The sequence below is a fragment of the Shewanella gelidii genome (genome assembly GCF_014647855.1).
GTDB classification, from domain to species: Bacteria; Pseudomonadota; Gammaproteobacteria; order Enterobacterales; family Shewanellaceae; genus Shewanella; species Shewanella gelidii.
In genome coordinates this window covers 230,686-288,356 of the sequence record NZ_BMPZ01000003.1, presented here as the reverse complement: position 1 = coordinate 288,356, position 57,671 = coordinate 230,686, and the positions used below count along the sequence as shown (strand labels likewise).

Genomic DNA, 57,671 nt, shown 5'->3' with positions numbered 1-57,671 from the left:
ACACATTTCAAAATTATTGCTGTTGGTGATTGCTTTGATGGATTAAGCAAAATTAAACAGCAACAAGCAATATATGGCCCGCTGATGGATAAAGTAACCAGCGGTGAGTTACATGCAATTACAATTAAGACTTTCACGCCGACTCAATGGAAACGCGAAAAAGTTTTCAACATGGTGTAGAGATTAATTCGTGGATAAGTTAACAATTCAAACAAGTGGTGCTTTGCAGGGGCAAGTGGTTATTTCGGGAGCCAAGAATGCGGCATTACCGATTTTAATGGCTGGCGTGCTCGCAGAAACTGATTTTATTGTCAGTAATGTGCCAAACCTTCGAGATGTCAAAACCAGCTGCCAGCTACTGCGATGCCTAGGTGCAGAAGTCAGTGAACTCGAAGATGGCAAAGTCTCAATATCAACCCAAAAGCTTGATCAGTATTGCGCGCCTTATGACTTGGTCAAGACCATGCGGGCGTCGATTTTGATCTTGGGCCCGCTATTAGCTCGCTATGGTCAAGCCGATGTATCTTTGCCGGGGGGCTGTGCGATTGGTGCGCGTCCTGTCAACCTTCACTTGCATGGCCTGGAAGCCATGGGGGCTCAAATTGAGGTGCAAGAAGGTTACATCAAAGCCAGAGTCGATGGACGCTTAAAAGGTGCCCATATCTTTATGGATATGATCAGTGTTGGCGCCACAGAAAACCTACTTATGGCGGCAGCATTAGCTGATGGTGAAACCATTATTGAGAATGCAGCCCGTGAGCCCGAAGTTGTGGATTTAGCAAATTGCTTAATTGCTATGGGTGCGAAGATTGAGGGAGCAGGTACAGATACAGTACGCATTCAAGGTGTCGAATCTCTCCAAGGTTGTGAATACCGAGTGATGCCTGATCGAATCGAAACCGGTAGTTTTTTGGTTGCGGCGGCAGTAACGCGAGGTCGCATTCGGTGTGTTTCAGCTGATCCGGGGTCGCTGGAATCTGTCCTTGCGAAGCTTGAAGATGCTGGGGCGAGCATTAGTTCCGGCGATGACTGGATTGAGCTTGATATGCATGGCAATCGCCCTCAAGCGGTGAACATCAAGACCGTGCCTTATCCTGGTTTCCCAACCGATATGCAAGCTCAGTTCTGTGTTTTGAATGCTTTAGCTGAAGGGACAGCGACCATTACGGAAACTATTTTCGAAAACCGTTTTATGCATGTGCCGGAATTAATTCGCATGGGCGCATCGATGGAGCTTGAAGGCAATACTTGCATTATTCACGGTATAGAAAAGCTCAATGGTGCCCAGGTGATGGCCACCGACCTACGGGCTTCGGCAAGTTTAGTGATAGCAGGTTTGGTTGCTGAAGGCGTCACGACAGTCGATCGAATTTATCACTTAGATCGGGGTTATGAGCATATTGAAGAGAAATTCCAAGGACTGGGCGGTGAAGTCACTCGCATAAGCTAATTTGTCAGTGAGTATCTGTCGGAATTATCCGTTTTAAAAATCATAAAAAGCCAATCGTCAGATTGGCCTTTTTCTTATTTGTTGCCGCTGTTGAGGGACTATTGGCTGTAGTTGATTGGCTTCTCTGCGATTGTAACAGCAACTTCGTAAGGTTGCCCCTGCCGGATAATGGTTAACGTGACCGTACTACCGGGCTTCGTTTCGGCGACTCGGTCCATCAGCATTTCAAACCCAGGGACTTCTTCACCTTCAAATTGAATGATCAGATCTCGAGGCTGAATTTGAGCTTTTGCTGCCGGTCCGGTTGGGTCCACGCCCGAAATCAAAACACCTTTGACTTCCGGCAATTTGAAAATTTGTGCCATTACTGGGGTGACGGCATCGCCAGAGACGCCAAGCATGCCTCGAATTACGCGGCCATCTTTGATGAGCTTTTGCATGATGCTATAGGCAAGTTTTGTGGGGATTGAAAAGTTAATTCCATGGTTACCACTATCTCCGCCCACTTTAAACGCTGCAGTGTTAATCCCTATTAAATCCCCTTGGGTATTAATCAGCGCACCGCCGGAATTACCTTCATTAATTGCGGCATCCGTTTGTAAAAAATCAAGGTAGCCAGAGCTTAAACCATTGCGGCCTGTGGCGCTGATGATGCCTTGGGTAATGGTTTGCCCAAGGTTATATGGATTGCCGATAGCCAGAACGACATCACCCACTTCAGGTAAACTATTCAAATTGAGGGGAGCTACTGGGAGATTATCACCTTCTATCTTGAGTACGCTTAAATCTGTGTCCGGATCTGAGCCGACGACTTCAGAAGTGAATTTCCGACCATCTTGTAGCGCAATGACGATTTCGTCTGCAGATTTTATTACATGGTAGTTGGTTAAGATGTAGCCTTGCGCGCTCATGATAACCCCAGAGCCGAGACCTTGAAGTGCTCCAGGGTTGAGCGGTCGGCGCTGGTCGATACTCAAACTATAGATATTGACCACAGCGGGTGCTGCGCGGCGGACAGCTTTGGCAAAAGATAGCTCGCTCCTGCCAGTATCTTTTGGTTTAAAGATTTGGCTATGCAAGGTTCCATTCGTTAAGTAAGAATTCGCCATAAGAAAGATGGCGGCGACCACCAAGCCAATAATGACGGCTTTTCCTACATATAAAACGGCGTTTTTAAACATGAAATTAAGGCGCTATGATGAACGAGACTGACTAGCGTAACATAATTCAACAATTGTGTATAAAGGTCTGTATTTATTGGGGCTTGTGCCGCAAACACAAAAAAGGAAGGCTGAATGCCTTCCTGTTCTTGTGCACGTTATAAGACTAGCGTAAGACTAAATACAGCTGGCTTTCTCCGCGGCGGATCTTAAGGGCTGCGGTTCCTGATTGATCCTTCAAAATTTTCTTCAGTGTTTTGAGGTTCTTCACTTTAGTGCGGTTTACACCAACGATAATATCACCTTCCAACAAGCCGTTTTGTGCTGCTGGAGAGCCCTGAGCAACAGCCGAAATTTTCACACCTTGTTTCGTATTTTCAAGGCTGGCTCCTGCAAGCATTCGATGTACAGCACCGGCAGTTGCTTCTTTATTTTGGTTGGCCTCGCCAAGCGTTACTTTGGTGGTTTCTTCGTCGCCATCACGAATAAACCCTAGTGTAACTTTGGCACCGGCACCAAGAGTGGCAATTTTAGCTCGTAATTCTTGGAAGGTTTTAATTTTTCGCCCATTGATGCTGGTAATAATATCGCCAGCTTTGATACCGCCTTTTTCTGCTGCGCTATCAGGCATCACTTCATTCACGAACCCGCCATGCTGCGTGTCTAAACCAAATGCCTCAGCAAGCTGGTTGTCGAGGTCTCGGCCTGAAATACCAAGAACACCGCGGCGAACTTCACCATGCTCGATAATTTGATCAATGAGATTGTGAACCATATTGGCTGGAATCGCGAAGCCGATCCCAACGTTGCCGCCGTTTGGACCAACGATGGCAGTATTAATCCCGATGAGTTCACCATTCAAATTAACGAGTGCTCCTCCGGAGTTTCCACTATTAATGGCGGCATCGGTTTGGATAAAGTTTTCTAGCATCTCAATGCCTAAACCGCTGCGGCCGAGCGCGCTCACGATCCCCGAGGTGACCGTTTGACCTAAACCAAAAGGGTTGCCAATGGCGACGGTAAAGTCACCTACACGGAGTTGATCAGAATTGCTCGATTTTATCTCAGTTAGGTTTTTGGCTTTAATTTGCAATAGTGCGATATCTGAATCTGCATCAGCGCCAATTAACTTTGCGTCGACTTCACGACCATCATGAAGACCAATTTTAATATCATCAGCCCCCTCAATGACATGATTGTTGGTGACAATATAGCCTTCTTTAGCGTCAATAATGACCCCAGAGCCTAGGCCTCTAAATGGCTTTTCTCTAACTTGTTCCTGAGGGGCATTTGGGCCGAAAAAATAACGAAATACGTCGGGTACGCGCTGTTTGGAAACATGAGTTCCTGATACTGCCACAGAGACTACTGCCGGTGTGGTACGTTCAAGCATTGGCGCTAGGCTTGGCATTGACTGACCATTAACCGTTTGCGGAATCGCGGCATGAGAAGTGGCAGGCATCATGGTTAAAGTAGCGCTCAGGATTGCGGCTGACAGTAAGGAAATTTTTGTCTTCATCTAATCGTTACTCCAATTTCTAATTCAAAGACTGTGATACGTCCTGGTAAGTACTCCGACCTTTCGTTGTTTAAAAAAGTTCAGCAATTTTGCCTCACTAGAATGTATCAGGATGTTTTTTCATCTTCTTTTACTTGGTTTTCTTTACATTCATCAGTTGGATTTTCAGCTTCAATTGGCTGCTCTGGTGCCGTTTCTGTGGCCTCATCAGTATCAGCATGTGCTGCTTCGAGTTCTGAAGTTTCTTCAACCTGTGCAACGCTTAAGATCTGCAGTGATTTCTTTCCTGCATCTTGTCCTAGGCCTTGAGCTGATTCATTCCAATGTTGATTGACGCGGTTTAATTGTTCAGTTAATTGGCTGAGCAATTGGTAGTGCTCGTCAAAATGGTCTGCAACCTCTTGCTTATGCTGACTCATTTCTAGCTTCGTTTGCTCTAACTCTTCATTGCGACTGTTATTGGTCGCATTACGAGAGAACATGCTACGAATCACATAACCTAAAATAACACCAATCGCTAATGCGGCAACGGTAATCACCCAACTCATACTAAAGTCTCCTTATTTAAAGTAACAAAAGCCCCCAAAATGAAGGCCAACACATTGTATTCAAATAAGGGGTTTTACCTACCCTTCGCTTAGCAGAAGCTGACTGAATGCAAGTTAATAACAAATATGTGTACGCGCATGGTTTTTTTCAACTGTTGGTTTGTCATTAGTTAGTGAAATCGATTCTAGTGTGACCTGTGACTATGTCGAGCGTACTTGTGGTAGTATTTGGTTGTTTATTAAATGCATAGAGAGAATTATCTAAGTGTCGCAGCTCACTCCTTGGGAACATTATCAGCAGGATTTACAAAGAGACGGTTTTTCGAAAGATGCGGCACAAGAGCAAGCCGTAAAGGCGCTGCAACGCGTATTTGATGAACTACTCGTGCTGCCTAAACCTCAATCCTCATGGGGACGATTGGTTTCTAGCTTTAAAGCGAATCAACCCGTTGAAGGCGTTCTTGGGCTGTATCTATGGGGTGGAGTCGGGCGCGGTAAGACGTATTTGATGGATACTTTTTATGAGGCCTTGCCCGGTACAAATAAGTTAAGAGCGCACTTCCATCGATTTATGCATCAATTACATCACGAACTCGATGAATTGAAAGGTACGCAAGATCCGCTACTCGTAATCGCAAAAAAGATGTCTGAAAAATATCGAGTCATCTGCTTTGACGAGTTCTTCGTTTCTGACATTACAGACGCCATGTTATTAGGGACGTTGTTTGAAGCCTTGTTTGCCCATGGCGTGACCTTAGTTGCGACTTCGAACATTGTACCAGATGACTTATATAAGAACGGCTTGCAACGAGCACGCTTCTTACCTGCGATTGCAGCCATTAATAAGCACTGCCAAGTTTTAAACGTAGACTCGGGTATTGATTATCGTTTGCGAACTCTAGAACAAGCTGAAATTTACCACTCTCCACTTGATGCGCAGGCGGAAATAAACTTACTTGCTTATTTTGATCAACTTGCACCGGAATCTGAAGTTCTGGATGCACCCATAGAGGTGGATGGCCGAGATATTCAAATTCGAAAGCAGGCTCAAGGAGTGTTGCTGGCAGATTTCCGTGCGCTATGTGACGGACCAAGGAGTCAGCGAGATTATATGGAGTTGGCGCAAACTTATCATACGGTTTTACTGAGTGGCGTCGAGCAGATGGGGCATAGTTCTACTGGAGATGATATTGCGCGACGCTTTTTGGCGTTAGTCGATGAGTTTTATGAACGCAATGTAAAGCTTATTGTGTCTGCCCAAGTTGCTTTGGAAGAGATTTATACCGATGGTCAGCTTACGTTTGAATTCAATCGTTGCCGCTCCCGGCTCATTGAAATGCAATCTCACGATTACTTAGCGTTAGAGCATTTACCTTAATTATTTTCGTTGAGCACCATACTTCTGGCGTTTTCAATTTGAGCCGGCAGATGCCGGCTTTATCTTGAGAAAAATTTACCTTGTAACTAAAAAATCAGGTGATTTTTACGTCAGCTTTGTCTATAATTCGCGACCTGCCCACGTTACTCCGCCAATTGGGCGGATGTTTTTAGCCAAATTTCTTTGCTCGAAGGGGCAGGGGATAGGCATTTTTGTGTTATTTACGCTTCTGTAGATAGCATGTGTGACAGAATTTTAACTTTGGGTTTTTGTAAATGAAGACTTTTACTGCTAAGCCAGAAACTGTAACTCGTGACTGGTATGTCGTTGACGCTGACGGCAAAACTTTGGGTCGTATCGCTACTGAAATTGCTAACCGTTTACGCGGTAAGCATAAAGCTGAATACACTCCGCACGTTGATACGGGCGACTACATCATCGTTGTTAACGCTGAGAAAGTAACCGTAACTGGCAACAAAGCGAAAGGCAAGACGTACTACTCGCACTCAGGCTTCCCTGGTGGCATTAAGCAAATCAGCTTCGAGAAGCTGCAGGCGCATAAGCCAGAAATGATCATCGAGAAAGCGGTTAAGGGTATGTTACCAAAAGGTCCTTTGGGCCGCGCTATGTTCCGTAAACTTAAAGTTTACACTGGCGCAGAACATAACCACGCTGCACAACAACCTCAAGTTCTTGATATCTAAACGGGAGTAAGCATAATGGCTGCAACTCAGTACTACGGCACTGGCCGTCGCAAAACATCTACTGCTCGCGTTTTCGCTAAAGTAGGTAGTGGTAACATCCTAGTTAACCAACGTCCTTTGGACGAGTATTTTGGTCGTGAAACTTCTCGTATGGTTGTTCGTCAGCCACTAGAGCTAGTTGAAATGACTGATAAACTAGACATCGTTGTAACTGTGAAAGGTGGTGGTACCACTGGTCAAGCAGGTGCAATTCGTCATGGTATCACTCGTGCACTAATGGAACTTGATGAGGCACTACGTCCTACATTACGTTCTGCTGGTTTCGTTACCCGTGACGCTCGTAAAGTTGAGCGTAAGAAAGTGGGTCTACGTAAAGCACGTCGTAAGCCACAATTCTCGAAGCGTTAATTCGCCCAAGAGATTGCAAAAAACCCGGCCTATGCCGGGTTTTTTCTTTTAAGGTGCTTATTTTCACAGTTTCGACATTTGGCTTGTTTTAGACTGGTTGCTACAAAAGGGTTTCGCACTTCTTTGTTTTTATGATGGGGTTGCACAAACCATCATTACAATGGAATGTTTGTTCTAATTTTTGAACAATAATCCCCTTGGATTTTTCTGAACATAAAGTGAGCTGTTTGTTACTGTTTTTAAAGAGGAAAAAGTTAAATGACCTTTCAAACCTTTATGTTGGCGATAGGCTTAATGTTAGTACTAGAAGGCATTGGACCTTGTCTATTTCCAAATAAATGGCGTGCCTATATGCTAGAAATTTCTCAACAAAACCAAAGGGTTTTGCAAAGAATTGGCGGGTCAATACTTGTAAGTGGAATAGTTCTATTGATTATTTTTTCATAAAGATCTTGCCAATTCCCCCCATTAATCTGTTAAAATTTCGCTTTAATCGCAACCTAGCAGCATACAATGGGCAAAAACGTAGTTGTTCTGGGCACCCAATGGGGTGACGAAGGAAAAGGTAAGATAGTTGATCTGCTTACCGAACAAGCAAAATATGTAGTTCGTTATCAAGGCGGTCATAACGCCGGCCATACTTTGGTTATTGATGGCGACAAAACTGTTCTTCATCTGATCCCGTCAGGAATTTTACGCGATAATGTTAAATGCATTATCGGTAACGGCGTTGTACTTTCTCCTGAAGCACTCATGACAGAAATTAACATGCTTAAAGAGCGTGGTATTCCCGTTGAGGAACGCCTATTGATCTCTGAAGCATGTCCGCTGATTCTGCCATTCCATTGTGCTCTAGATATTGCTCGTGAAAAAGCTCGTGGCAATAAGGCGATTGGTACAACCGGACGCGGCATCGGTCCTGCTTATGAAGATAAAATTTCTCGACGCGGCTTACGCGTTGGTGATCTGTTTAACGCAGAGTTGTTTGCTGAGAAGCTAAAAGAGGTGATGAAATATCACAACTTTATGCTTACAGAATATTATGACTCTGAAGCCGTTGATTATGACAAAACTCTCGCTGACGCCTTAGCGATTGCAGATTATCTAAAATCAATGTGTACTGATGTTACCGAACTATTGGATCAAACGCGTAAAGCGGGTGAACCGATTCTATTTGAAGGTGCACAAGGTACTTTGCTGGATATTGACCACGGTACTTATCCGTTTGTGACCTCGTCAAATACAACTGCAGGCGGTGTTGCAACAGGTAGTGGTTTCGGCCCTCGCCATATTGATTACGTTTTGGGCATCATGAAGGCATACACCACGCGAGTTGGTGCCGGACCTTTCCCAACAGAGCTTGCTTGTGAAATCGGTGACCATTTAGGTACCAAAGGACACGAGTTTGGCGCCACGACAGGGCGCAAGCGTCGTCCTGGTTGGTTAGATATCGTCGCAATGAAACGTGCGGTTCAAATCAATAGCGTGAGCGGTTTCTGTTTGACTAAACTGGATGTATTAGACGGTTTAGAAGAAGTGAAGCTGTGTGTCGGTTACCAATATCCAGATGGTTCAGTTGCGACGGTTACACCGCTTGCGGCTGAGGGTTATGAAGAAGTGACCCCAGTACTTGAAACCATGCCGGGCTGGAGTGACAACACCTTTGGCGCAACTTCAATTGATCAGCTTCCCGAAGCTGCTATCAATTACATCAAACGTATTGAAGAGCTGTTAGAAACGCCGATTGACGTGATTTCAACAGGCCCTGATCGCAACGAGACAATGATCTTAGTCAACCCATTTAACTAAGTCTTGTTGATGTTGATTAAAAGGCCGCTATCGCGGCCTTTTTTATGGGCGAAATTTAGTTGGTCGGATCTTGTTCAAGAAATACGTTATAATGCCGATGTTAAGAATATCCCTTTCTTAGTGACGAGGTTCCGATGTTGCGGATAATCTACATAAGTTTGATTTGTGCCAGTAGCTTTTTTGCATCAGTTTCACAGGCTCAAGAGAGCCAGCCTGAAACCCAAGCTGTGGACATATACAGTCAAGATCAACTGATAGAGCTGATCCGTAGTGGCAAATACTTACAACAAGTCAAAGCCGATGACTGTCAGCTCGTCCAGGATATCGAAGCCCGCTCAGAAGTGCTGCAGCAACCCTTGTATCAGTTTCTGTGGGCAGAAATGCTCAATTATGGAACTTGTGTAAAAGCGAATGCCCCGAGAGGAATCGCACTTCTAAAGACCGCAGCAGAACAAGGGAGCGCCGAAGCCATGGTTCGCGTTGCGGAGTACTATAATCAAGGGAAGTTTGTAACGAAGGATCCGGAACGAGCAGTGAAATATGCGCTGCCAGCTGCTGCGAACGGTGACTTACCGGCAAGAATCATGCTCGTGCGTTTGTTTGGCCAAGGCTATGGTAGCGCACGTGATTATGAATACGGTTATCACTGGCTGTATAACGCAGTCATTAGTGATGAAAAAACGAAAAAAACAGCCATGACGCTGCTAAAAAGACTTGAGGCAAAGATGCCTGCAAGCATCGTGGCAAGAGCCCAAAAGGCTCACTTAAGAACACACTAAAGGCCCAATCATTCGTCGATGAAGTATCGAGTGTGAGGGTCAATATATTGGAAATTGAATGATAAAAGACCCTCATTTTGAGCGTGAGCAAGACAAATACGAAAATCCTATTCCGAGCCGAGAGTTCATTTTAGATTATCTGCGCTCACAAAAATCCCCCCTTACTCGTGAACAAATATCTATTGCCCTCAATGTTGTTGATGAAGAGCAGCAGGAAGCGATACGCAGACGTCTGCGCGCGATGGAAAGAGATGGTGAGTTAGTATTTACTCGCGGGCGATGCTATGGATTGCCTGAAAGAATGGATCTGCTGAGCGGAACCATCATCGGCCATCGTGACGGCTTTGGCTTTTTAAAGCTGGATGAAGGAGGCGATGATCTCTTTATTCAAAACCGTGATATGCAAATGTACTTTCATGGTGACAAAGTCTTGGCTCAGCGAGCTGGCGTGGATCGTCGTGGAAAAAGAGAAGCGAGAATTGTGCGTTTGGTTCAAGAGCGAAGCGCTCCGTTAGTTGGGCGCTACCATGTTGATTGTGGGATGGCATTTGTTATTGCTGATGACAAACGAATCGCTCAGGAGATCCTGATCCAAAAAGAAGATAGCCAGGGCGCCCGTCATGGTGATGTCGTCGTTATTGAATTAACTCGCCGCCCAGGGCGTTATGTAAAAGCAGCTGGCAAAGTGACGGAAGTTCTGGGTAAGCAAATGGCTCCTGGAATGGAGATTGAGATTGCTTTGCGCAACTATGATTTACCCCATACGTGGTCGTCGGTGATAGAAAAAAAGCTCAGACGTATCCCGGATGAAGTCAGTGAAGACGACAAAGAAAACCGAGTTGATTTACGTCATTTACCACTGGTAACGATTGATGGTGAAGACGCGCGCGACTTTGATGATGCGGTATACGCAGAAACAAAACCGAGTGGTGGTTGGCGTTTGTGGGTCGCGATTGCCGATGTCAGCCACTATGTTCGAACGGGCTCGGCATTGGATGTTGAAGCGCGTTCGCGCGGGAACTCCGTTTACTTCCCTTCCCAAGTGATTCCGATGTTGCCGGAAAAAATTTCAAATGGGTTGTGCTCACTAAACCCTCATGTTGATCGTTTATGTATGGTCGCGGAAATGACGATCTCTGCTCGCGGTAAACTGTCAGGTTATAAGTTTTACCCTGCAGTGATGCAGTCCCATGCCCGTTTTACATATACAGAAGTGGCAGACATGTTGGAAGGCGGTGATATTGCTGATGAGCACGAAGCATTGTTCCCACACCTTCAATGTTTGCAGCAACTTTATTTAACGTTAGATGAAACCCGTGCTGAGCGCGGAGCAATTGCATTTGAAACCGTTGAAACTCAATTTGTTTTTAACGAGCATCGAAAAATTGATGCCATTGTGCCTCGTTCTCGCAACCAAGCTCATAAAATCATCGAAGAGTGTATGATTTTGGCCAACGTGGCCTCTGCTCGGTTTGTGAAAAAACATAAAGGCGAAGTGTTATATCGAGTTCATGAAGCGCCGTCTGAACAAAAACTGGCGAACTTTAAAGAGTTCTTGTCGGAGCGCGGGTTGACATTAGGTGGCGGTTTAGAACCTGAACCAAGTGATTATCAGGCTCTGATGGAGAAAGTTATTGAGCGTCCAGATGCGGAGCTTATCCAAGTGATGCTACTTCGCTCAATGCGGCAAGCGATTTATACACCGGATAATGAAGGCCATTTTGGTTTGGCGTTAGAGGAGTATAGCCACTTTACATCGCCGATCCGCCGTTACCCAGATTTAGTGCTGCATCGAGTGATCCGTTACTTGTTGGCAAAACAGCACTGCCAAGGTGAGCTGACCGATAAATGGACGGCTGATGGCGGCTATCATTATCAATTGGACGAGCTAGACCAGTTGGGAGAAGAATGTTCAACCACTGAGCGCCGTGCAGACGAAGCGACCCGTGATGTCAGTGATTGGTTAAAGTGTGAGTTCATGCAAGACCATGTGGGTGATACATTTGATGCCGTTGTGGCTTCGGTGACGAGCTTTGGATTATTTGTAAGGCTCGATCAGCTGTTTATCGATGGTTTGGTCCATATATCTAGCCTCGCAAACGATTATTACCAATATGACAATAAACGTCAGCGACTCATTGGTGAAAGTTCCGGACAGGTTTATCAAATTGGTGATGCCGTGCAAGTTAAAGTGGCAGCAGTCAGCTTAGATGACCGTCAAATCGATTTAGTCATGATTGGCGATGAAGGGCGTCGTAAGCGCAAAGATACCAGTAGAAAACCGATGACCGCACGTGAGCGGGCAAACCTTGAAGGTGCCAAACGAGGTGCTAAATCCAAAGGTGCAACAGACGAAGGTGCAGAACGTAAGAAGCCAAAGAGTAAAAAGTCTTCTGGGCGAACGAAACCCAAGACTAACAGTAAGGCCAAAGCGAAACCCAAAAAGTCTGCTGGCAAGAAAGTTAAAACCGCGACCCACAAAACTAAAGCTGCGAAACGTAAAACGAGAAAATAGATAAATGAAGAAACAAGATATTGTTTTTGGTATCCACGCCGTAGAAGCGCTATTGAAAAACACACCAGAGCGCATCATCGAGATGTGGCTATTGCAAGGTCGAGAAGATGAGCGTTTATTGCCACTGATTAAAACGGCCAAGGAATTTGGCGTTTCGGTGCAAACGTCGGCCCGAAAAGTGCTTGATAATAAAGCCAATAGCAGCCAACATCAGGGGATTGTTGCGCGGGTTAAAGCTGCAAAAATTCTGAGTGATAATGAGTTAGATGTACTCCTAGGCAAAACGGAAACGCCGTTTTTACTGATTCTAGATGGTGTCACTGACCCGCATAACTTGGGGGCATGTCTGCGTAATGCGGATGCGGCAGGAGTTCAAGGCATTATTGTGCCAAAAGATAACTCAGTTGGGATCACTTCGATTGTGAGCAAGGTTGCGTGTGGTGCTGCAGAGTCCGTGCCTTTGTTCCAAGTCACTAACTTGGCGAGAACCATGCGTTATTTGCAAGATAAGGGCGTCTGGATTATCGGTACAGCAGGAGAAGCTGATTGCGAGTTGTATCAAGCCGACTTAAAAGGCCCGTTAGCGATTGCCATGGGCGCGGAAGGAAAAGGTCTACGCCGATTGTCTCGCGAAGCCTGCGATACACTAGTCTCCATCCCGATGGCTGGTGAGGTGTCAAGTTTGAACGTCTCTGTTGCAACAGGTGTTTGCTTATTTGAAGCGGTACGTCAACGCCAAGCATAAGCGATAGATATCGAAAAGGCCGTTCTTTATTGGAGCGGCTTTTTTATCTCTGCCTTAAAAGCTTTATTCTCATCGCTTATATCTACAGCCAGCTATTGAAATGTATAAAGTAAATTAAAGCTGGTGATTGTATCCACTTGCTCGCTGCCTTCTGGTACCACCTCAGTATATTTGACGTTTACACCAATTTTGAATGCCCAATCTTGAAAGACAAGATTCTTATAGTTTAAGTCCAATGTCAGCGTATTATTGTCCTTACCGCTTTCGGCCGTCAGGTCGGCATTAATTGTGGTGTACTCATGGACTTTATGTTCAAGTTTGGTGGCGGCACGAAGAATGAGTTCTCGGGTTGAGCGAGGGGAGGGGTCATCATCGGTTTGGTTTGGCATGCTGTAACGATAACCAGGACCGACTTCTAAACTCAGGTTGGTTTTCGAATTATTCACTACATCAAAACCATAACCGCTCGATACGGTTGACAAGCGTGTGTAGCTACCAAACTCATCCCAAGTAAAATCGCCGCGACCAAAGATATAACCCTCTTTCAGCTTGTAGTTGCTCTGAAGTTGTAAGTCATATTTCTCTGCGGTGGTTTTTTCAGAATCAGACGCAAAATAAGCCTTCACCGTTGCTTCTTGCTTAGAAGCTTCCCCGTCATAAACAAGTTTGACGCGGCTATTGAAACTACTTGATTCAGTATTCCCGGTGTTTAATTGAAATCCAGCTTCAATTTCGGCTGTCAGGTCGCTTGGTGGTTCACGGTAGTCTGGTGGCACTAGCGCCCAAGCATTGATAGAAACAACTGATATCAGGACAGAAAAGGCAAGGTTTCGCATGGATCATTCTTATTGAAATTGAAGGAACAGGCCGCTCCGTAAACCTTTGTGGTTTCGGCGGTGCATTATCATACCCTTAATCAAGTGGGCAGCAAAGTTATTGCTTGAGTTTTCCTTTGTCTTTCTGTACTATTTCGCGCCTAATTCAGTCACTTTCATTTTAGTTCCTTGCCTCTATTAGGTCTGACTGAGCCAACAACGAGGCTAGATAACCGTAAGGAGCAATAAATGCGTCATTACGAAGTCGTATTTATGGTTCACCCTGATCAGAGTGAACAAGTACCTGGTATGATTGAGCGTTATTCAGCGATTTTCACTGAAGCTGGCGGTCAAATCCACCGTTTAGAAGACTGGGGCCGTCGTCAACTGGCTTACCCAATTCTTGAATTGCATAAAGCTCACTATGTTCTTATGAACGTAGAGACTACTGCTGAATCAATTGAAGAACTAGAAACAGCTTTCCGTTTCAACGACGCTGTGCTTCGTAGCATGGTAATGCGTACTAAAGCTGCTATCACTGAAGCTTCGCCAATGGCTAAAGCTAAAGATGAGCGTGATTCACGTCGTGCTGCGACTGAAGAGCGTCCTGCTCCACAAGCAGCAGAAGCCGCCGAGTAAGTTTATCAGTGACCACCAATCACTTGGTGTTGTCGGGAACAATAACCCGTTCCAGGCGCTTTACCAGCCCAGCAGGAATCGACCATTGTGTGGTGATGCTGGAACACAAGTCACAACGTTTTGAAGCAGAACTGCTGAGAAATGTGTACTGTCAAATGCAAGTGGTGATGAGTGGCGAACGTTTTGAAAACGTTACAGATAAGCTTAAAGCAGGCGTGGATATCGAGGTGACAGGCTTTATTGCATTGCAACAAAGTCGAAATGGTCAAAACCGCTTGGTATTACACGCTGAAAATGTCGAATTGAAAACTTAGGAGACTGTCAAAATGGCACGTTATTTCCGTCGTCGCAAGTTCTGTCGTTTCACCGCTGATGGTGTTACAGAAATTGATTACAAAGATATCCCAACTTTGAAAAACTATATCACTGAAAGCGGTAAGATTGTTCCTAGCCGTATCACTGGTACTAGTGCTAAATACCAACGCCAGCTAGCTCGTGCTATCAAGCGTGCTCGTTATCTTTCTCTACTGCCTTACACTGATTTACATCAGTAAGACAGTAATCGAATTTAGAGGATTATAGATAATGAACGTTATTTTACTTGATAAAATCGCTAACCTAGGCAACTTGGGTGACCAAGTTTCTGTTAAAGCTGGTTATGCTCGTAACTACCTTTTACCTCAAGGTAAAGCTGTAGTTGCTAACGCTGCTAACACTGAAGTGTTTGAAGCTCGTCGCGCTGAACTAGAAGCTAAGCTTGCTACTGAGCTTGCTGCTGCTAATGCTCGCGCTGAGAAAATCGCTGCGCTTGAATCTGTTGTTATCGCTTCTAAAGCGGGTGACGAAGGCAAGCTATTCGGTTCTATCGGTAACCGTGACATCGCTGACGCAGTAACTGCTGCTGGTGCTGAACTTGCTAAAAGCGAAGTTCGTCTTCCATTAGGCGCACTACGTAACACTGGTGAGTTTGAAGTTGAAGTACAGTTACACACTGAAGTTAAAGCTGTTGTTAAGCTTTCTGTTGTTGCAGAAGACTAAGCACTAGTTGGCTTTAAGCTAAATAGATTTAGCAAAAAACACCGCCTCGGCGGTGTTTTTTTATGGGAGAGATTTGGCTGGTCGAGTTGTTTATATCATAGAGTCTTTTTTATCTCACTGCCGCAATACATACACTTCACATGTCTTGGCGCTAATTCCCGCTTGCAACCTGGGAATTTTATTGCAGGGATATACTTGCCATCTAATTTGCCATCACGCAAATCAATCTCCTGGATTTTCGCGGCAAGCATTTGCTTGTTAAAACCAACTTCTTCCAGCAGCTCCGACATGGCTAAACAAACCATGGATAAGTGATCAATTTGATCTTGAAGTCCGCGTAGCGTTACTTCATTGGCCCGCGCATGGGATTTGGCTTGTCCCGCCTCTCTTGAAACGTCACTGATGCGAAAGTTTTTAATGATCTGATAAATATCCATATTTTATTCCTATTTCGCTGATGGATTAAACCTATCTTAGCGACTGACGCTTTTCAATTTATTTGAGTTGGCAATGAAGTGTTTCTATTGTCGGGAAGGCAAAAAAACCTCATTGGGCTAACAATGAGGTTTTTAGCGAAGCAGTGTTACTGAAGCCTAGTATTACTTCACGAGCTCAAGTTCATTCAGTAAATTTTCGGCGCGGTCAACTTCATCCATCATCCACAGGATATAGCGGATATCCACATGAACTGCGCGGGTGATGGTTGGGTTGAAGAACCAATCTTTGGTAATTGCTTCATAGGTGGAGTCAAAGTTAAGTCCAACCAGTTCCCCCTTGCCGTTAAATACTGGCGAGCCTGAGTTGCCGCCGGTGGTATCTACGCTAGAAAGAAAATTTACCGGCACTGAGTTAAATTCCTCTGGCTTATCTAGGCATGAGAATAAGCGGCAAATCCAGCTCCGTGGATCTGCATACACAGAGCTAACTTTATGCTCACCATATTGTTTCGCGGCAATCGCGTCTAAGATCTTCTGCGGTGCATTAAATGGCTCTGCACCTGTGTGTTTAGCCGCAAGACCTTCCAAACGGGTAAATGGTTGTTTGTACAATGCATCGCGAGATTGATAACCATCGACCATACCGTAGGTAATACGCAAAGTACCGTTGGCGTCAGGGTAGACTGGCCAACCATTGGCCTTGTTATAGGCGATAATGCTGGCCATGTAAGCTGGTCGTGCAGTTGACAGTTTTCCTTGTAGCGTTTTCATGGCTTTCTCATGAGCCATATTGGTGTCGTGAAGCGCGACAGCCATGCGGATAAAAGGATCGCTGCTGGTTTCAAACTGTTTTGGCGCCGCGTCCATCCACTTTAGACGCTGCTTTCTGTCTTTTAACGTTGTTAAAGCGTAAAAGCCGTCAAGCTTGGCACTGAGTTCTGTTTCTAGATTTTGGTTAAGAAGTGAATCGAGAGCTTTAACGCGATTATTCTGAGCAAGATAAGCTTGAATATCTTGTTGCCACAGCATTTTATCAACCGCAACGGCAAAAGACTTATCAATCCGTTTGAGTCGGCCTGCAAATAGTTTCATATCACGTTGCTGGTAACCTTGTTCTCGCTGCGCATCAGGCTTTTGTTTTTCTAGTGACAAGCGATAGAGCTTTTTCGCGGCATCAAGAAGCGCGCTTGATTGCGCTATTGTGAAAAAATAGTTTTGCTGCTGCGCTGATTGCTCCTCAGTGAGTAGTGCTTCTAAGTTTTCAATGACCTTTGCTTGCTCGGGATCTTCTCGATTCACCCACACCAGAAAGTCATCTTCTTTTTGTTGTTTTATGCCGACAATATCTGTGGCTTTGAATCCATCAAGTAGACCATTAAGCTTCTTCATACGATTGGCCATTGACGCCAAACCGCCAGCGTACTTAATTTTGACGTCAGCATCAGTTGCTGACATGGATTCAATCGTTTCAATCCGACGCTGATAATAATCAGCATAGGTTGGGTATAGCCATTGGCTAGCAAATTTTAGTTCGCTAGTTAAGCGGTAACGACTGGTTGAGCCTGGGTAGCCTGCTGCAAATACGCCGTCGCCAGCTTTTACGCCATTGGCGTTAATTCTCAGGTAGCTTTTGGGGGTGAAGGGTACGTTATCCTCGTGATAAGCCGCAGGCTTCCCATCTTTACCCACATAGGCGCGTAAAAAAGTAAAGTCGGCGCTGTGGCGGGGGAATTCATAGTTATCAATATCACCGCCATAGGAACCGGCACTTTCAGGTGGTGCATAAACTAGACGCACATCACGAATAATCAATTGTTTGATCAGATAATATTCTAAACCATTATGATAACTACGCACTGAACAGCGGTAGTTGTCGTCGCTTTCACAGGCTTTTATTAGCTGTTTAGAGTTTTGCTGGATTTCTTGGTATCGAGTTAGAGGCTCTTCGCTTAGATCATGGGTGACTTTTTCTGTCACATTGGTCACAGCTTCGGTAATATAGAGCCGCTCATTGGGGCCGGCTGACGGCTCTTGTTGTTGGTCGCTGGCGAGGAAGCCGTTGGCTAAATAGTTGTGTTCTTTTTTGCTGTTATATTGGATCGCTCGATATGCACAGTGGTGATTTGTCACAACTAGGCCTTGGGGCGATACAAAACTGGCGGTACAATAGCCGAGGCTGATGACCGCGTTCATTGGGTACTGGCTCAGATCTGCCAGTTGTTTGGCAGGGATTTGGATACCGCGTTCGCTTAGTTTGTCGGCGATAGATGGCATTTGATAAGGTTGCCATTGGCCTTCATCTGCGATGGCCAAACCGGAAGACAGCATGAGAGCTGCTACCAATGCGTAGCGCATGTTCATTCCTTATTATAATTGATTAGTTTTTCGTAACAGCTGACTAGCACTCGACCGCAGTGTGCCTGAAAAGGCGCGATGATTGCGGTTTTGATGGTGAGAGTTTCCTGTTCAAATTGACCCAGCGTTTATAACATAGTTTGCCTTCAATCAGGTAATGGAGTCTTAATGTCACAGCAAGGTGGTTTTAACAAAGCCAAGAACTTTAAACCTAAAGATGCACAACTTGATGCATTGAAGATGCCACCGCATTCTATAGAAGCGGAGCAGTCTGTTTTAGGTGGCTTAATGCTTGATGCTGATGCATGGGACAAAGTTTCTGAAGCTGTCGTTAAAGACGATTTTTACTCCCGTTCGCATAAGATGATTTTTGCGGCGATGCATAAGCTAGTGGAAAGTAGCCAGCCTATCGATTTGATTACGGTTTCTGAGCAGCTTGAAGTTGAAGATGAACTCGAAGATGCTGGGGGCTTTGCTTATCTTGGTGAAATCGCGAAAAACACGCCAAGCGCTAGCAATATTCTGTCTTATGCTGAAATTGTCCGCGAGCGTGCCGTTGTTCGAGATATGATCCGTGTCGCCCATGATATTGCGGATGCGGGATACAACCCCGAAGGGCGAGATTCCGGAGCACTGTTAGATCTGGCCGAGAGCAAAGTATTTAAAATTGCAGAGCAACGCACCAATGCCAATGAAGGCCCTGAGGGCATAAAAACCATCTTAGAGAAGACCGTCGATAAAATTGAAGATTTGTATAACAATCCACATAACGGCGTGACCGGGGTATCGAGTGGTTTTGGTGATTTAGATAAGATGACTGCCGGCTTCCAGTCCGGTGACTTAGTGATTGTGGCTGCACGTCCATCGATGGGTAAAACTACCTTTGCGATGAACTTGTGTGAACAGGCCGCGATGAATGAAGATAAGCCTGTGCTCATTTTTAGTTTAGAGATGCCCTCTGAGCAGATCATGATGCGTATGCTTGCTTCTTTAGGTCGTGTGGATCAGACCAAAATCCGTACGGGTCAGCTTGATGATGAGGATTGGGCACGAGTCTCGTCGACGATGGGTATCATGCTTGAGCAAGGCAAAATGTACATTGATGATGGCTCAGGATTGACACCAACGGAAGTACGTAGTCGCGCCCGACGGATTGCCCGTGAATATGGCGGTTTATCGATGATCATGATCGATTATCTACAGCTGATGCAGGTTCCCGCTTTATCTGACAATCGTACCCTTGAAATTGCAGAAATTTCCCGCTCGTTAAAAGCACTGGCTAAAGAGCTAGAAATTCCCGTGATTGCTCTGTCTCAGCTCAACCGCTCATTGGAGCAACGTGCAGACAAACGGCCAGTAAACTCCGACTTGCGTGAATCGGGTTCGATTGAGCAGGATGCCGACTTGATTATGTTTATTTATCGAGATGAAGTTTATAACGATGACTCGCAAGATAAAGGCACAGCCGAGATTATTATTGGTAAACAGCGTAACGGCCCTATTGGTCGTGTTCGGTTAACTTTCCAAGGACAATTCTCTCGATTCGATAATTACGCAGGGCCACAATTCGAAGAAGATTAAACCCCAGCGCTGCAGGTTGATTCAGTGTTAGCACTAGAATCCGAAGTTGCTGATGGTTGTTATTTATTTCATCGCTTGTGACGGTTCAATAAGGTTTGTCTTTGTTTTACCGTTTCGTTTTAAGTTTGATTACATGTTTAACAAGGCCATTTTTTGAAGCCATTTCCTAGAGCTGAGATTAGCGCTCAAGCGCTGAAACATAACCTAATTCGACTGCGAGAAATCGCACCATCTAGTCAAGTGCTTGCAGTCGTAAAAGCAAATGGCTATGGCCATGGATTACTCAATGTGGCTCGCTGTGTCGACTCTGCTGATGGCTTCGGTCTAGCCAGATTAGAAGAGGCATTGCAGCTCCGAGCAGGTGGCGTGACCGCTAAACTGTTACTGCTTGAGGGATTCTTTAGAGATGCTGATCTAGAAACCATTGTCCGTCATGGGATTGATACTGTGGTTCATCATGAATCGCAGCTAGAGATGCTTGAAAATGCGCAATTGACTGCCCCTGTGACGGTTTGGTTAAAAATTGATTCTGGTATGCATCGACTGGGGATCCTTCCAGAAGATTTTCTTGCAGTGTATCAGCGTTTGCTGGCCTGCCCTCAGGTTGCTAAACCGATCCATTTAATGACGCACTTTGCATGTGCTGATGAACCAGATAACGCGCTCACTCACCAGCAAATGAATGCATTTAATCGATTAGTTGAAACATTGCCCGGAGACCGAACGCTTGCCAATTCAGCCGCTGCCTTATATTGGCGAGATAGCCAAGCGGATTGGATACGACCAGGCATTGCTTTATACGGTGTTTCGCCGGTAACTGGAGATGTTGGTGGTAACCATGGATTAGTTCCGGCCATGACATTGGTTTCCCGTCTCATCGCCGTGCGTCGCCATAAAGCTGGGCAAAGTGTTGGTTATGGCGCATTTTGGACTGCTAAACAAGATACACTGCTTGGTGTGGTCGCCATCGGATATGGCGATGGTTATCCGCGTAATGCACCAGAGGGCACTCCAGTATGGATTAACGGTCGTCGTGTCCCCGTAGTCGGTAGGGTTTCAATGGATATGGTGACCGTAGATCTCGGTATTGATGCAACCGATAAAGTGGGGGACGATGCTGAGTTATGGGGACCGAACCTGCCCGTTGAAGAAGTCGCCGAGTTTATTGGTACCATTGCCTACGAACTAGTAACCAAACTCACCCCTCGCGTAGCCGTGTGTATGGATTAGTGACACTTAGCGGGTCAATCTGTGCACGTTGATACAAAAAAAGCTCATCAAAGAGATGAGCTTTTTTTGTATGAGGAACGTCTGTGTTGTGGTGAACCTAATTAGTGCTCGAAGCAAATCTCAATAAATGCGGTTCCAAACTCACTACTAAACGGCATAATGATTTTTTTACCTTTAGCTTTATGCGAAATGGTGTGGTCTTTTCCTGTGACGACCATTGGTGTTGCCATTTCGAACTCATAACCTTTGTCACTGAGTATGTTTTTGGCGCCACCGGTTACCATATTGGTAATTTCACCGACTAAGTCTGTCACTTCATCATCAATTTCTTCGTGCTCTTCACCGAGCATTTTTTGCATGGTGGTGAGAATGAGCTCTCTTTCAAAGGTAATTGATAGTGAACCTTTGGTTTGAGGGCCAACCATACCAATCAGGCCGGAGACATCACCTTTGGCAATTGGGTCAGTTTTGAGTGCTGGTTTTCCGGGTTCGAGCTCCATACTCGCCATTGTGGACATGACGTTAAGTAAAGATGTTAAGAAGGGGTTGATAAACTCAACATTCATAGTGACGGCGTTCCTTTGAAAATCATTTCATATGACCAATACAGATTAGAGCAAACAAGCAAAGATTTATATAACTTAGTTCACACTCCCTTATAGCTTAGAAGAAAATTTGGGTAACTAAATATTTTTTATACTGATTTTAAATCATTTCTTTTTAACTGATGCCCCATGAGGGTGTGAGCTCACGTCGGCGCTTGAATGCGTGTGGATTCTTGTTCAAGCGCATCAGGTTTGTACTGGGCAAAATTACATGACGTGTATGTTGTTTTACCCATATCGTGTGTAAAATGTGCGCCCGCTTTGCCAAAACTGATTTGTGAACTGAAAATATGACCAACGCCACTGAGATCAATCGCACCTTTTCTATCGCGCCGATGCTGGACTGGACGGATAGGCACTACCGCTATTTTGCGCGTTTGATGTCAACGCAAGCTTTGTTGTATACGGAAATGGTAACAACTGGCGCGATCTTGCATGGTAAAGGAGATTACCTTGCCTATAACCAGGAAGAACATCCATTAGCGTTACAGCTTGGGGGGAGTAACCCTAGCGATTTGGCTCTTTGTGCGAAACAAGCCGCAGAACGCGGCTATGACGAAATTAATCTTAATGTGGGTTGCCCGTCAGATCGTGTGCAAAACGGCCGCTTTGGTGCGTGTCTGATGGCGGAACCGCAGCTTGTAGCAGAATGTGTTGATGCAATGAAGCAGGTTGTGGATATTCCTGTCACGGTGAAAACTCGAATTGGTATTGATGAGCAGGATAGTTACCAGTTCTTAACCGACTTTATTGATACAGTTCAGGCCGCGGGTTGTCGAGAGTTCACGATTCATGCACGTAAAGCTTGGTTGCAAGGGTTAAGCCCAAAAGAAAACCGTGAAATCCCACCGCTTGATTATGAGCGGGCCTATCAACTCAAGCGTGATTACCCACACTTGAACTTGAGTGTGAATGGTGGCATAAAAACGCTGGCCGAAGCCAAAAAACACTTATCTCATCTTGATGGCGTCATGGTCGGGCGAGAAGCGTATCAGAATCCATATTTGCTTGCTGAAGTTGACCAGCAGCTTTATTACATGGATATCCCAGTGATCAGCAGAGATGCTGTTATCGAGAAATTACTTCCCTATATAGAGAAACATTTACAACAAGGTGGACGTCTAAACCATATTACACGTCACATTATCGGTCTTTATCAAGGGTTACCTGGCTCAAGAGCTTGGCGTCGTCATCTGAGTGAAAACGCACATAAGGCTGGTGCTGGTGTTGAAGTAGTAACTGCAGCAAGACAATTGATCAGCAAATAGATTCAATCTAAAGGAGAGGTAATCTCCTGTTTATGTTCCTTTTTTGTGCAGTTTGGAATATGAGAAAACGTGATCTATGCCCATTTTATTAACATATTGGCGAAATTTGCTACTGCTTTAGTGAATTTCGCTAGTTCCCATCATACTCATGATAAACCTTCCTCTAGCTCCTTTGTTGAAAACTGATTAAGTCATTGATAATAGTAGTCTTAATTGTTTTTTCTTAATGTTGGCACGCCGCTTGTATTACCTCTAGTGTGATTAAACAACATACGAAAGGAATACACCATGTTAAACATTAACTTAACGAAAACACTTCAATCGGTTGTCGCTGCTACGGTTTTATTAGGGACGAGCGTATCAGCACAGGCTAATGTGCCTAGTACATCAGATGTCATGAACGCAATTGAACAGAATATCGCAGCGCAATCGCAAGAGATGTTGGCGACCGCAAAACGCGAATTTATGCTTTCAGTTCAAACCCAGCTTGCTGAATCAATGTTTGAGTTTGAAGTTGCGGATAACGAACAAGCAGCAACCACTGACCAAGTCGCAAAAGTAGAGGACTAGTCATGGGATTACCAGACGGATTAGCGATGCTGTTGTTATTACCTGTTGTTAGCTTAGCCATATGTGCGGCGGTTGTTTGCTCTTTACAATGGCATCGTTTGAATTAAGTTTTGTTGAAGATAGAGGTGATTATGAATAGGTTAGAACGGTTGATGAGATCTGATGACAGTTTAATTTGTGGTGTTGCATCAGGGATGGCGAACCGATTTGGCTGGTCGAAATTTTGGACTCGTATTGTATGGGCTTTTGCTATTTTTTCGAATCCTGTACTCGGTTTATTAGCTTATTTTGCCCTAGCAATTGTTGAACCTGATTGGATTAAGCGTTACTAATGTCGCAAGGTAAGTTCGTTAAATTGACTCATCGACTACTTGGTGTAGCAATTGTTCTTTTTGGGGTTTTTCTTTGTGTTGTCGCAGTTCAGTTTTGGGGCGCACCCCATATTTTAGTCGCGGCGGAATCTCTTTATTGGATGGATACACACCTGTGGGTTTTGGTTTTATCCTGTTTAGCCGTGATGTGCGCGTTATTGTGGTTAGCGGCTTCGTTTAGTTTTTTGGCATTGGCTTCTGTCGTATGTGTTGCTATTGCTTTGTACATCGTTATTAGTGGTCTTTCATTCTTTTGGGCCTTGATCCTTCTTTTACTTGCGCTATGGGGCGTCAGTCGAGCGAGCCAAGAAGACTCGCTGTAGACCTGAATTCATTTTATTTATTTAAAAAAGCTTTGAATCTTGCTTGTGCTTGCTCGCTGTGGAGAAGCTTAGCAAACTGCTCAATTTCTAATTCCATTTGTCGATTTACTTGTTGTTGGTTTGGTCGCATAAGCTGTTTGGTTTGCTGGATGGCCTCTGGTGGTTGGGCTGCAATTCGTTTTGCTTGTTTTAACGCAAACCCATAGAGTTCAGATGACGAACATATGCGATTGATCATTTTAAGATCTTTGGCTGTCTCAGCGTTGAATGGCTCACCGAGTAGTAGGAGCTCAGCGGCGTGCGGGTGGCCAATTAACTGGGGTAACAGTAAGCTTGCACCAGCTTCGGGAACAAGTCCCAAATTAACAAAAGGTAACATAAACTGCGCACTGTCATCGGCATAAACAAGGTCGCAATGGAGCAAAACCGTGGTGCCTATTCCCACGGCACTGCCAGAGACGGCCGCAATAAGAGGCTTTTTAAGCGTTAGTAAGGTGAATAGAAAGTTAACTGCTGGGTGATTGCGACCCATGTCAGGGTTGCTGAGGAAATCGGCGATGTCATTTCCCGAAGTGAAGCAATTTTGCTGGCCACGAAGCAGAAAGGCACGAATCCCATTGTCGCTCTCACCTTGGATCAGGTATTCTGTCATTTGTTTATACATATCAAGACTTAGAGCGTTGAGTTTGTCTGGGCGATCGATGGAAATAATGCGGACGCCTTGCTCATCCTTAATTTGAATATGACTCATTCGTTGGTTCCTTATAGACGAAATGGGATTACATGGAGTTTAAGACATTGAAGCCTATATTCAAACAACTGTTTAATTTATTCATCTTGAGTGCCGTCAGTGTTTCAGCTTGGGCGGAAGTTTCGTTGGTTGAAGGTCACGTTCGCGCAATGCCTGCCTCGGTCCCAAATACGGCGGCTTATGTCACGCTGAAGAATGATGGTGCGGCAAAACGCTTAGTTGCTGCCAGTACCAGCGTTGCCAAAGAAGCGCAGCTGCATACCATGTTGATGGAAGATGGCGTGATGAAGATGCGCCAAGTAGCAAATTTTGAAGTACCTAAAAATGGCCAGTTGGTTCTGAGTCCATCTGGGGATCATATTATGATCCTTGGGCTCCATGAGCCTCTGCAATTAGAACAACAAATCACTTTGTCATTAGAGTTTGATGATGGCGAAAAACTCACAGTGACGTTACCTGTCATGAAAAAGGTGGATGGTGGCATGTCTGGCCATCACCATCATCATTAAGGAATCAAAACATTATGCAATTTACATGGAAAAAAGGGCTCGCAGCCGCTGGCCTTGTCTGCTTGATTGGATACTTTGTTAGCGTTTGGTGGAGCTTTGAGCCTGACGCAATAACTGAGGAGCAACTATCTGCGCAAGCAGCAGGCCCAGAGCAGCAAAAAGTTATAGGCTATGCTACAACAACTGCTTTGATAACCACCATGGAAACCTTGCTACAAAAACCCGGCGGATGGTTATCTAATGACGTTATGCCACCTTCGTTACTGATGGATAACATGCCTGCATTTGAGTTTGGCGCATTGGAGCAGACTCGTGATTTAGCGCTGGTGATGCGTAAAGAGTTTAGCCGCTCTCAATCACAATCAACGGCCGATGCCGATTTGTTACAAGCACACACAAAGCTCAACATTGGACATACAAGTTGGTTGGTACCAAGCGCTGAGAGTGAATATAAAGACGCAGTTCAGTTGCTAAAACAGTACCGAGCGCGTATATCAGATCCTCAAAACCAAGATGCCCAGTTTTACGCTCGTGCGGACAATTTGAATGAGTGGCTTAAAGAAGTTCAAAAGCGTTTAGGCAGCGTGTCGCAACGTTTGTCTGCCAGTGTTGGTCAAGACCGTTTGAACACTGATCTCGCGGGTGATAGCGCGGCACGTCAATCGACGCCAAATCGAACGAGCCAAGAAATTAAAACTAGCTGGTGGGAAATTGATGATGTGTTTCATGAAAGCCGTGGAGCTTCATGGGCGCTTCTTAATTTTATGAAAGCCATTGAAATTGACTTTGCCGACGTATTGAAGAAAAAGAATGCGGAAGTTAGTGTACAGCAAATCATTCGTGAATTAGAAGCGACTCAGCAAACGGTTTGGAGTCCTATGATAATGAATGGCAGTGGCTTTGGTCTAGTTGCGAACCACTCGTTGGTTATGGCTAACTATGTATCGCGCGCAAATGCCGCAGTTATTGATCTCACTAATTTGCTATCACAAGGTTAAGAAGCACGATGATGAAAAAAACACTAATTACTGCAGCGGTGCTCGGTGCAATTGCTGCTGGTTCAGCGCAAGCCGCAACAATTGTTGGGTTTAAAGTCGGTGCTGACTATTGGAAGGCGGACACCTCAGGTTCTTTTGCTGAGCATCCAGGGGTTCAACAGACCTTTGATTATGACTCTTCTGCACAACATAGTTTATGGGTGGGTTTCGAGCACCCAGTTCCCTTCTTGCCGAATTTTAAGTTACGCCAAAATAACTTAGACGAGAAAGGCTCACTCAATGGTGCAGATTTCAACTTTAATGACCATAACTTTGTCGGTGATGTCACCACGAATATGGATCTGAGTAATACTGATTTTGTGTTGTATTACGAGATTTTAGATAACGATATTGTTGAACTTGATTTAGGCGCAGCCTATAAGCTGATGCAGGGCTCGGTTCGCGTGGTTGATCCTGGACACCCAGAAGAGATCGATCTCGATAGTGGTGTTGTGATGGCTTACGGTGCCGCAGAAGTGGGGATTCCAGGTATCGGTTTGTATGGTTTTGCAGAGCTCTTTATGGGGGCAACAGAATCTAGCGTTACTGATTATGCCCTCGGTGTGGGCTGGGAATATGATGGCCTAACTGCAGACTATAAGATCAGAGCGGGTTACCGTGAATTTCAGTTTGATGTAAAAGATTTTTCAGATCTAACCATGGATATGAAAACCGATGGCTATTTTGTTGGTGTAGAAGTGGATTTTTAAAGCATCTACATCGCGGGAATATCCCATAAAAAAACCGCCGATTGGCGGTTTTTTTGTGGGATAATGTCCAATGTTACTCGGGCATGAGTCCGTTATTAATTGCAGATACGTCATCTTCAGATAATGAACCTGCAGCTTGTTTAAGTGCAACAATCGAGTTGATATAGCCGTAACGTGCATTGGATAGCTGACGTTTCGAATCATATAAGTCACGGGTACGGTTAAGTACATCTACAATTGTACGCGTCCCAACTTCAAAGCCTGCTTGAGTTGCTTTAAGCGCGCTTTCTGAAGAGACAACAGATTGCTCGTAAGCTTTAATGGAAGTGATTGATGCACGAACGTTATTAAAGTTGTTACGTACATCTTTCACCACTCGACGGTGAGATTGTTCTAAACGCTCACTGGCTTCTACAAATTTGTACTGAGCCTGGTTAACTTGAGAGTCGACTTTAAATCCTTGGAAGATCGGTACACTGAGTGTAATGCCGACATTACCACGATCATAATCACCAACACTTTGCCCCTCTTCTTGCTGCTCGAAGTTAGTGGTGTATCCAGCATTCAAGTTGAGTGAAGGCATGTGTCCCGCTTTGTAGAGCTCGATGGTTTCTTTGGCAATGTCTTTTGCGATCCGCTGACTTTGCAAATCTAAGCTATTGCTTTCAGCCATTTTGATCCATTGCGATGTTACGCTAGGTGTTGGTGAGCTCGCAGAGAAACGATTGGTATCTAAGATGTTGATCGACTTATGTTCAATGCCGGTAATTTCGCTGAGAGATTCATAGCTATTCATCAACTGATTTTCAGCAAGAATTTCTGATGCTGTGGCTAAGTCATATTGAGCTTGTGCTTCATGCACATCGGTAATCGCAGTTAGGCCTACAGCAAAGCGTTGTTTTGTCTGCTCAAGTTGACGTTCAATGGCTCGTTTTTCTGCACCCTTGAACTCGTAATTATCTTTTGCTGAAAGCACATCAAAATAGGCCGTCGTGACACGTGTAATTAGTGTTTGCAACGTTGACGCGTAGGCTGCATCAGCTTGTGATGCTGCTTTTTCTGCAAGACTTAAACCGACCCATGCAGCGTGATCATAAATCACTTGGCTGAGTGATAAACCAGCATTTAATCCGTTAGTGGTATTGCCTGGATCATTCCAAACTTTGTCGTAACCAACGCTACCACTGAAAGTAGGGAGTAGCGGTGAGCGGTTTTCTTCTATGCTTTCATAGAGAGCGTCTCGTTGTGCTTGTGCTTGTAACACCAGAGGGTCACTGGTTAATGCTTGTTGATAGATTTGCATTAAATCATCGGCTTGCACTGCAGGCGCTGTGATAGCGAGCGACAAGGCTGCACACAGAGAACGGATCTTGAATTTCATTGGCTGTCCTTATAGACAAAACACCCTTGGGGTGAAGTACTCTTAAGTAATTAAGTCGTGCCTTTAGATAGGCGGTTTGCGCTTCCCGACGCTTCCCGATACAGCTAAAACTTAATAGCGTAGATGATAAAAAATCAACCGTTTTCAAGTCAACTTTGAAGTGTAACAGATTTTATCTTTAACATGAGTAATATTAGATAGATAATATTAACTTTAGCGATGCATAAAGTTCATCAATATTTAGGTAAGGACAACGCCATGGCAATTACTAACTTTAGCGAAAGTGACCTTCAGGTTCTAAGTCAAAAGACGCTCTATAAAGGTTTCTTCACCATGGAGGCTTATACGTTTAAGCATCGGCTATTTGCTGGAGGTTGGTCTGAGCCAATTACGCGCGAGGTTTTCGAAAGGGGCGATGCTGTGGTGGTGTTACCTTATGACCCGAAAACGGATCAAGTGGTGTTGATTGAACAGGTGAGGATGCCAGCTTTAGGGAAGTCCAATTCACCGTGGCTGTTAGAGCTGGTCGCTGGGATGATTCCTGCAAATGAGTCCGCCGAGTCTGTGGCACATAAAGAACTATTTGAAGAGTCGGGGTTGCAAGCAAAGCAAATGAACTATGTTAATAGTTACCTAGCAAGCCCCGGCGGAACCAGTGAACGGTTCTTTTTTTATTGTGCTGAAGTGGATGCCAGCCTAGCGACTGGGTTGCATGGCCTAGATGACGAACATGAAGATATCAAATTGCATGTTGTTAGCAGGGCAGAAGCGTTTAAGCGGGTTGTAAATGGTGAAATTGACAACGCCTCGACCGTGATAGGATTGCAGTGGCTCCAGTTGAATTACCAAAATCTGATATAGTAAAAGCTTGAGAAAGTAAAAGTTTCAGTGAAACGTCGGTTAGCAAAGCCATACCAACTTCGAGTTGAAAACGAGATAAGATAGGTTCAGTGAATTCAAAACAAGTACCAAAAAAATATAACCCGAATGTCAGTGAGTTCCTCGCTTTATGTGGCCGGAATTATATTCGTATATTGAAATGGCTCCCCGAGGAATTGAGCCTGAACCAAAATGTTGCCTTAAAAGGTGAGCACGGCGTGCTCATGGTTAAACTCCTAGAAAACACTAAATATACTCAGTTGGTAGAAATTTACCGAGATGTTGGAAAGTCTCAATTTGTGACGACTCCAAGCGTGGTTGTGCGGGTTTATCATGATGCTAAATTAGCAGAAGTGTTAACTAGCCAACAGATTTATAAGCTGCAGCCAGTGTATGATTATCCTAATTTACGCATGTTTCATCGTGATGAAAAGTACCAGGTTAATGCATTCCTGGAGGAGCTACTAAAGGTTGGCAGGAGTCCTGTGCTCGCAAGCCAAGTCTAATATTTTGGGAAAATATACGTGTTGAAAGAGGCTATCTCTTATTCAATTCCACGCTGTGAAAGTGTGCGGCTCGTACAGGTAACCGACCCACATTTGTTTGCCGATCCCGAAGCTCAGCTCTTAGGTGTCAATACTGCAAACAGTTTGAATGCTGTGGTTAATACCATTGAAGCATTGCATTACCCTGCGCATATGTTGTTGGCAACAGGTGATATCAGCCAAGACTACTCCGGTGATTCCTACCACAATTTTGTTTCAGCCATCGCCCCTTTAAAATTGCCTTGCCACTATTTACCTGGCAATCACGATGATCCGCGGATTATGAATCTTCATATGCAAGGTGCTGAGGTTTACGGACATAAGCGTATTTTGGCGGGCAATTGGCAAATCATTATGCTCGACTCTACGGTGACGGGTAAGCCCGGTGGGCATATGGGGGAAGAAGAGTTTGAATTGATCCGTGCTGCAATTGAAGCTGAGCCCTATCGCCACGTACTATTGGCTATGCACCACAACCCAGTATTGATGCAGTGTGGCTGGCTCGACCAACACTGTATGGACAATGGCGAAGAATTTCTGCGCAGAGTGAGCCGCTATCATCAGATTAAAGGTGCACTATGGGGACATGTTCATCAAGAGTTTGATCGCGACTATGACGGTGAACATGGCAATATGCGTTTGATGGCAACGCCGTCGACATGTATTCAGTTCAAACCGTTGTCAGATTATTTTGCACTGGATAGCTGTCAGCCTGGTTACCGTTTGCTGGAGTTAAAGCCGGATGGTAGCATGCATACCAATGTTTATCGTGTACCAGGAGACCGTTTTGCTCCGGACGCTAAGGCTAGCGGTTATTAAATAGTAATCGCAGCGAGAGGACCTATGCTGCTATATATTCACGGATTCAATAGCTCACCCTTATCGGAAAAGGCAGTCGTTACAGCAAACTATTTGGCTAAACATTTTCCTGATACTCAACTATTCCAGCCTCAACTTGCCAACACCCCTCAAGCAGCGATGCAGCAATTGAGTGACATTGTAGAGAACGCAATCTCACAAGGGTTGCCGTTACGTTTTATCGGCTCTTCTTTAGGGGGGTATTTTGCTTCCTACTTAGTTGAAAAATACGGCGGTAAAGCCGTACTCGTAAATCCTGCTGTTCGGCCTTTTGAGTTGTTTGACGAGTTTATTGGTGCGCAGCATAACCCGTATACTGAGCAAGACTACGAAATTATGCCGATTCACAAGCAAGAAGTTGCTGAGTTTGATACACAGGTCGTTCTCAATCCCGACCGATTTTTTGTATTATTACAATCCGGCGATGAGGTGCTTGATTATAAACAGGCACTCGAAAAGTATCATTGCTGCAAAATGATTATCGAATCCGGTGGCGACCACAGTTTTATGGGTTATGAAAAACACTTGCAAAGCATAAGCCAATTTTTACAGTTACCTTGACAAATAGACATGTAGGGCCGCACCATGGCCTGAATAACCATATATTGTGTGTGCTATGACAAATCAATACACCTCCGATGCAATTGAAGTCCTCAATGGGCTTGACCCAGTTAAACGTCGCCCTGGCATGTATACCGACACCACCAGACCGAATCACCTCGGTCAAGAAGTGATCGATAATAGTGTTGATGAGGCACTGGCTGGCCACGCTTCAAAAATTGACGTAATTTTGCACCAAGATAATTCATTGGAAGTGATTGATGACGGCCGTGGTATGCCGGTAGATATTCACCCTGAAGAAGGGATCCCCGGTGTTGAGCTTATTTTAACTAAGCTGCATGCTGGTGGTAAGTTTTCCAATAAAAATTATCAATTTTCCGGTGGTCTCCATGGTGTGGGGATTTCTGTTGTTAATGCCCTGTCTAAACGTGTCGAGATCTCAGTGCGCCGTGAAGCACAAGTGTATGAGATGGCATTCGAAAACGGGGAAAAAGTAGAAGACCTGACGGTGACAGGAACAGTGGGTCGTCGTAATACCGGTACTCGAGTTCAGTTTTGGCCTGATGCTTCTTATTTCGATAGTGCAAATTTTTCGTTAACGCGGCTGGTTTATATTCTGAGGGCCAAGGCCGTATTGTGTCCGGGCTTGAGAATTAAGTTTGTAAACAAGCAAACCAATGAAACCCACGAGTGGTATTACGAAAGTGGTTTAACAGACTACTTAAAAGAATCCGTTAAAGGTTATGCACTGCTGCCAGAGGAACCTTTTGTAGGTAACCTCGCAGGACAACTAGAAGCTGTCGAATGGGCCATTACTTGGCTGCCAGAAGGTGGCGAAGGGGTCAGTGAAAGCTATGTGAACCTAATCCCCACTCCCCTAGGTGGTACCCATGTCAACGGTTTTAGGCAGGGTTTGCTTGAATCTATGCGCGAGTTTTGTGAATTTCGTAATTTAGTCCCGCGTGGCGTAAAGCTCTCCCCTGATGATATATGGGATCGCACCGCCTTTATCTTGTCAGTCAAAATGCAAGACCCACAATTTGCTGGGCAAACAAAAGAGAAACTTTCGAGTCGCCAGTGTGCCGCGTTTGTTTCTGGGATTGTGCGTGATGCATTCTCTTTATGGCTCAATAGCCATACAGATCAAGCTGAATTATTGGCTGAGTTGTGTATTAGTAATGCGCAAAAGCGTATGCGAGCAGCCAAAAAAGTTGCTCGTAAAAAAGTGACATCAGGTCCGGCACTGCCGGGTAAGTTAACGGACTGCAGTGGTCAAGACCCCCAACAATCTGAGTTATTTTTAGTCGAGGGTGACTCTGCTGGCGGTAGCGCTAAACAGGCCCGGGATCGGGAGTTCCAAGCGATCATGCCGTTGCGAGGAAAAATCCTCAATACCTGGGAGGTCGATGCATCACACGTATTAGCATCGCAAGAAGTTCATGATATCTCGGTTGCGATTGGCTGTGACCCTGATAGCAATGATATTTCTGAGTTGCGTTACGGAAAAATTTGTATTCTCGCAGATGCGGATTCAGATGGGTTGCATATTGCAACCTTACTCTGTGCGCTTTTCTTAAAGCACTATCAAGTGCTAGTGGAAGCTGGGCACATTTATGTGGCTATGCCACCGCTATTCAGAATCGATATTGGTAAAGAAGTGTTCTACGCCCTCGATGAAGATGAAAAAACAGGTATTTTAGATCGCATTGCTGCCGATAAGAAAAAGGGTAAGGTGCAAGTCACCCGCTTTAAAGGCTTGGGCGAAATGAACCCGTTGCAATTGCGTGAGACTACGATGGACCCAAATACGCGTCGCTTGGTGCAGCTCACGATTGATGATGCCGAGGAAACAATGGCCATTATGGATATGCTGTTAGCAAAGAAACGTTCTGGGGATCGCAAAATTTGGTTAGAGTCGAAAGGCGACTTAGCGCAAGTTTAGGTGCACGCTCTTTATCGAATTAATGAAAGGAAGATCATTCGTGTTTAATGTTTGGCAATGTCACAAATCGATCAAACAAGGGCTAGCGACGCTGCCCTTGTTCTTTTGTGCTGCATTTGTCGTGACGGCTCAACCTATGGTTACGGTCACTAAAGGTTTCGGCCTCGCGCTGTATGCGTCTGATCTTGGGGATGCGAAACAACTCGCGATTGGCGACAAAGGTACTTTGTTTGTCGGTTCGCATAAAAGTGGAAAAATCGTGGCTTTGGTGGACAGCAATCAAGATGGCCGAGTCGATAAACGGTATGTGATTGCCAAAGGGTTAGAATACCCAGAAGCGATCGCATTTCATGATGGTGCCTTGTACGTTGCAGAAGAAGACCGAGTGATTCGCTTCGTTGATATCGAGCAAAGACTGAGGCGCCCAGGTCGAGCAAAAGAAGTGTATAGCCGCTTGCCGGAGCGTGCGAAAAAAAGCACCCGAGCATTGCGCTTTGGTCCAGATGGAAGACTTTATGTTGCCATTGGCGTTCCGTGTAATGTCTGCGAAGCGGAAGCCCCTTTTGGTAGTATTTTAGCAATCAATGTAAGAACTGGAGCAAGTGAACAAGTCGCGATGGGAATCCGTCAAGTGAGCGGCTTCGACTGGAGCCCAGAAGATAAACAGCTCTGGTTTGCTGATATGAGCCGAGACTGGATGGGTGACAACTTACCCCCTGATGAAATCAATCGAATAGAGCGCATTGGTGCCCACTATGGTTTTCCTTATATCCATGCGAAAAATGTCGTGGAGCCAGCTTACGAGAAGCCAACAGGATTAAAAGTTGAAGCGCCTGAATATGAACTTCCTGCGCATGTGGCACCAATGGGGCTGCATTTTTATCGCGGCGAATCATTTCCTGAACGTTACCACGGGCAAATGTTCATTGCAGAGAATGGCTCTTGGAACCGTTCGAGCAAAGTAGGTTATCAAGTGGTGATGCTGACGCTGAAAGACAACCAAGTTGTGCAGCGTGAAACTGTGGTTAGTTTTCTTGATGGTGAGTTTCCAGTTGCTCGCCCACACTCCATATTGACGGCACCCGACGGTGCCATGTTTATATCTGATGATTTAAAAGGCAATGTTTACCGCCTGTTTTATAAAGGGATTGAACCTAGTGCAGATGCCGAGGATTTAGAAGAATGAGTGACGCAATAGATTTAAGCTTAGATGGTGTTGAGCAACTCCCTTTAAGGCGCTTTACTGAAGATGCCTATTTGAACTATTCCATGTACGTCATTATGGATAGAGCGTTGCCACATATTGGGGATGGTTTAAAGCCAGTACAGCGCCGTATCGTCTATGCCATGAGCGAACTTGGACTATCTGCAGGCGCCAAGCCGAAGAAGTCTGCACGTACGGTTGGTGACGTGCTTGGTAAGTATCACCCTCACGGGGACAGTGCTTGTTATGAAGCCATGGTCTTGATGGCACAGCCATTCTCTTATCGCTACCCTTTGGTGGACGGTCAAGGGAACTGGGGTGCGCCGGATGATCCCAAGTCATTTGCTGCCATGCGTTACACGGAGGCCAAACTCTCTAAGTTTGCGGATGTCCTACTTGGCGAATTAGGACAAGGTACGGTGGACTGGGGAGTGAACTTCGATGGTACCCTGAAAGAGCCATTGGTTTTACCTGCAAGACTTCCCCATATCCTGTTAAACGGTATAACCGGTATTGCTGTCGGTATGGCAACTGATATTCCCCCTCACAATGCACGAGAGTTGGCATCAGCATGTATCGAGCTTCTCGATAATCCAAAAGCGGATTTGGATCGCCTGATGGAGTTTGTGCCTGGGCCTGACTATCCAACAGAAGCTGAAATCATTAATACCAGCACTGACATTCGCAAAATCTACGAAACCGGGAAAGGCTCGCTGAAGATGCGTGCTGTTTATACCTATGAAAACGGCGAAGTTGTCATTCACGCCCTGCCACATCAAGTGGGTAGCGGTAAAGTACTTGAGCAAGTTGCCGCTCAAATGCAGGCGAAGAAACTGCCGATGGTTTCAGATCTTCGCGATGAATCAGATCATGAAAGTCCAGTGCGACTGATTATTGTGCCTCGCTCTAATCGAGTTGATATTGACCAATTGATGGCTCACTTATTTGCCACAACGGATTTAGAGAAAAACTATCGCGTTAACCTTAATGTTTTAGGGCTCGATGGTCGTCCTCAGGTGAAAGGCCTCAAGCCTATGCTCACTGAATGGCTGACTTTCAGACAACAAACGGTTACACGACGCCTTGAGTATCGACTTGAGAAAGTCTTAGCCCGCTTACATATTCTAGAAGCGTTAATGATTGCGTTCTTGAATATTGATGAAGTGATTGAAATTATTCGCCATCATGATGAGCCTAAAGCAGAGTTGATGTCGCGGTTTGAATTAACAGACATACAAGCTGATGCTATTTTGGATTTGAAACTTCGCCATTTAGCGCGTTTAGAAGAATTCAAAATTAAAGGGGAACAAGAAGACCTAGCTGAAGAACGCGATAAGCTGCAATTGATCTTGAGTTCAGATCGTCGCCTCAAGACTTTGATCAAAAAAGAATTACGCAAAGATGCTGATACTTTTGGTGATGACCGTCGTTCACCTTTGATCCAAAGAACTGAATCAAAAGCATTGTCTGATCAAGATTTAGTGCCGACTGAACCAGTGACCGTTGTTTTGTCTGAAAAAGGTTGGGTACGCTGTGGTAAAGGTCATGAGCTTGACCCAACGGCTTTGAATTACAAAGCCGGTGATGGCTTCTTATGTGCAGCCATTGGGCGGAGTAACCAACCCTCTGTGTTTATTGACTCATCTGGGCGTGCATTTGCCACTGAAACGCATACATTACCTTCAGCAAGAAGCCAAGGAGAGCCGATTACCACTCGCTTTAACCTAGCAGCAGGAGAGACGATAGAGCATGTCTTACTGGGCGACGAAAAGCAGTGCTATGTGATGGCGAGTGATGCAGGCTATGGTTTCATCTGTAGCTTTGGTGACATGGTCTCTAGAAACAAGGCTGGTAAAGCTCTGTTGTCTTTGCCAATGAATGCCAAATCGCTATCCCCTAAACTTGTGAAATCAACGGAAGATGCTTCTTTGTTAGCCATCACCAATGAAGGGAGAATGCTTGTCTTTTCGTTAAGCGCCCTACCTCAGTTAAGTAAAGGTAAAGGTAACAAAATTATTGGTATCCCAGCCGAACGCTCTAAAAACAGAGAGGAACTACTGACTCACTTACATGTGGTGCCAGCAGAGACATCGGTAACACTCTGGGCGGGTAAGCGTAAGTTAACGTTAAAACCGAGTGATTTAGAGCACTACCGCGGTGAACGCGGCCGTCGAGGTTCTCGATTACCGAGAGGTTTGCAGCGTGTGGATAGTATTGAGCTCGGAGACGGTACAGACAATTCGCTTTAAACAAATACGTTATCCAATTGAATGCCACTTTCGAGTGGCATTTTTTATTGAAGACTTCCATGGTTATTGCAAGAGCTTTGCTTCATCGTCAAATCATTAAAGGCTGCATGGTAACAAACCTCGATTTTGAGCAAGAATTAAAGACTCCTGAAGGCAACTGCAATGTTGTTTAATTATTCGGGGGTCACGATATGGATGTCAGTTGGAACAGCTGTAGTTGAGTTGGGCAGATATTAAATATGGTTATGCTAAAACGGAATGAGTCGTCGCCTTTGTATGCGTCTGAGTTATTCCATCATAAAAATGAAATTATTTTCAATTATCTTACTCGTACCCTGTTTTCATAGACTAAAATAAGTAGTCATAGCAACAATGTTGTTGATATAGAGTTACTTTCAGTATGCCTGTGGTAAAGCTATTTCGGTTCAAGGAGGACAAGTAAAGCAGCATCCACAACTCTTTGGAGCGAAAAATGAGAAGAAACCTACCCGTGACTCAGAATGAGTACGATTATCCCGCAGACTGGATCCTGCTTTCCACTACAGACACCCAAAGTATCATTAAATATGCCAATGCTTCTTTTTGTAAGGTGGCGGGATACGATGTCGAAGAGTTAACGGGCAATCCCCATAATATGGTTCGCCACCCAGATATGCCTGAAGCGGCTTTTGCTGATTTATGGAAAAATATTCAAAAAGGGGATCCTTGGAAAGGTTTAGTCAAAAACCGATGTTCCAATGGGGATTACTACTGGGTTGATGCGTTTGTGACCCCGATTACCCATAACGGTGAAGTGGTTGAATACCAGTCTGTGCGTACCAAACCGAGCCGAGAGCAAGTTGCCCGAGCAGAAAAAATCTATACTGATTTGAACAGTGGAAAAACAGCATCAACATCCCCAAGTAAGCTGGGTTTGCCATTGAAAGTCAGCATTGTGTTTATGTTAACAATGCTACCTATGTTGTATGTAGCGAGTGAAGTCGGAAGTATGGGGTATGGCATATTTGCGTTGTCATTTATTGCGGGTCTTACTGGGATCAACTTTGCATTTTCTCGCTTCCGTTCATTAGTCAGTAAAGCAGAAAATATTTATGACAATCAGGTGGCTAGTTCAATATATACCGGTAAAAATGATGACATTTCCAAGATCGATCTAGCGCTGCAAATGCAGGCTTCGGAGTTAAAAGCTGTGCTCGGTCGAACTTTGGACTCGAGTGAACAGACCTCAGCAAACGCAATGGTTTCAGCCGCGAAGGGCGAAGAAGTTCAAGGAAACAGTGAAGCGCAAATGGCGGAAATTGAGCAAGTCGCGACTGCGATGCAAGAGATGACGGCAACGTTAACGGATATGGCTTCAAACTGTAGTGATGCAGCACAAGCCTCAGAAAAAGCGTTGCAAGAAACTTCAACAGGGGATGAGGTTGTTACCAAAGTGATTTCGTCAATTGAAGATATGGCATCTCAGCTCACACAAACCTCAGATGTGATTACTGAGCTTGAAGAGCACAGTAAAGGAATTGGTTCGGTTCTTGATGTGATCCAGGGCATCGCAGAACAAACAAACCTGCTTGCATTAAATGCCGCGATTGAAGCCGCACGAGCGGGTGAGCAAGGGCGAGGTTTTGCCGTGGTCGCAGACGAAGTCAGATCGTTAGCGCAGCGAACCCATGAGTCAACAACTGAGATTCACAATATGATCACCAGGCTACAAGAAGGGACTGGGAGCGCTGTCAATAGCATGCATCAAGGCGTAAAGGCTGCTGAGATTTGCGTAGATCAAGCCGAACAAGCTGGACTCGCGCTGACAGGAATTCGCTCATCGGTTGAAACCATTACAGATATGACTCACCACATAGCAAGTGCAGTTGAGGAGCAATCGAGTGTTTCTGGAGAGGTGAACCGTAACGTAGTCAATGTTTCACAGCTTGTGAATTCAAGTAACGTGCTTGGTCAAGATATGGTTGAATTAAATCAAAATGTGATCGAGAAAATTGATTCGCAAAAGGCATTGGTCGAACAGTTCTTGAAGCGGAGTTTTAAAGCGACCACTTAAAACGTATCTACGGCTAAAACAGTCTTAACCAAACCAGTCTTGATACAATGTCGCGGCATGTTGTACCTCTTGGGGTTGCAATAGTGCCGCTTTTGCTTTGTCTGGGTAGTTACTAAATATGCCATCCACCCCCATACACTGAAGCGCTTTTATATCTCCTTCATTATCGACAGTATAGACATAGACTTTTGCACCACGGCTATGGGCGTCGTCTACAATATCTTGATTGATTATGTTTATGTTTAAATGTAACGAATAGGCTTGTAGGTCACTGACCACTTGAGCGCCACAAAGGGGCATGCTTGCTAACAATGGTGCGACTAAGGCATCTGGATACCGCTGCTTTAATGTGTGTAAGAATTGATGTTGGAATGAAGAAAAGATGATGTCTTGCTGCTGGTAGCCTAGCTCATTAAATATCTGAGGGTAAAATTTGAGCAGAGGGCGCAGGCAGGTGAGGCCTTTTAATTCAATGTTTACTTTGCAATGACCGCTTAAACAACTTAGCACCTCAAAAAGAGTTGGAATAGGCTGCCCTTGAACTTGCAATGACCTGAGCTCTGTTTGTGGAATGTGATGGATTAAACCGTGGCGCGATGTCAGCTTATCGAGATAGCGATCGTGAAACACAAATAATTCACCGTTATTGGCATGTATATCGATTTCAACCGCTTCAGCGTTTAATTCAATGGCTTTATCCATGGCTGCAAGGGTATTTTCTGGGGCGTATCCACTGGCTCCTCTGTGGGCGAAAATTAGCATTTTAGCCTCTCAATAGACCACTAGGGTCTTTGGTCGGGTTATTGATATGAATTTCCATTTGAGGATAGGCCAATTCCAAGTTATTTTCTTTAAGCTTTTTGGTGATTCGTTTATGTAGCTTGTGTTTCAGTGGCCAGCGAGCAGACATATCTTTGGCGTAAGCGCGCACTTCGAAGTCTTGGGTGTGTTGTCCAAAGCCGGCAAACCATACCTCGGGTTCTGGAGAGCTCAATGCATCTTCACATTCTTGTACTGCTTGATAGAGCGAGGCCTCGACTTTCGATGGGTCTGAATCTCGAGCTACTGAGACATACACGATGACGCGAGTAATCGGGTCGGATAAAGACCAATTGACCAGCTGCTCCGTAATAAATGCTTTATTCGGGACAATAATTTCTTTGCGATCCCAATCAATAATGGTCGTTGCGCGGATTTGAATTTTACTGACGGTGCCGGTTAAGTCACGAATCGTTACGGTATCCCCGATCCGTATAGGTTTTTCAAATAAGATGATGAGGCCTGAAATGAAATTGGCAAAAATCTCTTGCAGACCAAAACCTAACCCCACTGAGAGCGCGGCGACAAGCCATTGCAATTTTGACCATTCCATTCCTAGTGTTGAAAAGCCAATCAGCAACCCAAAAAATACAACCAGATAACGACTCACAGTCGTAATTGCAAACCCGGTGCCCGGACTTAAATCCAAGCGCTGTAAGACCATGAGTTCAAGCAAGCCGGGTAGATTGGTTGCGATCATTAAAGAAAAACCCATGATGATTAAACCAAACAGAATCGATTTAATCGTGACAGGCACTTGCTGTTCAATACCGTTAACAACTGCAGTATTGGTCCACAATGTGATTTCGTCAAAAAAGGAAAAAAGTGCGGTGTGGGTTTGTGTCCATAGCCCTAGCAAACTTGCTAATAAAGCCAAAACAATCAAGGAGCGCACCAAACCTAATGACTGGCTTGATATGGTTTCTAAGTCAACGATTGGCTCTTCGTAGTTTTCTAGTGGATCGAGCGACGTTGCAAGTGGGTCTCCGCGTTCACGCGCGGCAAGCTGTTCTGCACGTTTGGTTTTTGCACGATCAAATGCAATTTGGCGGCGAGCAATGAGCATCCAACGTTTGATTAACTGGTACAAAAGTAAGAAGCCTAGACCAACGAATAGCGACAGTTGCAGCTGACTTAGGAGTTGAATGGCAGTGTAATAAAAGCCATTGAATGCGAGTACTGCGCTAATGATGGGGACGGTGAGTAGTACGCCCCATAAAAGCTTTTGAATCAGCTTTTTGTTTTTCCCATCTAAATGAAACTGCCGATACTGCAATGAGATCTTGAGAAAATCTTTGTACAGCAAAAATAGAAGAATACACAATGCAATAAATGCGGTTCTGCCAATGCTGTTGCGCACCAATGACAAATCCAGCATTTGGGTAAAACAGAAAATACCTAACAAAGGCAACGCGAACACATAGAACCGATTAAAGCGAAAGAAACATTGATTGATTACATCGGCCGGATGTTTAAAATGCCCGACGAGTAGACCGTTTGCTTGCGCAAGTAAGGCGATTAAACGGTAGAGTAGATATAGTAGCCCGACTGCCAATATTGCCAGTCCTAACGCATGAGATAAGTTACTACTTGCTTGCATAAAAATAACCCCGGCAACAATGACAGGGAAAGGCTTTAATAGCGCATAGCTGAAAGTACAAACTAGCGCTTTAAAGGTATAAATAAACTTATCTAGGGTAACGTTACCCACATAGGTCATAAAAGACGCCATCGCGTTTGCAAATCTAGGCGTCAGAATGTCTTGTGCGGCAAGGCACAGTACAAACAGAATAATCCACCAAGACCAATAATCACTTTCTTCATCAATTGAAGTGGTAATCAGCTGCCAGTGATTCTGAGCAAGTATCCATTTAACAGACTGATGGAACTCAGATATCCACAATTTATTGATACGGCTCGCGTTAGGAACCCAGAACAACTGCTCATTCAGTGTGCTACGCATAATGGTGAGTTGGTGGTTAAGTTGCTCATAGCTCAAGCGCAATTTAGCCAACTCAGCGAGTAGTAAATCTTGACCTTCGATAATTTGGTTTAACAATTGCTGTTGATGGCTTAATACCCGCATTTGATCTTTGGTCAATGGCATCGATTCTTCTAAATCTGCTTGATTTTGATGCTGCAGGTTTAAAGAGAGTGCTTGTTCAGCTTCATAGCGGTTTAGCCGTGTATCGGCGATACGTGCTTGCAGTCTGTCGATGTTTGCAGGTTTAGGCAATGCGTGTAGCAGTTGTAAAAAACGCTCCCCAAAGGCTGAGTTTATTTGAACCCATGCGATTTGTTCTTGAATGTTACTGAGCTGCTGCACCTGAAGTTGGTATTGTTTTTCAGCGCTTTCTTGTTGCCCAACCGTGTCATTGAGTTGCGCGTTGAGCTGATGAAGCTGCTGGACAAGTTTGGCATTTGTTGTCTGTTGACGAAGCACAAAAGGGTCATCAGATTGACTTTCTTCTGATTGTGTCCCGGCAATGGCGGCTTGTGTTTTGGCTTGCCTTTCTTCGGCAATGAGGCGGTTTAACTCTTCGATTAGCCCCTCTTGTTGGCTGAGTTGTGCTCGAATGACCTGCAGAGATAACTGGCTCAATTCAATTTGTTGAGGTGCATTTTCATATTCAGCTTTGAGTGCGCTGAGTAACATTTCAAGTCGCTGAATATTGCTCTGTTGTCGTTTACCGGCAGGGGTTTCCCGAGGAAGTTGCAATGCTTTTTGCGCTTCCAGCAGCTCTTGTCGGGCGCTTGAAATTACCTGTGGTAGATTGGATTGCCGCGTATGGAGTTCATTGATCTTGCGTCGGAGGCTGTCGTCGCTTTCTTTAAGCTCAGACTGGCGTACATAGGCCATTGATGCTTGTTGATTAAGATGTTTTTTTGTCCACTTTAGCGGCGTTTGAGCCAGTGCAAGTTGCGTATTTAATTTTTGCTTTTGAGTCGAAAAGTCAGCCTTTTGTTTTATGTAGGCCTGCAAAATAAGCTCAATTCGAGCGATTTCAGCATCTAAATTTTGCTGTTGGCTTGCTGCGGGTAATGACTCACTGGTGCTTTGAGAAGGCAGTTGAAGAGACTTCCCAAGTGTTGGTGACGTGGTTGCCGTTACAACGGTCGGTAACAGCAACAGAATAAACAACAAAGCACGCATCATAGCGAATATCAAAAGGTGAGAAGACAGATGCTGGCAAGTATAGCAAGTTGCTGTATTTAAGAAATGAAAATTAAACGATTACAGTTTGTTTTTTATTGCAGAATTCACTTTGGCAGCTCGGCGATTTTGGCCGGTTTCAAATACCGCTGTAGCAACAATAAGTGTACCGCCAAGTACAATATTGGAAGTTAGAGGCTCTCCCAAAATAATCAAGGCTAGAACACTGGCATATAGGGGTTGTAGGCAAGAAACGAGACTGATGGTTTTTGCACTTAACAAACGAAGTGCAGAGGTAAATAATGCATGGGGAGCAGCAGTAAACGCGACGCCTAACAAAACCACATACCACCAAGCATCCGTTGGCATACTTGAAATCTCATCGCTTTGCCAAGGCATTAAAAATAAAGCGGCCACTGCGGTTTGGTAGAACATCGCATGACCGCCACTATAACTCGCAAAATAGCGCTTGTGGAGTAAGTTTCGAGCCGTAAATAGCATGGCTGAAACAATGCCTAGTGCAATGCCAAGTGTGATGTCGTTTCTTAGATCCAATTCAGGAACCAATATAATGACGCCAATTAAGACGGTAATACCGCTAAGAACATCTTTAAACATTAAGCGGCTTTTCGTGAAAAATGGTTCCACCAATACGGTCATCATTGGGTATGTAAAAAACGAAATGATGCCGATAGCCACCGAAGATAGTTGCATGGAAGCAAAGTAGGTGACCCAGTGCAAGCTGACGATCACACCAAGCATAATGGCCACTAAATAATCTGTTTTGCACTTCAATGCCAAATTCTGTTTACTGCATTTGACCAGCAAAGCAAGTGCAAAGGCTGCGACGATCGCACGAAGCATGGTGATGTCGAGTGCACCAAGTGGAATCAGCTTTGAAAATAGAGCGGTCCCTCCAAACAGAAGCACCGCAGAGTGTAAATAGAAAAAACCGGAGTTGGATTCAGAGCTCAGCGGCGTAGACATTAATTGCCTATCTTGGCAAATGGTTGACCCATTCGCGTGACGGCTTCTGGGACGACATCGTCGACAAAATCATCGATAGCATCTTTGGCAAATAACATCACCACAGTACTTCCCAACTTAAAGCGGCCCATCTCTTCGCCTTTTTCAAGGGTTAATGCTTCAGGGCCAGAAGTAGGGTAGCTCCAGCTGAATACTTGTTTGCCCGTTGGTGGAGTGACTGTGCCGGCCCAAACTGTCTCGATGCTTGCAACAATCGTTGCGCCAACTAGAACCATAGCAAGGGGACCAATATCGGTTTCAAATATTGCGACAACGCGTTCATTCCTTGCAAATAATCCGGGTACGTTTTGCGCAGTCAGTGGATTGACAGAAAACAGATCTCCAGGAACGTAGATCATTTTAGACAAGGTGCCTTTAATTGGCATATGGATTCGATGGTAATCCTTTGGCGCTAGATAAATGGTTGCAAAGTCACCCTTATCAAAGCGTTGGGCATCCTTTTCTTTCTCACCAAGGAGTGTCAATGTTGAAAAGCTATGACCTTTCGCTTGGAAAACAAGCCCTGATTGTATTGGACCTCGCTGACTTACCGCACCATCAACCGGATGCACTATCACGTCTTCATCTTGGCAGATTGGACGCACGCCATCCCGCAAAGGGCGCGTAAAAAATTCATTGAATGTTGCATAAGCGCTCGCTTCTGGGCGTGCAGCTTCGCTCATATCAATCTTATATTGTTTAATAAACCATTTGATGATGGTTGTTGTGAGGGCGCCTAATTTTGCCGCGGCGAGCTTCCCCACTAATCGCGATACCAAATGCTTTGGTAAAATATACTGGAAGGCGATTTTTAATTTATCCAATGTTCTTTCCTTTCTTTTTCTTATTGTTCGTCTGGGCCGGAGCGGAAATGACGAGCATGTCTTTGTTCATCTAAACTGGCAATGATTCGGTGATAGTTATCAAATCTATCTTGAGCGATTTGTTGCTTCGAAACCGCATCTTGAATTGCGCAGCCCGGATCATCGAGGTGTTTGCAATCCCTAAACTTACAGGTGCCAAGAATATCTCTGAACTCAATAAAGCACCATCCCACTCTGTCTGCTGGTAAATGCCAGAGCGCAAATTCTCTGACACCAGGTGAGTCAATGAGATCGCCGCCACTAGGGAGATGCAGTAGCTTCGCGGTTGTTGTCGTGTGTTGGCCGAGCCCTGAGTTTTCAGAGACATCACCAATGGCCAGTTTTGCATCAGGAAGTAGTGCGTTGATAAGCGAGGACTTACCGACGCCAGATTGGCCTGCAAAAATACTCACTTGGTCGTTTAAAAGGGCTTTAATCTCTTGTACCCCTTCGCCCGTTTTGCTGCTGACCTTGTACACAGGGTAACCAATCTCTTGATATCGTTGTAATGCTTCATCAATCGCCGCTTGTTCGTCAGCTTCAATCAAATCAATTTTGTTTAGGATGATAACTGGCGGAATGTTGGTATCTTCTGCTGCAACTAGATAGCGGTCAATAATTTGCGTGGTAAATGCGGGAACCACTGACGAAACGATTAAGATTTGGTCGATGTTCGCAGCGATGATTTTTACACCATCATATAAGTCGGGGCGGGTGAGCGTTGATTTTCTCGGGTGGACTGCTTCGACGACGCCACTAATCGTTGCCGTTTGTTCTACGGCAAGGCGAACGATGACTTTGTCGCCAGTCACGAGCCCTGTGATATTGCGCCTGATATTACAACGATAAACTTGACCGTCTGTGGTTTCAACATCGGCATGCTGACCAAAACGAGAAATAACAATGGCAGGCTGTTCTGGCCCTAATGAGCTATCCTGTATTTCAGGTAGGTCATCGCCAGATTTGCTGCGGGATAATCGTTTTTGCTGGTTAGCTCGCATGCGCCTTAATTGGCCATGACTAAGAGGTTTCTTTTTGCTCACAAGTTCGACTTCGTTGAATTAGGTGATTTTTTGTTACTTAAAAAAGCAGTATGATACACGGTCTTCAACAAAAAAGCCTGAATTTAGGCGACATGAAAGAAAAGGCGATGATATGGCTGTAAATGCAGATAATTTAATTTGGGTTGATCTTGAAATGACGGGGTTAGAACCTAGCGTTGACCGTATCATTGAAATTGCGACGATTGTAACTGATAAAGAGCTCAATATTCTCGCAGAAGGTCCCGTGATTGCGATTCATCAAGCTGATGAAGTGCTCGCGGGTATGGATGACTGGAATCAAAAGCATCATGGCCAATCTGGTTTAATTGAGCGTGTTAAAGCGAGTCCATATTCAGAGCAGGACGCAATTGAGCAAACTATCGATTTCTTATCTCAATATGTACCAGCTGGGAAGTCTCCCATGTGCGGTAACAGTATTGGACAGGATCGCCGCTTTTTAAATAAATACATGCCAGTATTAGAAGACTATTTCCACTATCGAAATGTCGATGTCAGCACGATTAAAGAGTTGGTCAGGCGTTGGCAGCCAGAGGCTATGGCGGGCTTTACCAAGAAAAACACTCACCAAGCATTGATTGATATCCAAGAATCGATTGCTGAATTGCAGTTTTATCGTCGTCAAGTATTTAAAATTTGAGCATTCAGACCGATTATTTACATCAAAGGGGTTGCCACTGAGTCAAATTCTCATATAATGCGGCCTCAACTTTTTACTCACGGGCTATTTTAGCCGAGTAAAAACAAGAATTGCGACATTAGCTCAGTTGGTAGAGCGATACCTTGCCAAGGTATAGGTCATCGGTTCGAACCCGATATGTCGCTCCAAATTCAAGCCAGAAAGTGCACCATCATTTTCTCGCTGTAACAAATAAAGCGACATTAGCTCAGTTGGTAGAGCGATACCTTGCCAAGGTATAGGTCATCGGTTCGAACCCGATATGTCGCTCCAAATTCAAGCCAGAAAGTGCACCTTCATTTTCTCGCTGTAACAAATAAAGCGACATTAGCTCAGTTGGTAGAGCGATACCTTGCCAAGGTATAGGTCATCGGTTCGAACCCGATATGTCGCTCCAATTTGGTTATCAAGATTACGCGACATTAGCTCAGTTGGTAGAGCGATACCTTGCCAAGGTATAGGTCATCGGTTCGAACCCGATATGTCGCTCCAATCTCCTTCCTCTATTCTTATACTTAATTTTTTGAATCTATTTTAGCTAGTCGCTAGCTTTCCGTGTGGTTCATTGTTTTTCTGTGTCGATGACTTCTTTCACTAAACGTATTTTCTATCCCCCTTGCCTAGTGGATTTGTATCTCTGAATACAGGGAGCTGTTATGAAGGCTTCAGTTCGGATAGTACCCACTCTGCATCTTGTTTATAAAAACTAATTTAATTTTGACTAAACTAGCTACTTTTTGACCTTGTTCAAGAAATTTTAGTGCGATTACTCTCATAATGGCTTTTGATGATTGTTAACTAAGTTCAAAGATTAGCCTAAGTGGAGTGTGTCAAATGCGTATTCAACAGTTACGAGAGTTGCTTCAGTTCGTTGCCCAATGTCGCCTAGATATGGCGCAGCTCTATAGCCGGCTACATACTCACGCTGATTCAACGCGAGTCAAAATGGTGCTGACTTACTTTAAACAAAGCCAGGAGCATCTCTCTGAGTCTTTAGAAAACTACGTGGACGGCGCTCCGGCTCGCATTCTTGATACTTGGTATAAAGACATCACATTTGAGGATTTCTCTAAGCGTTGTGCCGATACTGTTTTACCTGCCAATATGTCAGAAGATGACGTATTGAGCTTACATCTTGATTTGGAAAATCGATTACTTGGGCTTTTAAATAAAACGGCCGAATCCTCCGCCACAGAAGAAATTCGTAGTGCGCTTAAAGAGTTAGTGCGTGTCGAGCGTATACAGCAACAGCGTTTAGTACACAGCACGTTGCGGATGGATGATCTTTAATAAAAAGATTTGAATTGACTTAAATATGAAACTAAAGGCCCGCTTCGGATTGAAATGGGCCTTTCTCGCTCTTTGGTCGATGAATTTTTATCGCTGAAATTTGGAAAGTGCTCAATGTGAAGGCGGGGGATCGTCGTCTTTAGCATCTTTATCTTTGAGAGGCTGCCCGATAGCTTTGTAAATGCTGAAGAGCACTAAAATCAAACAAATGACCAAGACCGCACCAATCAATATTGAAGAGTTGATGGGCAGCTTTAGTAGTAAGATTGATAATGCAAGAATGACTAATGTTAAAAGCTTCATTCAGCGATCGTTATGATTCCATTCATAGAATTTAGTGTAGCTGTTATTGCTATAGAAAACGAGACGGTACGTTTTTAATTCAACCGTGAGCATATTTTCTTTCACGAATTGTGCTCTCGAAACATCCAAATTAGCGCCCGGTTAATAGATTGATTTGACCTGATATGAGAATGATCTCAGAGAAATGAAGCGCGAAATGTCATTAGAGCAGGGAGCGGGAAATGTCGCGGAATTTGTCCAATTTGCCCACTGACTTATATCTAAGTCAGCAAGTACGTGACGCTGAAGTTAAAGCGGTCGCAGAAACAAACCTCGAGCTTTATTCCTTAGTTGAAAATGCGGGGCTAGCCGCGTTTCAGCTGTTAAACCAGCTGCATCGAGTTAACTCGCCTGCCGTTTTAATAGCCGGCTCAGGTAATAATGGTGCAGATGCTTTTGTTTTGGCTCGCTTGCTCCTAGAGGCGAATTGTGATGCCACTCTCATGACTTTGACATCCGAGCTCAAGAGCCCAGAGGCGAAACAAGCTTGTGCAGCTTTTGAATCGAGTGGTGGCCAATTGACGCCTTATAACGCTCAGTTGATAAAAGACGCAAAGTTAGTTGTTGATGGCATTTTAGGTACGGGCCTAACTGGTGCCGTCAAACAACCAGTGCAAGACGTCGTCTCAGCAATTAATGCAAGCCAAGCTTGGGTGCTTAGCCTCGATGTACCTTCTGGCATATTGGCTGATACAGGAGCTGCTCATGGCGCAGCGGTTTGTGCTGATGCAACATTGACCTTTGGCGCGATAAAACGGGGACTAGTTACAGGCCGGGCTCGGCATTGCTGTGGTCACTTATTTTATGCGCAAGTGGGGTTTGAAGCATTTTTACCCTCTGCAATTGCCCAACGAGTTGGCCAAGATGCGCTGAAGGCATCCTTACCCAAAAACCGCGAGCGAGATAGCCATAAAGGCGATTATGGCAAGGTAACTGTGATTGGCGGGGATGTTGGCATGGCAGGCGCGGTAAGGCTCGCTGGTGAAGCTTGCTTAAGAGCTGGTGCAGGATTAGTGACCGTTGTGAGTAAGCCTGAACACCAGTTTACCGTGAATGCGAATCGACCAGAGTTAATGTTTTGGGGCTGTCAATTAGTTGATATGGAGGTTTATCTCCGCTTGGGATGGGCGAAAGTGCTGGTTCTAGGACCCGGTTTAGGAAAAAAAGATTGGGGATATAACCTATTTAAAGCGACTTGTTTAAGTGACAAACCCTGCGTTTTGGATGCGGATGCGCTGAATCTTTTAAGTTTAGAACCGGCGAAGCAGGATAATTGGGTGCTGACGCCGCACCCCGGGGAGGCTGCTCGTCTACTGAATATATCCGTAGCGGAAGTGGAACAAGATCGCTTTATTGCCGTTTCAAAGATTCAAAGTAAATATGGTGGCGTGGTACTATTAAAAGGTGCCGGCACTATTATCAGTGATGGCCACAATGTAGTGGTTGCTCCCGTTGGTAACCCTGGGCTTGCTAGTGGTGGCTGCGGAGATGTCTTATCCGGTATTATTGGAGCCTTGATGGCTCAAGGGTTAGATAACTTCACCGCTACAGTTGTCGGTGTAATTGTTCATGGTGAAGCCGCGGACTTAGCGGCAAAAGATGGCGAGCGAGGTATGCTTGCAAGTGACTTAATGCCGCATATTCGCCGACTCGTGAATTGCTAATGTCGGCTTGAAGTGGTGGTTTGTTCTTATAGCTATGTTTTAAGTCCGTCCAATAGACTTTATTTTTGTGAGAGATAGTAAAGATTTGAAAGCGTGTAAGTTAGAGATTGAAACCCTTACCTTGAATTTAAAGGATGAGCAGGAAACGATAGCGGTTGGTGAACAGCTAGCGAAAATTACCGCTGCGCCTTTAGTGATCTATCTTACCGGCGACCTAGGCGCGGGGAAGACAACCTTAAGCCGAGGGCTGATCCAAGGGCTTGGTCATCAAGGCGCTGTAAAAAGTCCGACCTACGCTTTGGTTGAGCCCTATGAACTAAATGGTATGGAAGTCTTTCACTTTGATCTTTATCGTTTGTCGGATCCAGAAGAACTTGAATTTATGGGGATCCGTGATTATTTTACCGAGCGGAGTGTTTGTATAATAGAGTGGCCAGATCACGGTCATGGATTATTGCCGCCGGCTGATATGCATCTTCGACTTAAATATGTTAATACTGGTAGAGAATTACAAATAGAGGCGCTGTCTCCATTAGGCTTGTCGCTTTTACAACAAATAAAGTAATGATGTTGAGAATTAAAAATATAATTAGAATCAGTATATTATTTGTCCTTTGCTTTGCTTCTTTGCAAAGTTACGCTGCAAATCAATTGAATGGCGTACGGGTTTGGGCTGCGCCAGATTCAACGCGGGTTGTTTTCGACCTAAGCAACAAACCAACTTTTAAATATTTCACGCTTACCAATCCACATCGTTTGGTCGTTGACTTGCAACAAGCGAAAACCAAGTTGAAGTTGGAGAAGCAGTCCCACAACAGCAAAATTGTAAAACGCGTTCGAATTAGCAAACCCCCGAAGAAAGGTGTGTTAAGACTTGTTGTTGATCTGACGCAACCCGTTAAAGCGAACTTGTTCTCACTGTCTCCGACAGCACCGTATGGCAATCGCCTAGTGGTAGATTTGAGTCACCATGCCAAAGCGAAAAGCCCTCAAAAAGTTGCTAAACCACAATCGAACTATAGAGACGTCATTATTGCCGTTGATGCGGGACATGGTGGTGAAGATCCTGGTTCTATTGGCCCAAAGGGCACCCATGAGAAAAAAGTTGTACTGCAAATCGCAAAACGTGTCGCTGCGAAAATCAACGCAACGCAAGGAATGAAGGCTGTCATGACCCGTAAGGGTGACTATTTTGTGAATTTAAATAAGCGCTCTGATCTAGCCAGAAACAGTAAAGCAGATTTGCTCATTTCTATTCATGCGGATGCATTCACTTCTCCGCAGCCCAAGGGCGCTTCGGTTTGGGTTTTGTCAATGCGCCGTGCCAATAGTGAAATTGGCCGCTGGCTTGAGCAGAAAGAGAAGCATTCTGAGTTGCTTGGTGGTGCGGGCGAAATTATTAAGAATACTGACAATGAGCAATACCTCGCAATGACCTTGCTAGACATGTCGATGGATCGCTCGATGGCGGTTAGTCACGTGATCGCTGGTGAGGTCCTTGGAGATTTAGGGCGAGTGACTAAGCTGCATAAGCGTAAGCCTGAGCAAGCAAGCCTTGCGGTTCTAAAGTCCCCTGATATTCCGTCCATTCTGGTCGAAACCGGTTTCATATCGAACCATAAAGAAGAGAAGCTATTACAGAATCGCAATCATCAAGAAAAACTTGCAAAGGCGATCCATTCAGGTGTAGTGAGCTATTTTAAAGACAATCCACCCGCTGGTACTTTACTGGCGAAGAAAAGCAATATTAAGCACCAAGTGAAAAAAGGTGAATCCCTGTCGGTCATCGCCCACCGCTATCAAGTGTCAATCGCAACGATTAAGAAAGCCAACAATCTAAAATCGAATGTGTTGCGCATTGGCCAAAAGCTCGTGATCCCGCGAGCCTAACTAGGTAAAACTCATGGCAATTGAAGTACTGCCTCCGCAACTCGCGAACCAAATTGCTGCAGGCGAAGTGGTTGAGCGGCCCGCATCGGTTATTAAAGAGCTCGTTGAAAATAGTATTGATGCTGGTGCAACCCGGATTGATATCGATATCGAAAAGGGTGGCAGCAAGCTGATTCGAATACGAGACAATGGCTGTGGTATTGAAAAGGACCAGCTGGCGCTCGCTTTGTCTCGTCACGCCACATCAAAGCTGCATAGCCTAGATGATCTCGATGCTATTTTGAGCTTTGGCTTTCGTGGTGAAGCATTGGCCAGTATTAGTTCTGTTTCTCGGTTGACGTTAACTTCGCGAACGAAAGAGCAAACGGAAGCCTGGCAAGCTTATGCCGAAGGGAGTCAGATGGCGGTGAAAGTAACGCCTGCCGCACACCCGGAAGGGACTACCATTGAAGCGGTCGCTCTCTTTTTTAATACACCTGCTCGGCGTCGTTTCCTTAAAAGTGATAAGACCGAGTTCACTCATATTGATGAGTGGCTAAAACGAATCGCAATGGCGCAGCCTAAAGTACATTTTACATTGCAGCATAACGGCAAGTCGGTTCGCAATTATCGCGCTGCAAATACACAGTTGCAATTTATCCAGCGCTTGGGACAAATCAGTAGTCGTAGTTTTGCTGAACACGCACTGCACGTTGACTGTCAGCATAATGATTTACGATTAAGTGGGTACTTACAAGCGCCAAGTCATTTTGATGTCAATGCAACACAACTTGATGTTCACTACTTTTATGTGAATGGTCGCTTGGTTCGAGACCGATTAATCAATCATGCAGTTCGACAAGCTTTTTCATTTGCAGAGAGCCGTGGTGACGCAAAATTACCTTGTTATGTCATGATGCTCGATTTAGATCCGCATCAAGTGGATGTGAATGTGCATCCAGCCAAACATGAGGTTAGGTTTCACCAAGCGCGATACATCCATGATTTTATTCTGCAGGCGTTACAATCTGCGATTGCAGAGGCTCATAGCTTGGCCTTTGACGGCGGAAATGAACAGCCGATTGAAAAGGATATCGGTTCCAGAACGGGGCAAGGTCAAACGACTCAAACATCTAATCATGCGCAGGCGATGGAAAATTCTCAAGCCTCTGCTGATTCATTGCCTGGTCCAGCAAAGTCGTTTAGTGCAATCCCACAAAGTACCTGTGTTCAGGAACCCCCTCGGCGACTGTATGAGGCAAAGGACTCTGATTCACAATCAGATGAAAATGCGCGTAAATTAAGTCGACAGCATCAAATGTCTAGTTTCCCTGCTGCTCAGAAAGGTCGTGAGCAACACGCTGACTTGCCTTCACAAGCCGCTATTGACTCGTACTGCCAGTTGATCAGACCACTGCAGCCTCGCAATCACGATGCTGCTTCAACACAGCGAAATGAGCAAGCGAACCCGCCAGCTGAGAGTTTCATGCTCATGCCGCCACTATTGGATGGCCAATGGTGGGTGATGGTTGAAGGCGGAAGATTAAACTTATTACCTTTGAGTCGAGTGGCTTTTAAGGTCGTTGAGCGAGATATTCGCAATAAATGGCAAAATGGACTAGTTGCGCAGCCGTTGCTGATGCCCACATCAGTGCCGTTAGACAAAGACTGGGTTGAGACGCTGACACAGCAAGAATCTTTGTTGCGCCAAATGGGTGTCGAATTATCAATTCGACATCAACAGTTGATTATTAAAAAAGTGCCCTCATATCTTAGGAATGCCAAATTGGCGACCGTTGTGCCTGAGCTATTACAATGGTTGCGATATGAGCTGCCGGCCGAAGAAGCGGTAATTGCTTGGTTAGCAAAGTTTGGCTCGCAAGATTTTCAACAAGCGCAAATATTGTGGCAAGGTTTTCAATCGCTGCCTGCGCCAACGCAGCAAGCACTCAAAGACGAAGCCATCGAGCTTCCTTGGGAGCAATGGATAAAAGAGCAACTGAGTGACACAAAGTAATCGACCGAAAGTTCTAACATTGATGGGGCCGACTGCATCAGGCAAAACGGCTTTGGCAATTGCTCTTGCAGAACAGCATAATTGCGAGATTATTTCAGTGGACTCTGCGTTGATATATCGTCAGATGGATATTGGTACTGCAAAACCGAGTCCTGAAGAGTTATCGCGAGCACCACATCAGTTGGTAAATATTAAAGATCCGAGTGAGACATATTCTGCTGCGGATTTTCGACAAGATGCTTTAAGCGAGATCGAACAAGCGATCGCTACCGGAAAAACGCCACTGCTGGTGGGTGGCACGATGATGTATTTTAAGGCCCTGCTTGAAGGCTTGTCACCGTTGCCTAGTGCCGATGCTATAATTCGACAGCAAATCGCCTCCGAAGCGGCGGCGCATGGCTGGGAGTTTTTGCACCAACAGTTGCAACGGGTCGACCCGGTATCGGCGCAACGGATCCATCCAAATGATCCACAGCGTCTGTCGCGAGCAATTGAAGTATATCGGATCAGTGGTAAGACTTTGACTGAATTAACCGAAGTCAAAGCACCTGAATTACCATATGAAATGGTGCAATTTGCAATCGCACCCCAAGAGCGTAAACATTTACACGAATTAATTGCACTCAGATTTAAATTAATGCTAGAACAAGGGTTTGTGGACGAAGTTCAGCAATTAAAGCAGCGTGGCGACTTAAATATTGATATGCCGTCTATGCGTTGTGTTGGATATCGCCAGTGTTGGCAATATCTAGATGATGAATTTAACTATGATACTATGGTCGAAAAAGCTGTCGCTGCTACTAGGCAATTAGCGAAACGTCAATTAACATGGTTGCGAGGGTGGCCAGATTTGAATTGGTTAGAAAGTGGAAACAAGGATAATTTAGTTACACTTCTGCGTTCCCGTGGCTAGCATATTATCCCTTGCTGTATAATACTAAAACTAAACAAGAAAACTAAACTTAATAAGATTTATAATTTTATAAATTAAAAAGGATAACAAAATGGCTAAGGGGCAATCTTTACAAGACCCATTTTTGAATGCGTTAAGACGTGAACGTGTTCCTGTATCAATTTATTTGGTCAATGGTATTAAACTCCAAGGACAGGTGGAGTCATTTGATCAATTTGTGATTCTTTTGAAAAACACAGTCAGCCAAATGGTTTATAAGCACGCGATTTCTACGGTTGTGCCGGCACGCCCATTTAACGTCAGTGCACACCAAAATACACAAAGCAGTAATTACCAAGCAGCACAAGATGATTCATCTAGTGCGGAGTAATCGTGTGTTAAGAGGTTTTTTGCTTGTTTGATCGTTATGAGGCAGGAGAGTCTGCAGTTCTTGTCCATATCGATTTTCCCGATGAGAATAGTCGCGAAGATCTAGTCGAGTTGCAACTGCTGGTAGATTCAGCTGGTGCTCGAGCGGTAGGAACAATTACCGGTAGCAGGCGCTCACCGGATAGAAAGTTTTTTGTAGGTACTGGTAAAGCTGAAGAGATAGCCGCGCTTGTGGCCGCAACGGATGCCAATGTTGTGATTTTCAATCACGCCTTGAGTCCGGCACAAGAAAGAAACCTTGAGCAAGTCTGCCAATGTCGCGTATTAGACCGTACCACGCTTATTTTAGATATTTTTGCGCAACGTGCACGAACCCATGAAGGTAAGTTGCAAGTTGAATTGGCACAGTTGCGACATATGTCGACTCGGCTTATTCGAGGCTGGACACATCTAGAAAGGCAAAAAGGTGGTATCGGTTTAAGAGGACCTGGTGAAAGTCAGCTAGAAACAGATAGGCGATTATTGCGCGGCCGGATCAAGACGATTAAAAATCGCTTGGAAAAGGTCGATAAACAACGCGAACAAAGTCGGCGATCTCGAGTTCGAAGTGATTTACCTACAGTGTCACTCGTTGGATATACCAACGCTGGTAAATCGACACTTTTCAATGCGCTAACATCGTCAGATGTGTATGCGGCGGATCAATTATTCGCAACACTTGATCCAACACTGCGAAAACTTGAACTCCCGGATGGTGCAATCATTTTAGCGGATACAGTTGGTTTTATTCGACACTTGCCCCATGATTTAGTCGCGGCGTTTAAAGCAACACTGCAAGAGACTCGAGAAGCGGATCTTTTACTCCATGTTGTCGACTGCGCTGATGACAATATGGGCGATAACTTTGAACAGGTACAGGCAGTTTTAAAAGAGTTGGATGCCGATGAGATCCCTCAGCTGGTCGTCAACAACAAGCTGGATTTACTAGAAGATGTTGCGCCACGTATTGATTACGATGAAGAGGGGAAACCAACTCGGGTTTGGGTTTCGGCCCAGAAACAAAATGGTTTTGAATTACTATTAGAAGCAATCGTTGCCTTGGTCGGTGAAAAAATTCTTTCACTGCAATTAAGAATACCAGCGGCGGCAGGACATTATTTGGGCCGATTTTATCGTCTCGACGTAATACAAAGTAAAGAATATCAAGATAACGGTGACTGTTTAGTTGAGGTACGCCTTAGTGAAACAGACTGGAATCGATTAGTTAAACAGAGTCAAGGCGAATTAGAATCCTTCCTTATAGAGAATATAGGGCAGGAAGTAGTAAATTGATTCATTTATTTCATCCACTTATGGAGTGCTAAATGGCTTGGAATGAGCCCGGTAACAAGGGAAATGACCCTTGGGGAAATAAAGGCGGTAACGGCAATGATAAAGGACCACCTGATTTAGATGAGGTGTTTCGTAATCTTGCAAAACGTTTTGGTGGCGGAAAAGGCAAAGGGCCTTCAGGTAACGCGTTTGGTTCAATCAGCTTATTGATTGCACTTGGCATCGCATTAACTGTATGGGCAGCTTCTGGTTTCTATACCGTAAAAGAAGCTGAGCGTGGCGTTGCACTTCGCTTCGGTGAGTACATTGGTGAAGTTGACCCAGGTCTACATTGGCGTCCAACGTTCATTGATGCTGTGTTCCCAGTTGATGTGCAAACGGTTCGTTCTATTCCTGCGGCCGGCAGCATGCTAACTGCAGACGAAAACGTTGTTAAAGTCGAGTTAGATGTGCAATACCGCGTGACCAACCCGTATGCGTTTATTTTTAGCGCTGTGGATGCGAACGAAAGTTTACGCGAAGCAACAGATAGTGCATTGCGCTACGTTGTGGGTCATAACACGATGGATGATATTTTGACCACGGGCCGTGACAAAATTCGTACTGACACTTGGGAAGAAATTGAACGTATTCTTGAGCCTTATAACCTTGGTTTAAGCGTTGTGGATGTCAACTTCCTTCCTGCACGTCCGCCGGAAGAAGTTAAAGCGGCATTCGATGATGCAATTGCTGCGCAAGAAGATGAGCAACGCTTCATTCGTGAAGCAGAGGCATATGCAAGAGAAATCGAGCCTAAAGCGCGTGGTACCGTACAGCGCATGAGCCAGCAGGCGAGCGCATATAAACAACGTGAAATTTTGGAAGCTGAAGGTAAAGTTGCTCGATTTGAAAAGCTTTTACCTGAGTATAAGATGGCACCTGAAGTCACACGTAAGCGTTTATATATCGATACGATGCAGCAAGTCTTGTCGAGCTCGAATAAGGTACTCATTGACGCGAAGAACAGCGGGAATATGATGTATCTTCCGATCGATAAGTTGATGGAGAACAAGCGTCCAGCGACGAATACGTCAGCGACAACGACTCAAAGTCAGCCTCAAATCAATTCAACTAATACCGTGTCACAAAATAGTATGCAGTTTGACGGTCGCCAGAGCCGTGCTCAACGCAGCCGTCAGGGGAGAGAATAATCATGGGTAGATTAGGTGTTATTCTTGTCGCAATTTTGATTGCTATTGGTCTGTCGTCTGTATTGGTTGTGAATGAAGGCGAACGTGCCATTGTGTCTCGATTTGGTAAGATTTTGAAAGACGATGGTGTGACTCGTGTTTATGCGCCGGGTTTGCA

Annotated in this window: 57 protein-coding genes and 4 tRNA genes (2 of these 61 only partly in view); 46 read left to right on the top strand and 15 right to left on the bottom strand. The window is 44.9% G+C overall.

All coding sequences use genetic code 11. The features are described 5' to 3' along the window. Together IEY18_RS08265 and murA are read left to right on the top strand one after the other, a co-directional pair. Positions 1-180: the 3' portion of a BolA family protein gene (locus IEY18_RS08265; protein WP_188919669.1), read on the top strand. Its footprint begins 96 nt before the window's first position; the window shows 180 of its 276 coding nt (coding positions 97-276); its start codon lies off the left edge, out of view; the stop codon is at positions 178-180. Positions 181-190: 10 nt separating this feature from the next. Then, the gene (gene murA / locus IEY18_RS08260) at positions 191-1,450 is read left to right on the top strand and encodes a UDP-N-acetylglucosamine 1-carboxyvinyltransferase (protein ID WP_188919667.1); all 1,260 of its coding nucleotides are present in this window, start codon (positions 191-193) and stop codon (positions 1,448-1,450) included. Between the two features lie 98 nt (positions 1,451-1,548). Here murA and degS read toward each other — a convergent pair whose 3' ends face one another. From degS to IEY18_RS08245, 3 genes are all read right to left on the bottom strand, one after another. Further along, positions 1,549-2,631 (bottom strand): outer membrane-stress sensor serine endopeptidase DegS, encoded by a 1,083-nt coding sequence (degS, locus tag IEY18_RS08255; RefSeq protein ID WP_188919666.1) that lies wholly within the window; start codon positions 2,629-2,631, stop codon positions 1,549-1,551. A gap of 145 nt (positions 2,632-2,776) precedes the next feature. Beyond that, positions 2,777-4,129: a Do family serine endopeptidase DegQ gene (gene degQ / locus IEY18_RS08250; protein ID WP_188919664.1), complete on the bottom strand. Its 1,353-nt coding sequence runs from the start codon at positions 4,127-4,129 to the stop codon at positions 2,777-2,779. 107 nt (positions 4,130-4,236) lie between these two features. Then, positions 4,237-4,677, bottom strand: coding sequence for a Z-ring associated ZapG family protein (locus IEY18_RS08245; protein ID WP_188919662.1), 441 nt, complete (start codon positions 4,675-4,677; stop codon positions 4,237-4,239). 265 nt (positions 4,678-4,942) lie between these two features. Here IEY18_RS08245 and zapE point away from each other — a divergent pair, with 265 nt between their 5' ends. From zapE to rlmB, 8 genes are all read left to right on the top strand, one after another. Further along, positions 4,943-6,055 carry a cell division protein ZapE gene (gene zapE / locus IEY18_RS08240; protein WP_188919661.1) on the top strand — a complete coding sequence of 371 codons (1,113 nt, stop codon included), beginning with the start codon at positions 4,943-4,945 and terminating at the stop codon, positions 6,053-6,055. Positions 6,056-6,330: 275 nt separating this feature from the next. Further along, positions 6,331-6,759: a 50S ribosomal protein L13 gene (gene rplM / locus IEY18_RS08235; protein ID WP_188919659.1), complete on the top strand. Its 429-nt coding sequence runs from the start codon at positions 6,331-6,333 to the stop codon at positions 6,757-6,759. 15 nt (positions 6,760-6,774) lie between these two features. Beyond that, a complete protein-coding gene (gene rpsI / locus IEY18_RS08230; protein ID WP_188919657.1) occupies positions 6,775-7,167 on the top strand; it encodes a 30S ribosomal protein S9 in 393 nt (130 codons plus the stop codon). A gap of 258 nt (positions 7,168-7,425) precedes the next feature. After that, on the top strand, positions 7,426-7,614 hold the full coding sequence (locus IEY18_RS08225; RefSeq protein WP_188919656.1) for a DUF2065 domain-containing protein: 189 nt from the start codon (positions 7,426-7,428) through the stop codon (positions 7,612-7,614). A 66-nt stretch (positions 7,615-7,680) separates the two neighbouring features. Beyond that, the gene (locus IEY18_RS08220; protein ID WP_188919655.1) at positions 7,681-8,976 is read left to right on the top strand and encodes an adenylosuccinate synthase; all 1,296 of its coding nucleotides are present in this window, start codon (positions 7,681-7,683) and stop codon (positions 8,974-8,976) included. Positions 8,977-9,110: 134 nt separating this feature from the next. Then, positions 9,111-9,755 (top strand): tetratricopeptide repeat protein, encoded by a 645-nt coding sequence (locus IEY18_RS08215; protein ID WP_188919653.1) that lies wholly within the window; start codon positions 9,111-9,113, stop codon positions 9,753-9,755. A 58-nt stretch (positions 9,756-9,813) separates the two neighbouring features. Continuing rightward, a complete protein-coding gene (rnr, locus tag IEY18_RS08210; protein ID WP_188919651.1) occupies positions 9,814-12,270 on the top strand; it encodes a ribonuclease R in 2,457 nt (818 codons plus the stop codon). Positions 12,271-12,274: 4 nt separating this feature from the next. Next, entirely contained in the window at positions 12,275-13,015 is a 741-nt protein-coding gene (gene rlmB / locus IEY18_RS08205) for a 23S rRNA (guanosine(2251)-2'-O)-methyltransferase RlmB (protein WP_188919650.1), read from the top strand. 92 nt (positions 13,016-13,107) lie between these two features. On the opposite strand, the gene IEY18_RS08200 is transcribed toward rlmB, so the two are convergent. Then, entirely contained in the window at positions 13,108-13,851 is a 744-nt protein-coding gene (locus IEY18_RS08200; protein WP_188919648.1) for a DUF481 domain-containing protein, read from the bottom strand. A 228-nt stretch (positions 13,852-14,079) separates the two neighbouring features. Between IEY18_RS08200 and rpsF the strand changes: the two genes are divergently transcribed. From rpsF to rplI, 4 genes are read left to right on the top strand one after another with little or no spacing between them, the layout of a single operon-like run. Continuing rightward, positions 14,080-14,469, top strand: coding sequence for a 30S ribosomal protein S6 (rpsF, locus tag IEY18_RS08195; protein WP_188919647.1), 390 nt, complete (start codon positions 14,080-14,082; stop codon positions 14,467-14,469). Positions 14,470-14,477: 8 nt separating this feature from the next. After that, positions 14,478-14,783 carry a primosomal replication protein N gene (priB, locus tag IEY18_RS08190; RefSeq protein WP_188919645.1) on the top strand — a complete coding sequence of 102 codons (306 nt, stop codon included), beginning with the start codon at positions 14,478-14,480 and terminating at the stop codon, positions 14,781-14,783. A gap of 12 nt (positions 14,784-14,795) precedes the next feature. Beyond that, entirely contained in the window at positions 14,796-15,023 is a 228-nt protein-coding gene (gene rpsR / locus IEY18_RS08185) for a 30S ribosomal protein S18 (protein ID WP_188919644.1), read from the top strand. A 31-nt stretch (positions 15,024-15,054) separates the two neighbouring features. Then, entirely contained in the window at positions 15,055-15,507 is a 453-nt protein-coding gene (gene rplI, locus IEY18_RS08180; RefSeq protein WP_188919642.1) for a 50S ribosomal protein L9, read from the top strand. A gap of 95 nt (positions 15,508-15,602) precedes the next feature. Here rplI and IEY18_RS08175 read toward each other — a convergent pair whose 3' ends face one another. After that, positions 15,603-15,944, bottom strand: coding sequence for a hypothetical protein (locus tag IEY18_RS08175; RefSeq protein WP_188919640.1), 342 nt, complete (start codon positions 15,942-15,944; stop codon positions 15,603-15,605). A 162-nt stretch (positions 15,945-16,106) separates the two neighbouring features. Further along, positions 16,107-18,299, bottom strand: a complete 2,193-nt coding sequence (locus IEY18_RS08170) for a S46 family peptidase (RefSeq protein ID WP_188919638.1) — start codon at positions 18,297-18,299, stop codon at positions 16,107-16,109. A 168-nt stretch (positions 18,300-18,467) separates the two neighbouring features. Here IEY18_RS08170 and dnaB point away from each other — a divergent pair, with 168 nt between their 5' ends. Together dnaB and alr are read left to right on the top strand one after the other, a co-directional pair. Continuing rightward, on the top strand, positions 18,468-19,880 hold the full coding sequence (dnaB, locus tag IEY18_RS08165) for a replicative DNA helicase (RefSeq protein WP_188919636.1): 1,413 nt from the start codon (positions 18,468-18,470) through the stop codon (positions 19,878-19,880). A 153-nt stretch (positions 19,881-20,033) separates the two neighbouring features. After that, positions 20,034-21,110 carry an alanine racemase gene (gene alr / locus IEY18_RS08160; protein ID WP_188919634.1) on the top strand — a complete coding sequence of 359 codons (1,077 nt, stop codon included), beginning with the start codon at positions 20,034-20,036 and terminating at the stop codon, positions 21,108-21,110. Positions 21,111-21,211: 101 nt separating this feature from the next. Here alr and IEY18_RS08155 read toward each other — a convergent pair whose 3' ends face one another. Further along, positions 21,212-21,676 carry a chemotaxis protein CheX gene (locus tag IEY18_RS08155; RefSeq protein ID WP_188919633.1) on the bottom strand — a complete coding sequence of 155 codons (465 nt, stop codon included), beginning with the start codon at positions 21,674-21,676 and terminating at the stop codon, positions 21,212-21,214. 329 nt (positions 21,677-22,005) lie between these two features. Here IEY18_RS08155 and dusA point away from each other — a divergent pair, with 329 nt between their 5' ends. From dusA to IEY18_RS08135, 4 genes are all read left to right on the top strand, one after another. Next, on the top strand, positions 22,006-22,983 hold the full coding sequence (dusA, locus tag IEY18_RS08150; protein ID WP_188919631.1) for a tRNA dihydrouridine(20/20a) synthase DusA: 978 nt from the start codon (positions 22,006-22,008) through the stop codon (positions 22,981-22,983). A 288-nt stretch (positions 22,984-23,271) separates the two neighbouring features. Then, positions 23,272-23,553, top strand: coding sequence for a hypothetical protein (locus tag IEY18_RS08145; RefSeq protein ID WP_188919629.1), 282 nt, complete (start codon positions 23,272-23,274; stop codon positions 23,551-23,553). Between the two features lie 131 nt (positions 23,554-23,684). Beyond that, positions 23,685-23,885 carry a PspC domain-containing protein gene (locus IEY18_RS08140; RefSeq protein ID WP_188919627.1) on the top strand — a complete coding sequence of 67 codons (201 nt, stop codon included), beginning with the start codon at positions 23,685-23,687 and terminating at the stop codon, positions 23,883-23,885. Then, the gene (locus tag IEY18_RS08135; protein WP_188919625.1) at positions 23,885-24,247 is read left to right on the top strand and encodes a hypothetical protein; all 363 of its coding nucleotides are present in this window, start codon (positions 23,885-23,887) and stop codon (positions 24,245-24,247) included. The genes IEY18_RS08140 and IEY18_RS08135 overlap by 1 nt, the downstream gene beginning before the upstream one ends. 13 nt (positions 24,248-24,260) lie before the next feature. Here the strand turns inward: IEY18_RS08135 and IEY18_RS08130 are convergent, their stop codons facing one another. Then, a complete protein-coding gene (locus tag IEY18_RS08130) occupies positions 24,261-24,998 on the bottom strand; it encodes an enoyl-CoA hydratase (protein ID WP_188919623.1) in 738 nt (245 codons plus the stop codon). Positions 24,999-25,030: 32 nt separating this feature from the next. On the opposite strand from IEY18_RS08130, the gene IEY18_RS08125 reads away from it, so the two are divergent. Genes IEY18_RS08125 through IEY18_RS08115 form a run of 3 tightly spaced genes read left to right on the top strand, consistent with a single transcriptional unit; the run spans position 25,031 to position 27,254 of the window. After that, complete coding sequence (locus IEY18_RS08125) at positions 25,031-25,507, top strand: copper chaperone PCu(A)C (RefSeq protein ID WP_188919621.1); 477 nt, start codon at positions 25,031-25,033, stop codon at positions 25,505-25,507. Positions 25,508-25,521: 14 nt separating this feature from the next. Beyond that, on the top strand, positions 25,522-26,505 hold the full coding sequence (locus IEY18_RS08120) for a DUF2333 family protein (RefSeq protein ID WP_188919619.1): 984 nt from the start codon (positions 25,522-25,524) through the stop codon (positions 26,503-26,505). A gap of 11 nt (positions 26,506-26,516) precedes the next feature. Beyond that, the gene (locus IEY18_RS08115; RefSeq protein WP_188920031.1) at positions 26,517-27,254 is read left to right on the top strand and encodes a TIGR04219 family outer membrane beta-barrel protein; all 738 of its coding nucleotides are present in this window, start codon (positions 26,517-26,519) and stop codon (positions 27,252-27,254) included. Positions 27,255-27,327: 73 nt separating this feature from the next. On the opposite strand, the gene tolC is transcribed toward IEY18_RS08115, so the two are convergent. Next, positions 27,328-28,635 (bottom strand): outer membrane channel protein TolC, encoded by a 1,308-nt coding sequence (gene tolC, locus IEY18_RS08110; RefSeq protein ID WP_188919617.1) that lies wholly within the window; start codon positions 28,633-28,635, stop codon positions 27,328-27,330. 258 nt (positions 28,636-28,893) lie between these two features. Here tolC and nudF point away from each other — a divergent pair, with 258 nt between their 5' ends. The 8 genes from nudF (at position 28,894) to IEY18_RS08070 (ending at position 38,926) form a co-directional block, all read left to right on the top strand. Next, on the top strand, positions 28,894-29,496 hold the full coding sequence (gene nudF, locus IEY18_RS08105; protein ID WP_188919615.1) for an ADP-ribose diphosphatase: 603 nt from the start codon (positions 28,894-28,896) through the stop codon (positions 29,494-29,496). Between the two features lie 80 nt (positions 29,497-29,576). Next, positions 29,577-30,020 carry a DUF1249 domain-containing protein gene (locus IEY18_RS08100; RefSeq protein WP_188920029.1) on the top strand — a complete coding sequence of 148 codons (444 nt, stop codon included), beginning with the start codon at positions 29,577-29,579 and terminating at the stop codon, positions 30,018-30,020. Positions 30,021-30,038: 18 nt separating this feature from the next. Beyond that, positions 30,039-30,878: a 3',5'-cyclic-AMP phosphodiesterase gene (cpdA, locus tag IEY18_RS08095; RefSeq protein ID WP_188919613.1), complete on the top strand. Its 840-nt coding sequence runs from the start codon at positions 30,039-30,041 to the stop codon at positions 30,876-30,878. 24 nt (positions 30,879-30,902) lie between these two features. Then, positions 30,903-31,478, top strand: a complete 576-nt coding sequence (locus IEY18_RS08090) for a YqiA/YcfP family alpha/beta fold hydrolase (protein ID WP_188919611.1) — start codon at positions 30,903-30,905, stop codon at positions 31,476-31,478. A gap of 55 nt (positions 31,479-31,533) precedes the next feature. Beyond that, on the top strand, positions 31,534-33,420 hold the full coding sequence (gene parE / locus IEY18_RS08085) for a DNA topoisomerase IV subunit B (RefSeq protein WP_188919609.1): 1,887 nt from the start codon (positions 31,534-31,536) through the stop codon (positions 33,418-33,420). 136 nt (positions 33,421-33,556) lie between these two features. Further along, complete coding sequence (locus IEY18_RS08080) at positions 33,557-34,606, top strand: PQQ-dependent sugar dehydrogenase (protein WP_229779800.1); 1,050 nt, start codon at positions 33,557-33,559, stop codon at positions 34,604-34,606. Beyond that, positions 34,603-36,873, top strand: coding sequence for a DNA topoisomerase IV subunit A (gene parC / locus IEY18_RS08075; protein ID WP_188919605.1), 2,271 nt, complete (start codon positions 34,603-34,605; stop codon positions 36,871-36,873). Before IEY18_RS08080 ends, parC begins: the two co-directional genes overlap by 4 nt. A gap of 472 nt (positions 36,874-37,345) precedes the next feature. Further along, positions 37,346-38,926, top strand: coding sequence for a methyl-accepting chemotaxis protein (locus IEY18_RS08070; protein WP_188919604.1), 1,581 nt, complete (start codon positions 37,346-37,348; stop codon positions 38,924-38,926). Positions 38,927-38,950: 24 nt separating this feature from the next. Here the strand turns inward: IEY18_RS08070 and IEY18_RS08065 are convergent, their stop codons facing one another. The 5 genes from IEY18_RS08065 to rsgA form a co-directional block, all read right to left on the bottom strand. Further along, positions 38,951-39,688, bottom strand: coding sequence for a glycerophosphodiester phosphodiesterase (locus IEY18_RS08065; RefSeq protein WP_188919602.1), 738 nt, complete (start codon positions 39,686-39,688; stop codon positions 38,951-38,953). Position 39,689: 1 nt separating this feature from the next. After that, the gene (locus IEY18_RS08060) at positions 39,690-42,902 is read right to left on the bottom strand and encodes a mechanosensitive ion channel domain-containing protein (protein ID WP_188919600.1); all 3,213 of its coding nucleotides are present in this window, start codon (positions 42,900-42,902) and stop codon (positions 39,690-39,692) included. 78 nt (positions 42,903-42,980) lie between these two features. Further along, positions 42,981-43,886, bottom strand: coding sequence for a DMT family transporter (locus IEY18_RS08055; protein WP_188919598.1), 906 nt, complete (start codon positions 43,884-43,886; stop codon positions 42,981-42,983). After that, on the bottom strand, positions 43,886-44,749 hold the full coding sequence (asd, locus tag IEY18_RS08050) for an archaetidylserine decarboxylase (RefSeq protein ID WP_188919596.1): 864 nt from the start codon (positions 44,747-44,749) through the stop codon (positions 43,886-43,888). The genes IEY18_RS08055 and asd overlap by 1 nt, the downstream gene beginning before the upstream one ends. Before the next feature lie 20 nt (positions 44,750-44,769). After that, on the bottom strand, positions 44,770-45,831 hold the full coding sequence (gene rsgA / locus IEY18_RS08045) for a small ribosomal subunit biogenesis GTPase RsgA (protein ID WP_188919594.1): 1,062 nt from the start codon (positions 45,829-45,831) through the stop codon (positions 44,770-44,772). Positions 45,832-45,943: 112 nt separating this feature from the next. Here rsgA and orn point away from each other — a divergent pair, with 112 nt between their 5' ends. From orn to IEY18_RS08015, 6 genes are all read left to right on the top strand, one after another. Then, positions 45,944-46,489: an oligoribonuclease gene (gene orn, locus IEY18_RS08040; RefSeq protein ID WP_188919592.1), complete on the top strand. Its 546-nt coding sequence runs from the start codon at positions 45,944-45,946 to the stop codon at positions 46,487-46,489. 112 nt (positions 46,490-46,601) lie between these two features. Then, a tRNA-Gly gene (locus IEY18_RS08035) sits at positions 46,602-46,677 on the top strand. A gap of 48 nt (positions 46,678-46,725) precedes the next feature. Next, positions 46,726-46,801, top strand: a tRNA-Gly gene (locus tag IEY18_RS08030). A 48-nt stretch (positions 46,802-46,849) separates the two neighbouring features. Further along, a tRNA-Gly gene (locus IEY18_RS08025) sits at positions 46,850-46,925 on the top strand. Positions 46,926-46,944: 19 nt separating this feature from the next. Then, positions 46,945-47,020 (top strand) — tRNA-Gly (locus IEY18_RS08020). Between the two features lie 342 nt (positions 47,021-47,362). After that, complete coding sequence (locus IEY18_RS08015) at positions 47,363-47,818, top strand: hypothetical protein (RefSeq protein ID WP_188919591.1); 456 nt, start codon at positions 47,363-47,365, stop codon at positions 47,816-47,818. Between the two features lie 111 nt (positions 47,819-47,929). Here IEY18_RS08015 and IEY18_RS08010 read toward each other — a convergent pair whose 3' ends face one another. Further along, a complete protein-coding gene (locus IEY18_RS08010) occupies positions 47,930-48,121 on the bottom strand; it encodes a hypothetical protein (RefSeq protein ID WP_188919589.1) in 192 nt (63 codons plus the stop codon). A gap of 221 nt (positions 48,122-48,342) precedes the next feature. On the opposite strand from IEY18_RS08010, the gene IEY18_RS08005 reads away from it, so the two are divergent. The 9 genes from IEY18_RS08005 to hflC all read left to right on the top strand — a co-directional run. After that, a complete protein-coding gene (locus tag IEY18_RS08005; protein ID WP_188919587.1) occupies positions 48,343-49,824 on the top strand; it encodes an NAD(P)H-hydrate dehydratase in 1,482 nt (493 codons plus the stop codon). A gap of 106 nt (positions 49,825-49,930) precedes the next feature. Then, the gene (gene tsaE, locus IEY18_RS08000) at positions 49,931-50,389 is read left to right on the top strand and encodes a tRNA (adenosine(37)-N6)-threonylcarbamoyltransferase complex ATPase subunit type 1 TsaE (protein ID WP_188920028.1); all 459 of its coding nucleotides are present in this window, start codon (positions 49,931-49,933) and stop codon (positions 50,387-50,389) included. Between the two features lie 2 nt (positions 50,390-50,391). Next, positions 50,392-51,714 carry an N-acetylmuramoyl-L-alanine amidase gene (locus tag IEY18_RS07995; protein WP_188920025.1) on the top strand — a complete coding sequence of 441 codons (1,323 nt, stop codon included), beginning with the start codon at positions 50,392-50,394 and terminating at the stop codon, positions 51,712-51,714. A 13-nt stretch (positions 51,715-51,727) separates the two neighbouring features. Next, the gene (gene mutL, locus IEY18_RS07990; protein ID WP_188919585.1) at positions 51,728-53,710 is read left to right on the top strand and encodes a DNA mismatch repair endonuclease MutL; all 1,983 of its coding nucleotides are present in this window, start codon (positions 51,728-51,730) and stop codon (positions 53,708-53,710) included. Then, positions 53,697-54,623, top strand: coding sequence for a tRNA (adenosine(37)-N6)-dimethylallyltransferase MiaA (gene miaA, locus IEY18_RS07985; protein WP_188919583.1), 927 nt, complete (start codon positions 53,697-53,699; stop codon positions 54,621-54,623). The genes mutL and miaA overlap by 14 nt, the downstream gene beginning before the upstream one ends. A 91-nt stretch (positions 54,624-54,714) precedes the next feature. After that, positions 54,715-54,993: an RNA chaperone Hfq gene (gene hfq, locus IEY18_RS07980; RefSeq protein WP_188919581.1), complete on the top strand. Its 279-nt coding sequence runs from the start codon at positions 54,715-54,717 to the stop codon at positions 54,991-54,993. Between the two features lie 23 nt (positions 54,994-55,016). Next, complete coding sequence (gene hflX, locus IEY18_RS07975) at positions 55,017-56,324, top strand: ribosome rescue GTPase HflX (RefSeq protein ID WP_188919579.1); 1,308 nt, start codon at positions 55,017-55,019, stop codon at positions 56,322-56,324. A gap of 32 nt (positions 56,325-56,356) precedes the next feature. Beyond that, positions 56,357-57,514, top strand: a complete 1,158-nt coding sequence (gene hflK, locus IEY18_RS07970; RefSeq protein ID WP_188919571.1) for an FtsH protease activity modulator HflK — start codon at positions 56,357-56,359, stop codon at positions 57,512-57,514. A gap of 2 nt (positions 57,515-57,516) precedes the next feature. Beyond that, a protein-coding gene (gene hflC / locus IEY18_RS07965; RefSeq protein WP_188919569.1) for a protease modulator HflC crosses the window boundary here: on the top strand, positions 57,517-57,671 show its 5' portion. 724 nt of this gene lie beyond the right edge of the window; 155 of the gene's 879 nt are visible here — the first part of the coding sequence; its start codon is at positions 57,517-57,519; its stop codon lies off the right edge, out of view.

Coding starts and splice junctions, on each gene's coding strand:
- degS (WP_188919666.1), bottom strand. CDS start 2,631: ATGTTTAAAAACGCCGTTTTATATGTAGGAAAAGCCGTCATTATTGGC.
- degQ (WP_188919664.1), bottom strand. CDS start 4,129: ATGAAGACAAAAATTTCCTTACTGTCAGCCGCAATCCTGAGCGCTACT.
- IEY18_RS08245 (WP_188919662.1), bottom strand. CDS start 4,677: ATGAGTTGGGTGATTACCGTTGCCGCATTAGCGATTGGTGTTATTTTA.
- rplM (WP_188919659.1), top strand. CDS start 6,331: ATGAAGACTTTTACTGCTAAGCCAGAAACTGTAACTCGTGACTGGTAT.
- rpsI (WP_188919657.1), top strand. CDS start 6,775: ATGGCTGCAACTCAGTACTACGGCACTGGCCGTCGCAAAACATCTACT.
- IEY18_RS08225 (WP_188919656.1), top strand. CDS start 7,426: ATGACCTTTCAAACCTTTATGTTGGCGATAGGCTTAATGTTAGTACTA.
- IEY18_RS08220 (WP_188919655.1), top strand. CDS start 7,681: ATGGGCAAAAACGTAGTTGTTCTGGGCACCCAATGGGGTGACGAAGGA.
- IEY18_RS08215 (WP_188919653.1), top strand. CDS start 9,111: ATGTTGCGGATAATCTACATAAGTTTGATTTGTGCCAGTAGCTTTTTT.
- rnr (WP_188919651.1), top strand. CDS start 9,814: ATGATAAAAGACCCTCATTTTGAGCGTGAGCAAGACAAATACGAAAAT.
- rlmB (WP_188919650.1), top strand. CDS start 12,275: ATGAAGAAACAAGATATTGTTTTTGGTATCCACGCCGTAGAAGCGCTA.
- IEY18_RS08200 (WP_188919648.1), bottom strand. CDS start 13,851: ATGCGAAACCTTGCCTTTTCTGTCCTGATATCAGTTGTTTCTATCAAT.
- rpsF (WP_188919647.1), top strand. CDS start 14,080: ATGCGTCATTACGAAGTCGTATTTATGGTTCACCCTGATCAGAGTGAA.
- rpsR (WP_188919644.1), top strand. CDS start 14,796: ATGGCACGTTATTTCCGTCGTCGCAAGTTCTGTCGTTTCACCGCTGAT.
- rplI (WP_188919642.1), top strand. CDS start 15,055: ATGAACGTTATTTTACTTGATAAAATCGCTAACCTAGGCAACTTGGGT.
- IEY18_RS08175 (WP_188919640.1), bottom strand. CDS start 15,944: ATGGATATTTATCAGATCATTAAAAACTTTCGCATCAGTGACGTTTCA.
- IEY18_RS08170 (WP_188919638.1), bottom strand. CDS start 18,299: ATGCGCTACGCATTGGTAGCAGCTCTCATGCTGTCTTCCGGTTTGGCC.
- dnaB (WP_188919636.1), top strand. CDS start 18,468: ATGTCACAGCAAGGTGGTTTTAACAAAGCCAAGAACTTTAAACCTAAA.
- IEY18_RS08155 (WP_188919633.1), bottom strand. CDS start 21,676: ATGAATGTTGAGTTTATCAACCCCTTCTTAACATCTTTACTTAACGTC.
- dusA (WP_188919631.1), top strand. CDS start 22,006: ATGACCAACGCCACTGAGATCAATCGCACCTTTTCTATCGCGCCGATG.
- IEY18_RS08145 (WP_188919629.1), top strand. CDS start 23,272: ATGTTAAACATTAACTTAACGAAAACACTTCAATCGGTTGTCGCTGCT.
- IEY18_RS08140 (WP_188919627.1), top strand. CDS start 23,685: ATGAATAGGTTAGAACGGTTGATGAGATCTGATGACAGTTTAATTTGT.
- IEY18_RS08135 (WP_188919625.1), top strand. CDS start 23,885: ATGTCGCAAGGTAAGTTCGTTAAATTGACTCATCGACTACTTGGTGTA.
- IEY18_RS08130 (WP_188919623.1), bottom strand. CDS start 24,998: ATGAGTCATATTCAAATTAAGGATGAGCAAGGCGTCCGCATTATTTCC.
- IEY18_RS08125 (WP_188919621.1), top strand. CDS start 25,031: ATGGAGTTTAAGACATTGAAGCCTATATTCAAACAACTGTTTAATTTA.
- IEY18_RS08120 (WP_188919619.1), top strand. CDS start 25,522: ATGCAATTTACATGGAAAAAAGGGCTCGCAGCCGCTGGCCTTGTCTGC.
- IEY18_RS08115 (WP_188920031.1), top strand. CDS start 26,517: ATGAAAAAAACACTAATTACTGCAGCGGTGCTCGGTGCAATTGCTGCT.
- tolC (WP_188919617.1), bottom strand. CDS start 28,635: ATGAAATTCAAGATCCGTTCTCTGTGTGCAGCCTTGTCGCTCGCTATC.
- nudF (WP_188919615.1), top strand. CDS start 28,894: ATGGCAATTACTAACTTTAGCGAAAGTGACCTTCAGGTTCTAAGTCAA.
- IEY18_RS08090 (WP_188919611.1), top strand. CDS start 30,903: ATGCTGCTATATATTCACGGATTCAATAGCTCACCCTTATCGGAAAAG.
- parE (WP_188919609.1), top strand. CDS start 31,534: ATGACAAATCAATACACCTCCGATGCAATTGAAGTCCTCAATGGGCTT.
- IEY18_RS08080 (WP_229779800.1), top strand. CDS start 33,557: ATGGTTACGGTCACTAAAGGTTTCGGCCTCGCGCTGTATGCGTCTGAT.
- parC (WP_188919605.1), top strand. CDS start 34,603: ATGAGTGACGCAATAGATTTAAGCTTAGATGGTGTTGAGCAACTCCCT.
- IEY18_RS08070 (WP_188919604.1), top strand. CDS start 37,346: ATGAGAAGAAACCTACCCGTGACTCAGAATGAGTACGATTATCCCGCA.
- IEY18_RS08065 (WP_188919602.1), bottom strand. CDS start 39,688: ATGCTAATTTTCGCCCACAGAGGAGCCAGTGGATACGCCCCAGAAAAT.
- IEY18_RS08060 (WP_188919600.1), bottom strand. CDS start 42,902: ATGATGCGTGCTTTGTTGTTTATTCTGTTGCTGTTACCGACCGTTGTA.
- IEY18_RS08055 (WP_188919598.1), bottom strand. CDS start 43,886: ATGTCTACGCCGCTGAGCTCTGAATCCAACTCCGGTTTTTTCTATTTA.
- orn (WP_188919592.1), top strand. CDS start 45,944: ATGGCTGTAAATGCAGATAATTTAATTTGGGTTGATCTTGAAATGACG.
- IEY18_RS08015 (WP_188919591.1), top strand. CDS start 47,363: ATGCGTATTCAACAGTTACGAGAGTTGCTTCAGTTCGTTGCCCAATGT.
- IEY18_RS08010 (WP_188919589.1), bottom strand. CDS start 48,121: ATGAAGCTTTTAACATTAGTCATTCTTGCATTATCAATCTTACTACTA.
- IEY18_RS08005 (WP_188919587.1), top strand. CDS start 48,343: ATGTCGCGGAATTTGTCCAATTTGCCCACTGACTTATATCTAAGTCAG.
- IEY18_RS07995 (WP_188920025.1), top strand. CDS start 50,392: ATGTTGAGAATTAAAAATATAATTAGAATCAGTATATTATTTGTCCTT.
- mutL (WP_188919585.1), top strand. CDS start 51,728: ATGGCAATTGAAGTACTGCCTCCGCAACTCGCGAACCAAATTGCTGCA.
- hfq (WP_188919581.1), top strand. CDS start 54,715: ATGGCTAAGGGGCAATCTTTACAAGACCCATTTTTGAATGCGTTAAGA.
- hflK (WP_188919571.1), top strand. CDS start 56,357: ATGGCTTGGAATGAGCCCGGTAACAAGGGAAATGACCCTTGGGGAAAT.